Origin of the sequence: Shewanella sp. S1-49-MNA-CIBAN-0167, from assembly GCF_040310145.1 — a bacterium.
Taxonomy (GTDB): domain Bacteria; phylum Pseudomonadota; class Gammaproteobacteria; order Enterobacterales; family Shewanellaceae; genus Shewanella; species Shewanella psychromarinicola.
In genome coordinates, this window is sequence record NZ_JBEOPO010000002.1 from 1 (window position 1) to 57,671 (window position 57,671).

The 57,671-nt window shown below is 41.9% G+C and carries 47 protein-coding genes and 1 pseudogene (1 of these 48 running past the window's edge); 20 read left to right on the forward strand and 28 right to left on the reverse strand.

Annotation, left to right across the window (positions count from 1 at the left end; translation table 11 throughout):
* Positions 1 to 29 precede the first annotated feature (29 nt).
* The gene (locus AAEZ00_RS01130) at positions 30 to 1,646 is read right to left on the reverse strand and encodes an acyl-CoA dehydrogenase family protein (RefSeq protein WP_351088075.1); all 1,617 of its coding nucleotides are present in this window, start codon (positions 1,644 to 1,646) and stop codon (positions 30 to 32) included.
* A 595-nt stretch (positions 1,647 to 2,241) separates the two neighbouring features.
* Here AAEZ00_RS01130 and AAEZ00_RS01135 point away from each other — a divergent pair.
* The 9 genes from AAEZ00_RS01135 (at position 2,242) to AAEZ00_RS01175 (ending at position 12,816) form a co-directional block, all read left to right on the forward strand.
* Positions 2,242 to 4,692: a TonB-dependent receptor gene (locus AAEZ00_RS01135; RefSeq protein ID WP_124013153.1), complete on the forward strand. Its 2,451-nt coding sequence runs from the start codon at positions 2,242 to 2,244 to the stop codon at positions 4,690 to 4,692.
* Positions 4,693 to 4,870: 178 nt separating this feature from the next.
* Positions 4,871 to 5,533, forward strand: coding sequence for a nitroreductase (locus tag AAEZ00_RS01140; RefSeq protein WP_101031378.1), 663 nt, complete (start codon positions 4,871 to 4,873; stop codon positions 5,531 to 5,533).
* A 35-nt stretch (positions 5,534 to 5,568) separates the two neighbouring features.
* On the forward strand, positions 5,569 to 6,534 hold the full coding sequence (locus tag AAEZ00_RS01145) for an alpha/beta fold hydrolase (RefSeq protein ID WP_351088078.1): 966 nt from the start codon (positions 5,569 to 5,571) through the stop codon (positions 6,532 to 6,534).
* An 85-nt stretch (positions 6,535 to 6,619) separates the two neighbouring features.
* Positions 6,620 to 7,750 (forward strand): DUF2855 family protein, encoded by a 1,131-nt coding sequence (locus AAEZ00_RS01150; RefSeq protein ID WP_124013150.1) that lies wholly within the window; start codon positions 6,620 to 6,622, stop codon positions 7,748 to 7,750.
* Between the two features lie 118 nt (positions 7,751 to 7,868).
* Positions 7,869 to 8,792 (forward strand): bile acid:sodium symporter family protein, encoded by a 924-nt coding sequence (locus tag AAEZ00_RS01155; protein ID WP_101031372.1) that lies wholly within the window; start codon positions 7,869 to 7,871, stop codon positions 8,790 to 8,792.
* A gap of 7 nt (positions 8,793 to 8,799) precedes the next feature.
* Positions 8,800 to 9,492: a crotonase/enoyl-CoA hydratase family protein gene (locus tag AAEZ00_RS01160; RefSeq protein WP_124013149.1), complete on the forward strand. Its 693-nt coding sequence runs from the start codon at positions 8,800 to 8,802 to the stop codon at positions 9,490 to 9,492.
* Between the two features lie 10 nt (positions 9,493 to 9,502).
* Positions 9,503 to 10,357 (forward strand): crotonase/enoyl-CoA hydratase family protein, encoded by an 855-nt coding sequence (locus AAEZ00_RS01165; RefSeq protein ID WP_124013148.1) that lies wholly within the window; start codon positions 9,503 to 9,505, stop codon positions 10,355 to 10,357.
* Positions 10,358 to 10,460: 103 nt separating this feature from the next.
* Positions 10,461 to 11,246, forward strand: a complete 786-nt coding sequence (locus AAEZ00_RS01170; protein ID WP_124013147.1) for an alpha/beta fold hydrolase — start codon at positions 10,461 to 10,463, stop codon at positions 11,244 to 11,246.
* Positions 11,247 to 11,712: 466 nt separating this feature from the next.
* Positions 11,713 to 12,816, forward strand: a complete 1,104-nt coding sequence (locus AAEZ00_RS01175; RefSeq protein WP_124013146.1) for a PQQ-dependent sugar dehydrogenase — start codon at positions 11,713 to 11,715, stop codon at positions 12,814 to 12,816.
* 370 nt (positions 12,817 to 13,186) lie between these two features.
* Here AAEZ00_RS01175 and AAEZ00_RS01180 read toward each other — a convergent pair whose 3' ends face one another.
* From AAEZ00_RS01180 to AAEZ00_RS01270, 19 genes are all read right to left on the reverse strand, one after another.
* Complete coding sequence (locus tag AAEZ00_RS01180; protein ID WP_351074913.1) at positions 13,187 to 13,969, reverse strand: SGNH/GDSL hydrolase family protein; 783 nt, start codon at positions 13,967 to 13,969, stop codon at positions 13,187 to 13,189.
* Between the two features lie 164 nt (positions 13,970 to 14,133).
* On the reverse strand, positions 14,134 to 15,042 hold the full coding sequence (locus tag AAEZ00_RS01185; RefSeq protein WP_101031357.1) for a haloalkane dehalogenase: 909 nt from the start codon (positions 15,040 to 15,042) through the stop codon (positions 14,134 to 14,136).
* 127 nt (positions 15,043 to 15,169) lie between these two features.
* On the reverse strand, positions 15,170 to 16,342 hold the full coding sequence (locus AAEZ00_RS01190; RefSeq protein WP_351088080.1) for a vWA domain-containing protein: 1,173 nt from the start codon (positions 16,340 to 16,342) through the stop codon (positions 15,170 to 15,172).
* A gap of 7 nt (positions 16,343 to 16,349) precedes the next feature.
* Positions 16,350 to 17,183 (reverse strand): AAA family ATPase, encoded by an 834-nt coding sequence (locus AAEZ00_RS01195; RefSeq protein ID WP_351088082.1) that lies wholly within the window; start codon positions 17,181 to 17,183, stop codon positions 16,350 to 16,352.
* A 176-nt stretch (positions 17,184 to 17,359) separates the two neighbouring features.
* Positions 17,360 to 17,776: a molybdopterin dinucleotide binding domain-containing protein gene (locus tag AAEZ00_RS01200; RefSeq protein WP_351088084.1), complete on the reverse strand. Its 417-nt coding sequence runs from the start codon at positions 17,774 to 17,776 to the stop codon at positions 17,360 to 17,362.
* Between the two features lie 9 nt (positions 17,777 to 17,785).
* Positions 17,786 to 19,474, reverse strand: a complete 1,689-nt coding sequence (locus tag AAEZ00_RS01205) for a molybdopterin-dependent oxidoreductase (RefSeq protein WP_351088086.1) — start codon at positions 19,472 to 19,474, stop codon at positions 17,786 to 17,788.
* 114 nt (positions 19,475 to 19,588) lie between these two features.
* Positions 19,589 to 20,587, reverse strand: coding sequence for an NADP-dependent oxidoreductase (locus tag AAEZ00_RS01210; protein WP_124013142.1), 999 nt, complete (start codon positions 20,585 to 20,587; stop codon positions 19,589 to 19,591).
* Positions 20,588 to 20,708: 121 nt separating this feature from the next.
* On the reverse strand, positions 20,709 to 21,773 hold the full coding sequence (locus AAEZ00_RS01215) for a patatin-like phospholipase family protein (RefSeq protein WP_335686564.1): 1,065 nt from the start codon (positions 21,771 to 21,773) through the stop codon (positions 20,709 to 20,711).
* A gap of 197 nt (positions 21,774 to 21,970) precedes the next feature.
* Positions 21,971 to 23,635 carry an AMP-binding protein gene (locus tag AAEZ00_RS01220; protein WP_101031345.1) on the reverse strand — a complete coding sequence of 555 codons (1,665 nt, stop codon included), beginning with the start codon at positions 23,633 to 23,635 and terminating at the stop codon, positions 21,971 to 21,973.
* A gap of 145 nt (positions 23,636 to 23,780) precedes the next feature.
* Positions 23,781 to 24,962: an acetyl-CoA C-acyltransferase gene (locus AAEZ00_RS01225; RefSeq protein WP_124013139.1), complete on the reverse strand. Its 1,182-nt coding sequence runs from the start codon at positions 24,960 to 24,962 to the stop codon at positions 23,781 to 23,783.
* 111 nt (positions 24,963 to 25,073) lie between these two features.
* On the reverse strand, positions 25,074 to 26,003 hold the full coding sequence (locus AAEZ00_RS01230) for an SDR family NAD(P)-dependent oxidoreductase (protein ID WP_124013138.1): 930 nt from the start codon (positions 26,001 to 26,003) through the stop codon (positions 25,074 to 25,076).
* 92 nt (positions 26,004 to 26,095) lie between these two features.
* Entirely contained in the window at positions 26,096 to 26,557 is a 462-nt protein-coding gene (locus AAEZ00_RS01235) for a MaoC family dehydratase (protein ID WP_101031340.1), read from the reverse strand.
* A gap of 309 nt (positions 26,558 to 26,866) precedes the next feature.
* Positions 26,867 to 28,672: an acyl-CoA dehydrogenase gene (locus tag AAEZ00_RS01240; protein ID WP_351088089.1), complete on the reverse strand. Its 1,806-nt coding sequence runs from the start codon at positions 28,670 to 28,672 to the stop codon at positions 26,867 to 26,869.
* A 124-nt stretch (positions 28,673 to 28,796) separates the two neighbouring features.
* Positions 28,797 to 29,558: an SDR family NAD(P)-dependent oxidoreductase gene (locus tag AAEZ00_RS01245; protein WP_101031336.1), complete on the reverse strand. Its 762-nt coding sequence runs from the start codon at positions 29,556 to 29,558 to the stop codon at positions 28,797 to 28,799.
* A gap of 72 nt (positions 29,559 to 29,630) precedes the next feature.
* Positions 29,631 to 30,671 carry a phosphotransferase family protein gene (locus AAEZ00_RS01250; protein WP_351088091.1) on the reverse strand — a complete coding sequence of 347 codons (1,041 nt, stop codon included), beginning with the start codon at positions 30,669 to 30,671 and terminating at the stop codon, positions 29,631 to 29,633.
* Between the two features lie 124 nt (positions 30,672 to 30,795).
* On the reverse strand, positions 30,796 to 32,007 hold the full coding sequence (locus tag AAEZ00_RS01255; protein WP_101031332.1) for an acyl-CoA dehydrogenase family protein: 1,212 nt from the start codon (positions 32,005 to 32,007) through the stop codon (positions 30,796 to 30,798).
* 88 nt (positions 32,008 to 32,095) lie between these two features.
* Positions 32,096 to 33,220: an NADH:flavin oxidoreductase gene (locus AAEZ00_RS01260; protein ID WP_351074929.1), complete on the reverse strand. Its 1,125-nt coding sequence runs from the start codon at positions 33,218 to 33,220 to the stop codon at positions 32,096 to 32,098.
* A gap of 127 nt (positions 33,221 to 33,347) precedes the next feature.
* Entirely contained in the window at positions 33,348 to 34,118 is a 771-nt protein-coding gene (locus AAEZ00_RS01265; protein ID WP_101031328.1) for an SDR family oxidoreductase, read from the reverse strand.
* 103 nt (positions 34,119 to 34,221) lie between these two features.
* Positions 34,222 to 34,956, reverse strand: coding sequence for a histidine phosphatase family protein (locus tag AAEZ00_RS01270; protein ID WP_351074931.1), 735 nt, complete (start codon positions 34,954 to 34,956; stop codon positions 34,222 to 34,224).
* A 296-nt stretch (positions 34,957 to 35,252) separates the two neighbouring features.
* Between AAEZ00_RS01270 and AAEZ00_RS01275 the strand changes: the two genes are divergently transcribed.
* Positions 35,253 to 36,167, forward strand: a complete 915-nt coding sequence (locus tag AAEZ00_RS01275) for a LysR family transcriptional regulator (RefSeq protein ID WP_101031324.1) — start codon at positions 35,253 to 35,255, stop codon at positions 36,165 to 36,167.
* Positions 36,168 to 36,312: 145 nt separating this feature from the next.
* Here the strand turns inward: AAEZ00_RS01275 and AAEZ00_RS01280 are convergent.
* Both AAEZ00_RS01280 and AAEZ00_RS01285 read right to left on the reverse strand, forming a co-directional pair.
* Positions 36,313 to 37,202: pseudogene (locus AAEZ00_RS01280) on the reverse strand (dienelactone hydrolase family protein).
* A gap of 104 nt (positions 37,203 to 37,306) precedes the next feature.
* Complete coding sequence (locus AAEZ00_RS01285; protein WP_351088093.1) at positions 37,307 to 38,254, reverse strand: helix-turn-helix domain-containing protein; 948 nt, start codon at positions 38,252 to 38,254, stop codon at positions 37,307 to 37,309.
* 222 nt (positions 38,255 to 38,476) lie between these two features.
* Here AAEZ00_RS01285 and AAEZ00_RS01290 point away from each other — a divergent pair, with 222 nt between their 5' ends.
* The 7 genes from AAEZ00_RS01290 to AAEZ00_RS01320 all read left to right on the forward strand — a co-directional run bounded on the left by AAEZ00_RS01290 (position 38,477) and on the right by AAEZ00_RS01320 (position 48,100).
* The gene (locus AAEZ00_RS01290) at positions 38,477 to 39,880 is read left to right on the forward strand and encodes an ethanolamine ammonia-lyase subunit EutB (RefSeq protein WP_351088095.1); all 1,404 of its coding nucleotides are present in this window, start codon (positions 38,477 to 38,479) and stop codon (positions 39,878 to 39,880) included.
* Positions 39,880 to 40,773: an ethanolamine ammonia-lyase subunit EutC gene (gene eutC, locus AAEZ00_RS01295; RefSeq protein ID WP_351074940.1), complete on the forward strand. Its 894-nt coding sequence runs from the start codon at positions 39,880 to 39,882 to the stop codon at positions 40,771 to 40,773. The genes AAEZ00_RS01290 and eutC overlap by 1 nt, the downstream gene beginning before the upstream one ends.
* Before the next feature lie 130 nt (positions 40,774 to 40,903).
* Positions 40,904 to 42,307: an ethanolamine permease gene (gene eat, locus AAEZ00_RS01300; protein ID WP_351088097.1), complete on the forward strand. Its 1,404-nt coding sequence runs from the start codon at positions 40,904 to 40,906 to the stop codon at positions 42,305 to 42,307.
* A gap of 352 nt (positions 42,308 to 42,659) precedes the next feature.
* A complete protein-coding gene (locus tag AAEZ00_RS01305; RefSeq protein ID WP_124013131.1) occupies positions 42,660 to 44,261 on the forward strand; it encodes an ABC-F family ATPase in 1,602 nt (533 codons plus the stop codon).
* Positions 44,262 to 44,475: 214 nt separating this feature from the next.
* Complete coding sequence (locus AAEZ00_RS01310) at positions 44,476 to 46,716, forward strand: peptidase U32 family protein (protein WP_351088100.1); 2,241 nt, start codon at positions 44,476 to 44,478, stop codon at positions 46,714 to 46,716.
* A 151-nt stretch (positions 46,717 to 46,867) separates the two neighbouring features.
* Positions 46,868 to 47,221, forward strand: a complete 354-nt coding sequence (locus AAEZ00_RS01315) for a YkgJ family cysteine cluster protein (protein WP_101031310.1) — start codon at positions 46,868 to 46,870, stop codon at positions 47,219 to 47,221.
* Positions 47,222 to 47,782: 561 nt separating this feature from the next.
* The gene (locus AAEZ00_RS01320) at positions 47,783 to 48,100 is read left to right on the forward strand and encodes an HPF/RaiA family ribosome-associated protein (RefSeq protein ID WP_101031308.1); all 318 of its coding nucleotides are present in this window, start codon (positions 47,783 to 47,785) and stop codon (positions 48,098 to 48,100) included.
* 218 nt (positions 48,101 to 48,318) lie between these two features.
* Here the strand turns inward: AAEZ00_RS01320 and AAEZ00_RS01325 are convergent, their stop codons facing one another.
* The 5 genes from AAEZ00_RS01325 to AAEZ00_RS01345 form a co-directional block, all read right to left on the reverse strand.
* Positions 48,319 to 49,221: a sensor domain-containing diguanylate cyclase gene (locus AAEZ00_RS01325; RefSeq protein WP_164839478.1), complete on the reverse strand. Its 903-nt coding sequence runs from the start codon at positions 49,219 to 49,221 to the stop codon at positions 48,319 to 48,321.
* Positions 49,222 to 49,282: 61 nt separating this feature from the next.
* On the reverse strand, positions 49,283 to 49,726 hold the full coding sequence (locus tag AAEZ00_RS01330; RefSeq protein ID WP_101031304.1) for an Rrf2 family transcriptional regulator: 444 nt from the start codon (positions 49,724 to 49,726) through the stop codon (positions 49,283 to 49,285).
* Between the two features lie 42 nt (positions 49,727 to 49,768).
* The gene (locus tag AAEZ00_RS01335; RefSeq protein WP_351088102.1) at positions 49,769 to 50,947 is read right to left on the reverse strand and encodes a methyl-accepting chemotaxis protein; all 1,179 of its coding nucleotides are present in this window, start codon (positions 50,945 to 50,947) and stop codon (positions 49,769 to 49,771) included.
* 27 nt (positions 50,948 to 50,974) lie between these two features.
* On the reverse strand, positions 50,975 to 51,721 hold the full coding sequence (locus tag AAEZ00_RS01340) for an EAL domain-containing protein (protein WP_124013127.1): 747 nt from the start codon (positions 51,719 to 51,721) through the stop codon (positions 50,975 to 50,977).
* Positions 51,714 to 52,202, reverse strand: coding sequence for a hypothetical protein (locus AAEZ00_RS01345; RefSeq protein WP_124013126.1), 489 nt, complete (start codon positions 52,200 to 52,202; stop codon positions 51,714 to 51,716). The genes AAEZ00_RS01340 and AAEZ00_RS01345 overlap by 8 nt, the downstream gene beginning before the upstream one ends.
* A gap of 435 nt (positions 52,203 to 52,637) precedes the next feature.
* On the opposite strand from AAEZ00_RS01345, the gene AAEZ00_RS01350 reads away from it, so the two are divergent.
* Together AAEZ00_RS01350 and AAEZ00_RS01355 are read left to right on the forward strand one after the other, a co-directional pair.
* Positions 52,638 to 54,464 carry an HD domain-containing phosphohydrolase gene (locus AAEZ00_RS01350; RefSeq protein WP_157822173.1) on the forward strand — a complete coding sequence of 609 codons (1,827 nt, stop codon included), beginning with the start codon at positions 52,638 to 52,640 and terminating at the stop codon, positions 54,462 to 54,464.
* 477 nt (positions 54,465 to 54,941) lie between these two features.
* Positions 54,942 to 55,487: a sugar O-acetyltransferase gene (locus AAEZ00_RS01355; protein ID WP_101031293.1), complete on the forward strand. Its 546-nt coding sequence runs from the start codon at positions 54,942 to 54,944 to the stop codon at positions 55,485 to 55,487.
* 204 nt (positions 55,488 to 55,691) lie between these two features.
* Here AAEZ00_RS01355 and grcA read toward each other — a convergent pair whose 3' ends face one another.
* Positions 55,692 to 56,066 carry an autonomous glycyl radical cofactor GrcA gene (gene grcA, locus AAEZ00_RS01360; protein ID WP_101031291.1) on the reverse strand — a complete coding sequence of 125 codons (375 nt, stop codon included), beginning with the start codon at positions 56,064 to 56,066 and terminating at the stop codon, positions 55,692 to 55,694.
* Positions 56,067 to 56,888: 822 nt separating this feature from the next.
* Between grcA and AAEZ00_RS01365 the strand changes: the two genes are divergently transcribed.
* Positions 56,889 to 57,671: the 5' portion of a methyl-accepting chemotaxis protein gene (locus tag AAEZ00_RS01365; RefSeq protein WP_351088105.1), read on the forward strand. Its footprint extends 921 nt past the window's final position; 783 of the gene's 1,704 nt are visible here — the first part of the coding sequence; its start codon is at positions 56,889 to 56,891; its stop codon lies off the right edge, out of view.

Genomic DNA, 57,671 nt, shown 5'->3' on the forward strand with positions numbered 1-57,671 from the left:
AATACCTAACAGATTGTTAAATTTGGCAATCATTCACACGCCAATACATTCTTACTGAGCCAACTGCATAGGCATGTTAAATAATCAACTGAAGCGCCACCGATTTCATCAGGGTTCTTCATCGCTTTAGCACCAATGGTGACGGTAAGTTCATGCCACTCTTTTGCATAAGCCATAATAGGTTGAATAAACTCTGCCATCGCAGGGTTATCCATATTTTGTTGGCAGAATACAGTGACATCTTTAGAGAATGGCTTTAACACTTCGCCCTGGGTACCAATAATTTTACGCGCCAGTAAATCTAATGCTTGAATACCGGTTGTGCCTTCATATAAACAGCTAATTTTGGTGTCGCGCATTAACTGTTCCATGCCCCACTCTTTGATAAAGCCATGGCCACCAAGGATCTGCACTCCGTGGCTGGTACACTCAAAGCCTAATTCTGAAAGAAAAGCTTTTGCAATCGGTGTTAATAACGCGAGCTTTGTTTCGGCATCGGCTTTTACTGCTTCATCTTTTTCAGCATGACCGATATCAACCAGCTGGGCCAAATATGAAATTAACGCACGTCCACCTTCAGCGATAGACTTCTGAGTTAATAACATTCTGCGCACATCTGGGTGAACAATAATCGGATCAGCAGGACCATTAGGGTTTTTAACGCCACTGATAGAACGCATCTGTAGGCGGTCTTTTGCGTAAGCTAATGCACCTTGAAATGATGCTTCAGCAGCGGCAACGCCTTCACTGGCAACACCGATCCGAGCGGCATTCATAAAGGTGAACATGCATTTAAGGCCACGATTGGGTTCACCAATCAAATGTCCTTTAGCGCCATCAAAATTAATCACACAGGTGGCATTACCATTGATACCCATTTTGTGTTCAATTGAACCACAACTTACCCCATTTCTATCTAAAATAGTGCCGTCATCATTGACATTGAATTTAGGTACGATAAATAACGATATGCCTTTATTGCCTTCAGGCGCACCTGGTACACGGGCAATTACGATATGAACGATATTATCAGACAGATCATGCTCACCGGCTGAAATAAAGATTTTAGTCCCCGTTAACGAATAGCTGCCATCGTCATTGGGTTCTGCTTTTGTGCGTAACATGCCTAAATCTGTACCACAATGTGGTTCAGTTAAGCACATTGTTCCAGTCCATTTGCCTTCAACAAGCTTTGGCATAAATTGTTGTTTTTGCGATTCTGTGCCGTGAGCTTCAATTGTCGCTAATGCGCCATGACTTAATCCTGGATACATGGCAAAACTATGGTTGGCACTGGAAAATAGCTCAGCAATACTAATATTTAATGAATGAGGTAAGCCTTGACCACCAAATTCTTCAGACTGAGATAACGTCGGCCAGCCACCTTCAACATACTTAGCGTACGCTTCTTTAAATCCGTCGGGTGTCGTCACTACACCATCATTCCACGTACACCCTTGTTGATCGCCGATTTGATTTAAAGGAGCAACGACCTGTTCTGTCAATTTTGCAGCTTCAGCGATTATCGCATCAACCATATCAAGGCTGGCATCTTGGTAACCCAAATGTTGATAGTGGGTCTCACATTCTAGTAGCTCTTGCATAACAAATTTAACATCACGAATAGGGGCTTTGTAATCAGGCATTGTGGCTCTCCAAAAAAATTTCTAAGAGTAAAAAAGGTTAACAGTCTATTTGTTGTATTTGTTCAAACACACAATATTTACTAGCTACAATGTTATGTGAACTGAAAGTATTATCCAAATGCATAATAATTATATGTATACATTCGTTTGAATCATACACTCGTTTGAATGGTTATTTATAAAGCATTATTAACCCGATGTCGATGCTTACCTTTTACATTAGCCAAGCCTAATGCGAAAAAGATAAATAAGGGAATGTGGTTATGACGCTAAAACAGTAATTATCACTGCATTATTCTTTATATGAATAGTTGCTTATTAAAACAATTGATTGGTTTAATTTTAAAACACCCCCTAGCATGATTTGGCGGTTAATTGTTCACTATAAGTGGTCGTTTTTATTTTCAGGAAAGATTTTCAAGATTGAAAATTAAATACTGATGATCCCCCTTGCTGTTATTGAATCACGCTGATTTTACAAAACTGTCAATTTACAGGTTAACAATAACAATGCTTAAGCATCATACATATTTAATGTAAATCAATGTATTGGCTAGATTATTTGATAACAATTAGTATTTATCTGGGGAAATAAATGAATAATAATAACTCAAAAATATTTAAACATTCTTTACTCGCATTTGCCGTTATGGGCGTGCTGGGTTCAACTGCTTACGCTGAAGAAGAAAAATCAACTAACGAAACATATGATGGCAGTATTGAAAGAATCGTTGTAACCGCGTCTAAACGCGCAAAAGGATTACAGGAATCTCCTGTGGCCATTACTGTGGTGAGTAGTAAAGCGATAGAACAAGCCAAAGTAATGGATATCACTGATTTACAAACTCTTGTACCTACTTTACGTGTGACACCGCTACAACGTTCTACTAACACTAACTTTGCTATCCGTGGTTTTGGTAATGGCACCAACAATACCGGTATTGAACCTTCCGTTGGCGTATTTATCGACGGAGTTTATCGCTCCCGCGCGGCATCTCAGATAGGTGATTTACCAAGACTGCAACAAATTGAAGTATTAAGTGGTCCACAAAGTACCTTGTTCGGTAAAAATGCTTCCGCAGGGGTTATCAGTGTCACGACCAGAGAGCCTTCATATGAGCAAGAAGGTAAGATTGAAGTCGGTGTTGGAAATTATAATCAACAAGAGATAAAAGGTTATTACACCAATGGCATAACCGATAATTTAGCGTTCAGTTTTTCTGGCGGAGTTAACACCCGAGATGGCTATACCGAAAGTGTGGTTGGATTAAATGACGTCAATGATCGTGACCGTTGGAATGTTCGAGGCCAAGCACTGTATCAACCAACAGAAGACATTAAATTTCGCTTTATTGCCGACTATAGCAAAATTCAAGAAGCGTGTTGTTCTGTAGAAGACGCCATAAACGGGCCTACAACTGCCGCGGTTCGTGCCTTAGGTGGGATTGTTATTGATGAAAATGATTCATTTTCTTATCAATCGGCACTCAACTCTGATCCAGATAATAATGTTAAAGATGGCGGCGTATCCTTGCAAATAGACATTGATTTTGATGGATACTCATTCACTTCTATCAGTGCGCTGCGTAAAAATGATTCTGATTTTATCAATGACGTAGATTACACCTCTTTAGATATTTTAAATGAAGGTGGTTATACAGATATTAAAACCATAACCCAAGAGTTTCGCTTAACGTCTACCGGTGAGCGTGATTTAGAATGGATGTTTGGCGCCTATGTTTTCAATGAAGAAGTCATCACGGGTGATACTTTATATTATGGAAATGATATTAGAAATTACTTCGATGTCCTTATGGCCGCGGGCGGCGCCCCCGGGTTATTAGGAGGTGTAGAAGGTGTTTATGGTCTTGAACCCGGTACCTTTTTCTCCAATGATTCAGCAGTAAGCTCAGAATTTGATCAACAAAATGATGCTTACTCGCTTTTTGCTAGCTTTGATTATCATATTACTGACGACTTCACTGCGATTTTTGGTGTCAGTTATACTAACGATAAGAAAGACGTCACCATTTCACAAAACCATACCGATGTGCTTTCTGCCCTTGATTTAGACACGGTACCCACATTATTTGGCGTGCCTATTGGTAGCATTCCACAGCTTGCCCCCGCAGTACCTGTTATCAAGAGCTTGCAGTTTTTACCGCCAATGCTGGGGTTGCCTAATGCGGTAGAGAACCATGAATCAGATGATAGCAAAACAACCTGGTCACTGCGCTTAGCCTACGAAATTAATGACAATATCAATGTATTTGCCACAGCAGCAACGGGGTTTAAAGCAACATCTTGGAATTTATCGCGTTATTCAAGCCCTTTTGCCTCGGATAAAGAGGCATTAGAAAGTGCGGGCTTAGCATTGCCAAATCAGGTTTATGGTGGACGCTATGCATCACCCGAAGAAGCGATGGTGTATGAAATTGGTATTAAAACCCAATTTGAAAATGGATCATTTAGCGCCACCTTGTTTGATCAAACTATTGAAGGGTTTCAATCATCTATCTTCATTGGCACCGGTTATGTACTGGCCAATGCCGGTCAACAAAGTACCCAAGGTCTTGAGTTCGACTCTATCTACAATTTAACTCAAGATTGGTCGTTTACCTTAGCCGGTACCTTCCTTGATCCTGTTTATGATTCATTTGAAGGGGCATCTGGCCTTGATGGTCCTGTCGATTTATCGGGCGAGAAACCGGCCGGTATTCATGAAGTCAGCATCACCGCCGGTATTGTTTATAACTTTGAAGTATTTAACGGCGCAGATGGCTATGTTCGTACCGATTATATTTACGAAAGTGATGTCAAATTAGCCGAAAACACCCCAGAGTCATTAACGCGTGAAGTGAATAGCTTCAATGCGAGTGCAGGATTAGCATTTGATAATGGCGTCAATCTACAACTTTGGGTACGTAACTTAACCAATGATGAGTACCTACTGTCGGCTTTCCCACCACCGATCCAAGCAGGTAGTTTCAATGGTTATCCGAACCAACCGCGTACATTTGGTGCAAACATTTCGTACCAGTTTTAACTAACTAAAGAGTTTGTAGTGACGGTAACTAACACTTATTTTCACTACAGACTGTCGCTAAAGGTTGTCGCTATAAACTTTATTTTCAGCAGCGTTTACAACCAATAACTGATTTATATTGCGATTGAAGATATAAATTTAATCTCAGAGCCGAATTCACATAATAAGAGTTTTCAATATGACTATAGAATCAATATTACAAAACCGTGCTTCAGTGCGAGCATTTCTTGATAAACCCGTACCAAACGAAACCTTAAAGCACATTTTCTCCAGTGCACAACTCTCCCCTTCAAATTGCAATGTACAACCTTGGCAAACTTGTGTGGTGTCTGGGGCAACCAAAGATAAATTGAAACTACAGTTCATGGAAACCCTCATGAGTGGCGCATCACCAAATCCAGATTTCAATTGGTTACCTCAATATCAAGGCGTTCATCGTGAGCGCCAATTTGGCTCAGCTAATGCGTTATACAGCGCAATAGGCGTGGCACGAGAAGACAAAAAAGCCCGACAAATGGCGATGATACGTAACTGGCAATTTTTTGATGCGCCACATGCGGTATTTTTCACTATGGATAAATACCTAGACATTATGGGCGCAGTCGATTTAGGCATTTATGCCCAAACACTGTCACTACTCATGGCAGAACATGGACTTTCAAATTGCATGCAAGGCGCACTTGGGCAATTCCCCGATCCAGTAAGACAAATATTAAACCTGCCAGATGATCGCGGAATTTTATTTGGTATGTCGTTTGGTTATGCCGATGAAAACGAGGCAGTAAATAGCACCAAAACCGATCGTGAACCGATAGATAATGCTGTAGCATTTTTTGATTAATCGATCACTAGAAACATAAAATAATAAGATTGAATATGGCAATAGCGCATAAATATACCTTAGTGGATGACGTCAAAATTCATTATGTTGAATCTGCTTATAAATCAGATGAAAAATCACTATCGACCATCGTTTTTCTACATGGTTTCCCTGAGTATTGGGGCGCATGGCATAAGCAATTAGACTATTTCTCAACCCATTATCGTGTTGTTGCGCCTGACTTACCCGGATATAACTTAAGTGATAAACCGACTGAGATTAGCTTTTATGCTGTGCCCAATTTGATTGCGTTTATGGCTAAATTTATTGCTGCTATTAGCCCTTGCCAATCCGTCATCCTCGTTGCCCATGATTGGGGCGGCGCTATCGCTTGGCCATTAGCGGCTTTTCATCCGCAGTTAATCAGCAAACTGATTATTCTCAATGCGGCGCATCCAAGTACCTTTACTCGGGAGATGATTAATAACCCTATTCAACGTCAAAAAAGTGCTTATATTCATCAGTTAATTAGTGTTTCTGGAGAATCACTGTTATCAAACAATGACTATCGCTACCTGATTGAGAAGATCATGGTCAGTTCAAAAGCCGATGTATTTACCGATGAACGACGAGCACAATATCGTCAAGTGTGGCGTCAACAAGGTGCCATAAATGGCATGTTGCAATACTATCGTGCCATGCCGCAATTAGCGTCTAGTCATTCAGACAATGGCAGCCCACAAGCGTTCGATGATAAATACTTAGTCAAATCGAATCAGGTAAAGAATACCTCCGACATAAAAATACCCAACATTCGAATTAATCACCCCACACTGGTGTTATGGGGAGAACAAGACCTAGCGTTCGTCAATGAGAACCTCGATAACATTACCCATTACGTGCCCAATTGCAGCCTGATCCGTTTCCCAAACACTAGCCACTGGCTACAACATGAACGACCCGATGAAGTGAATAGCGCCATCGACGCATTTATTAATCAACCACTGCTCAGTAACCAATAACCAATAACCAATAACCAATGTTCAGTATCCAATAAAGAAACATTAATCAGTAATCAATCAAAAACAATAACTAAAAAGGTTCTTTATGACGACATCTCAGGCTCCGCTCAACCAAGCACTTGTATTTGAAGTCGCTAAAAATAATTTACACAAAACTCGGTTTGTGGCACTCAACATAGAGCAGCCACTGGCAGAAAATGAAGTATTACTTCGCGTCGATAAGTTTGCCCTAACGGCAAATAATATCAGCTATGGCATTACCGGAGAGTCACTTGGCTATTGGCTATTCTTCCCTTCTGACAATGATCCACATCAATGGGGACGACTCCCGGTTATGGGATATGCAGATGTAGTATCGTCAAATAACGAGCATATAAAAGTAGGAGAAAGAGTGTGGGGCTTTATGCCTATGGCTACCCACCTAAAAATAACGGCCGGTAACATCTCTAAAGCGGGATTTTCAGATGTCAGTCCTTGCCGTGAAGGTTTATCACCTGTTTATTGCAGATTTGATCGCGTTAGTGAAAATCCCTTTTACCAACAAAAAAATGAAGACTATGACATCTTGTTGCGAGGGTTATTTACTACCTCTTGGCTGGTTGACGACTTCATGTTTGATAATCAATACTTTGGGGCTCAGCAATACCTGATCACCAGCGCCTCAAGTAAAACCAGTATCGCCCTCGCCTTTACGATTAAGCAACGAGGTGAGCGTCCTGCCATTGGTATAACGTCAACCGCTAACCGACACTTCGTCGAGTCCTTAGGCTGTTATACCAAGGTGATTAGTTACGAGGAAATAACCACCCTAGACCCCAATGTTAGTTCGATTTTGGTTGATATGGCTGGAGGTAAAACAACCTTATCAAGTATTCATCATCATTTTGCCAAGCAACTGTGTTACTCCTGCCGAATTGGCGCGACGCAACATGGCGATATTGATGTTAATGACACCATGAGTATCAACCACTTACCCGGTGCAACCCCGACGTTCTTTTTTGCCCCGACACAATTGAAAAAACGCAGTCTAGATTGGGGCGCAGGCGAAACAATGAAGCAAATGAGCGTGTCATTACTCCACTATATCGAGTTTTGTCGTTCAAGCATCACTATTGCCCATACCCATGATATTGACCACCTTAACGAGATTTACCAAGATGTATTGGCGGGGACTGCTGACGCGTCAGTGGGCCAAATCATCTCGTTGAACAAGTAGGCTCTACTGACCCTTGGAGATGAATTTTCCTCCAAAAGATAAACAGCCCCTTGATCCGCAATGGACTAAAAATGGACTTTATTGACCCAATAAACGGTTTTCTCTACATGAGGTTATTATGGATAATATTGAATTAGTGACATTTGTAAATACACAAGTCATCCCGGTGTGCATCTTTTTAATTATGATGGGCATGGGGTTATCGCTAGTCGTTGATGATTTTAAGCGCATTGTAAAATACCCAAAAGCCGTTGCGATTGGCTTAACCAATCAATTATTGCTATTGCCCATTATTGGGTTTGTATTGGCCAATATAATGCCATTAGAACCTGAATATGCTGTCGGGGTGATGTTGTTGGTACTGTGCCCTGGCGGCACGACGTCCAACATGTTTTCTCATTTGGCAAAAGCGGATGTTGCGCTTTCGGTCACCATGACCGCTGTGGCCAGTTTAATCACAGTATTTAGCATACCGATTGTGCTTAATTACTCCTTGGTTCACTTTATGGGACAAGGCAGTGAATTTCAGTTACCGATAATTCCAACCATGATAAGCCTAATGAAGTTAACCATAGTGCCTATCGCTATTGGTATGTTAATTAGACGATTTGCGCCTAAAATAGCGAAAAGCACCCAAGTTCATGTGTCACGATTTGGGATATTATTTCTAACCTTATTAATAATATTTTTGACTTATATTCAACAAGATATTGTTATTCCCGCCCTTATTGCCGCTGGGCCAGTTTCAGTAATATTAAATATTTCGACCATGTTACTTGGCTATTACTCAAGTAAATGGTTTGGATTAAACTTCGCTCAAAGAACATCGATTACCATTGAGGTAGGGCTGCAAAATAGTACCTTATCGATGTTTATGGCATTAACGCTACTCGCTAATTATAAGATGTCTTTTACGCCGGCTATTTACACCTTAACCATGTTGTTTACCGCAGGTATTTTAGTTGCTATGTTGAACTCAAAATATGTAAAAACGAGACGCTCAAAAGCGAATAATAACAACGAAACAATAACGAATTCTTAGGTGGAAAATGCAATTAATCAAGGTAGAAATTGAAAATAACATCCATGTTATTAGCTTAAATAATGGCAAGGTAAACGCGATATCACCTGAGGTCATTGTGCAAATCAATACCGCCCTAGACCTCGCTGAGCAACAAGGCGCTGTGGTGATATTAACCGGTCAAGCTGGAATATTCTCTGGTGGTTTTGATCTAAAAACCATGAAGCAAAGCTCTGAAGCGGCTATTGCACTTGTTACCGCAGGCTCAACATTAGCCCGCAGAATGCTGGCATTCCCAACGCCCATTATTGGCGCATGTACAGGCCATGCCATTGCAAAAGGCGCGTTTTTATTACTGAGTTGTGATTATCGTATTGGTTGTGCAGGTGACTTTAAAATCGGCTTAAATGAAGTCGCTATTGGCATGACAATGCACCAAGCTGGGATTGAGATTGCCCGTAATCGTATCCCGCAACATTACTTAACACGGGCAGTAATTAATGCCGAACTATTCAGCCCTGAATCAGCAGTCCTTGGCGGTTTTCTTGATCAGGTCGTTGAACCAGAACAACTGATGAGTACAGCACAAGCCGTGGCTGAACACATGCAAACTCTCAATATGAAAGCTCATCATGGCACCAAGCTAAAAGAGCGCGATTCAATACTCGCATTACTCGATGCCGCCATAAAACGTGATACACAAATTACGCTGAATTTATAAGGATATAACCATGACATCGCAAAAAAGCTATAAAACATTTACCGTCGAGATTACCAATAAAGTAGCCCATATTATTTTTAACCGACCCGATGCATTGAATTCAATGAATGTCGATTTTTGGCATGAGTTTCCAAGTGTAATTCACGATATTAATAATCAATCGGCTGCGCGTGCCATTGTTATCTCATCAAAGGGTAAACATTTTTGCTCGGGGATGGACTTAGCCGTGTTCAGTGAAAATAAGTCTGATACGAATATTGAGTTAGGCCGTAAACAAGACCAACTACGTCGCTTAGTATTGAAGTTACAAGACTGTTTTACCGTACTAGAAACCGCTCGAATGCCAGTTTTAATGGCGATTCAAGGTGGCTGTATTGGTGGCGCGGTGGATATGGTCAGCGCTGCCGATTGTCGATATTGCACTAGCGATGCTTTTTTTAGTATTGAAGAAACCAAACTCGGCATGACTGCAGACGTGGGTACGTTACAGCGTTTACCAAAATTAATTTCTATGGGGTTAGTCAAAGAGTTAGCCTACACAGGCCGAAGAATGCCCGCTGCAGAAGCTAAACAAGCGGGTTTAGTTAATCATGTGTATGACGATCAACAATCTATGATCACCGCAGTATTAGCCATTGCGGCAGAAATTGCTGCGCGCTCACCATTAGCCGTTACTGGCTGTAAAGAGATGATCAACTATGCACGCGATCATAGCGTATCTGATAGCTTAAATTATATGTCAGTCTGGCAAAGCGGCATGTTCCAGCCACAAAACGATATGATGGAAATATTCAAAGCTAAAGCGCAAAATCGTGCACCTGAATTTGAAGAATTAACCCAAATAGATACTACAAAAATATTCTAATCATTCTGGATTTATAGGGTTATTTGTTATTAATGCTTATTTGATTGAATTTATTTGAATCAACTTCTGTTAACAAGTAGCCCTAAAACCATTTAGAGACATTATGACAAAACCTTTGATTAACCTCGTCCATGCCAACGGCTTCCCCGCCGGAAGCTATCGGACATTTTTAGCTGAATTTGATCCAAACTACAACACTATCGCACTTGATCAGTTCGGTCATAATGACATGTACCCGATACACAGTAACTGGCAGCACTTAGTTACTGAGTTAGTAGAATTCATTAAGAAACAAGATGATAAAGTAATATGTGTTGGCCATTCTTTTGGGGGGGTCATTTCATTTATTGCTGCTTGCCAACATCCAGAACTCTTTCGGGGCTTAGTGATGCTAGACCCGCCAGTGGTCACAGGTGCGTTCTCACATTTACTCAGTTTTATTAAACGCACACCCTACATAGATAAACTATCACCCGCGGGTAAAGCCAAAACTCGCCAGCAACAATGGCCAGAAAAAACCAACTTGGTTGATTATTTTTCACAGAAGACTTTGTTCAAAAATTTCGATCCGCGCTGCTTGCAAGATTATGCTCACTCTGGGTTTATTCATCGCAACCAACGTGTCGAGTTAACCTTCTCTCCTACGGTTGAAGCCGATATTTTTAGGCACTTACCTACCAATTTAGCTCAATATAAAAACAAGCTTAAGGTGCCCGCTAAACTGATTTATGGTCAAAATACTAACATTTTCCCCATTAAACATTTTATCCGCTTTGCCAAATTAAACGACATCGACATAATGATGATGCCAAAAGGCGGCCACATGTTCCCACTAGAACAGCCAGAAAATACCGCTGCTATGGTGAAGGAGCTAATTAAAGATTGGTAAGCTTACATTTAGGACGCTGCGCGACTAGATGCTAGGAACTCGCAAGTTCGCCAGAGGGCGAAGCTTCGATCCTTCTAGGTGCAAGGTTTTAGGATCTAGGTTTTAGGATCTAGGTTTTAGTCCTAGGATCTAGAAGCGTAGCGTCCTCGAAGACCGCAGGTCGTCCCAGTAGCCGCAGGCGCTCTATTACTAGACCCTAGCAAGACAGAGTCCGCCCTAGCAGCGAAGCGACCCTAGACAGCTCTATCCGTGAGCGCAGCGTTCGCTTGTTATCGTTTCTGAAGCTGTCCCTAGCAGCCATAAGCGCCCGATTCTTAGGGCCTTGCACTTTGTCACTTCTCGACATGTTAGATCCTGCATGTCAAGAGCGTTTGGGTATACATGGCGATGGTTGTTGAGACTATGATAAAAAGTACTAATATATACGCTACTACGTAAACAATGCTAATCAAAAGAGGCCCTATTCATGATTAAGCCAATTGCTTTGTTATCTCTCCTAACCTTGGGGTTCGGTGTCTCTTATCCGTCAATGGCATTACCTTTAGATAAAATTGAATTACCGCAAGGTTTTACTATTGATGTATATGCCGAAAACATTGAGAATGCCCGCCAGATGGCCCTTGGTGACAATGGAACTGTATTTGTCGGCAGTCGTAAAGCGGGTAATGTTTATGCCCTTATTGACAGCAATAATGATTTTAAAGCGGACAAAAAAATCATTGTTGCGACCGATCTATTTATGCCATCAGGACTGGCATACCATCAAGGCAGTTTATATGTCGCTGATGTTGATAAAATCTGGCGTTACCCTAATATTGAAAAGTCTTTGCCTACTATCCCTAAACCAGAATTGGTGTACAACAAGCTTCCCAATAAAGCCCATCATGGTTGGAAATTCATCACCTTTGGGCCTGATGGAAAACTGTATATCCCAGTAGGAGCCCCTTGCAATGTCTGTGAAAGTGAACTGCCTTTTGCCAGCATTCTCAAATTAGACCTAGACACTAAACAAACCACCATAGTTGCTAAAGGCGTACGTAATAGCGTTGGATTTGATTTTCATCCGCAAACCGGTGAATTGTGGTTTACCGATAATGGCCGCGACATGATGGGTGATGACTTACCTGATGATGAGCTTAATCGTGTGAGCCAAACGGGCCAACACTTTGGTTTTCCTTATATACACAATAGCAAGATTGCAGACCCTGATTTTACTGATCCACAAATAGCTAAACTCAATACCCCTCCAGTATTAACCCTTGGCGCTCATGTTGCCGCACTAGGGATGGAGTTCTATCAAGGGAATCAATTTCCAGCAGCGTTTCACCATTCCATCTTAATTGCCCAGCATGGGTCTTGGAATCGAAGCAGTAAAGTGGGTTACCGTATCATGCAAGTTGAACTTCAAGATAACACGGTTATCGGCTATAAGCCTTTTGCAACAGGGTGGCTTGATGGCGAACAAAGCTGGGGACGTCCAGTAGATGTCATGACATTAGCCGATGGCTCACTACTGGTCTCTGACGATTTTGCTAACGCTATATATCGTATCAGTTACACAAAACCGTAAAATTTTAATTTAAAGTTTAATCCATAAAGTAAGCCAGTCTGATATGGGTTAGGCTTTAATTAAATCTAACTTAGCAGATGAATTAATAGTCAAGTCATGAATATTTGAGAGAATACCGTCCATGGCCGCTTGCTGGTGTCTGACCCATAGGGCTTTGGGAAATGTCATTATCATGTATGATACATCACTGTCTTTACCGCCACTGAATGAGTGAATTCTTATATATATTAGAGTGATGCTCGAGCCCTCATGGACGAGTTTACTGCGTGTCAATGAGTAAATGGCGATGAGGCTTGAAACGATTTATAGAGAACGACAGGGCCTCACATCAATCCTGCTGTATGCTTTATAACTTCCCCGCTTAACGGTACTACTTTCTTAACTGAATTTGCTCAGCAATAAGCTTGGCCCATGCAGTATAAATCTGTGGGCCTGGGTGGAAACCATCTGTGGCCATCACTTGACGCATAAAATCGACCATACTGCTGTCTTGCTGTGGGTTTTCTAATGGTAAATTAATCAATGTAAAACGAGTTTGTGCTTTGGATTGCTTATCGATTTGTTGCTGATCAAGTGCTTGTTGATCAAGCATAAGCAACAGTTGCTGCAATTTATGATTAAAGTGCTTGGCTCGTTGGCCTAGGCTCCAGCGCAGTGGATTTGGCAAAGCCGGAAATGACCCGAGTGGCGGTATGGCAGTCACCAAGATGAGTTTTGGGGTATATCGCTCAGTGATAAGTGTCAATAACTGGGCTTGTTGCTGCAGCCACTTATCGCAGCTCAGGGATGAAGTGATATCGTTGACCCCAAGTGAGGTAATGATGATATCAAAATGCCCTTGACCTAGTATGGGATGTGAACAATTGATGTGATCATTTAACGACTCAAGCGTAGTCGAAGTGGTCGCGCCAGTTTTGGCAAAAAGACCGTATTTTAGATGACCATGTGGACGTAAATAATGGACCACCTGCCCCAGCAACGCCTGATCCTGATTAGCGACCCCCACACCTGCTGCGGCTGAATCTCCTAATATAAGCACACTCAACTCAGGATTGGTGCCTGTTTGCCCTAAGCGTTCGCCCTCAGGCTCAGCAAGTTTTGGGGTGGTGCGACGAACGTTTAGCCCTTGCAGCAGTAAAACGGGGGCCAGCATGATAGATATTCCCTGATGTAGCATGTGAACTCCCTGTGACTCTGGGTCCGCGACTAATAGCCTAGTTAACCTAAAAAAGTTAATACCAAAGCCATAAAGCAAACCAATACCCATTAATAATGATATTTTTAGTTTTAGTATGGAGCAACTGAAACCGCGGAAACTTAACGATTATCTGCAATAAATTGAACCACGACTTCAGCTAGCGCTTCGCCTTTGTCTTCTTGTAAAAAGTGACCAGCACTGACAATAGTGGTGTGTTTTTGCCCTTTTGTGCCTGGTATCAATTTTTGCATTAGTTTGTCTCCGCCTGCAGTGATCGGATCTGAATCACTGAACGCAGTCAAAAAGGGCTTTTGCCATTGCGACAAGACCTTCCATGCTGAACGATTTTTTTCGGCGGCAGGATCATCCGGTGTGGTTGGCACTAACAACGGAAACTGACGCGCGCCCTCTTTATATTTTTCTTGTGGAAATGGTGCATCGTAAGCGGCAATGACATCAGCTGACAAGGTCGACACACAAGCACTATTAATCAAGTTGCCAGTTGGAAAAAGTTCAACATCTTGTGAGAACGTTTGCCATTGTTTAAAAGCTTCACCTGGCTCATGGTCACCTGTTGGTAACATGGTATTGGCTGCAACAATGCCTCTATAACGCTGGGTATCTTCTGCGGCTAAACGTAAACCAATTAACCCACCCCAGTCTTGGCACACCAGCATTATGTTGGTTAGTTTGAGTTGTAACACCAATGACGTCATCCAATCAACATGGCGTTGATAAGTATAGTCGCTTCGTTTGCTGGGTTTATCTGAACGTCCGAAGCCAACCAGATCGGGCGCAATAACGCGATGACCGGCTTGCACAAGAATGGGGATCATCTTACGGTACAAAAAGCTCCATGTTGGCTCACCGTGTAGTAATAATATCGGTTCTGCATCTCTGGGGCCTTCATCCAGATAATGAACCCGTAATTGGCCGCCTTCACTATCGTCAACCATTAAGTAATGAGCGGCAAAGTTGTAGTCCGGTAGATTGGCAAAACAACCATCATCGGTGCGTAAACATTCCATATTGATTCCCTTCCAGTTCGTCTATAAATAACCACTCATCGATTTAACTAATCTCAACTCGGGTTGAGCGGTGAGATCAATAAGCCAAAATTAGAATATTTGACCTCTTTATTATCCCGAGCTGAGGCTAACTAAGCTCTTTAATCGCACGCCCGATACCATCAACCGTTAATGGGTACATTTTATGGTCAACTAGCTGTTGAATAATGGAGATTGAATGATGAATTGGCCAGTGGTTTTCAGGTTGCGGATTTAACCAAGCGACCTTACTAAAATGACTTAACAACTGATTCATATACTCGACACCGGGTTTTTCATTCCAATGCTCAACACAGCCGCCTTTGGCGATAATTTCGTACGGTCCCATGGTCGCATCGCCAACAAAAATGACTTTATAATCGGCAGAAAAGGTTCTGATGATCTCTTCAAGATCAATGGTTTTATCAAACCGTCTGCTATTATCCTGCCAAACCTGGTCGTATACACAATTATGAAAATAGAAAAACTTTAAATGCTTAAACTCACTATGTGCAGCGGAGAATAACTCTTCACAGGTATGAATATAATCATCCATTGAGCCGCCAATATCGAAAAACATCAGTACTTTAACGGCGTTATGACGTTCTGGCTCCATATGCACATCTAACATGCCACCATTCTTGGCGGTTGAGTTAATAGTGGTATTAATATCAAGCTGTTCACTGGCACCGGTACGGGCAAATTTTCTGAGTTTTTTAAGGGCTAATTTGATATTGCGAGTGCCTAACTCACGGTCTTGGTCGAAATTTTTAAATTCTCGCTTATCCCACACTTTCACCGCACTGTTATTACGGTTTTTGTCTTGGCCGACTCGGATCCCTTCAGGATTATAGCCATAGGCACCAAACGGTGATGTGCCGCCAGTACCGACCCATTTATTGCCGCCGGCATGTCGTTTCTTCTGTTCTTCTAAACGCTCTTTTAACGCTTTCATCAATTGATCAAGTCCGCCTAATGACGTTAGTTGGTCTTTTTCTTCTTGAGAGAGGTGTTTTTCGAATTCTTTTCTAAGCCAATCTTCCGGCACAATGTGATCGAACACATCAATATTTTCTATCCCTTTAAAGTACTCAGCAAATGCGTTGTCGTACTTGTCATAGTGAATTTCATCTTTAACCATGACAATTTTGGCAAGGTTATAAAAGTCTTCTACATTGGCAAAAATCACCCCTTTTTTTAATACCGCGATAAGATCTAATAGCTCTCGTAAGCTACAAGGGACTTTATGCTTTTTTAGGGTGAGAAAAAAATCAATAAACACTGTGATATCACCTGTTTCTGCGGCTCATAAAGGCCAATTTTTCAATCAATGAAACGTCTTGTTCATTTTTTAACAGTGCGCCAAACAAAGGAATGATATCTGACCTTTTATCGAGTAATGTATCTTGCGATATGTCATCGGATATCAATAGTTTTAACCAATCAATTAACTCTGATGTTGACGGTTTTTTCTTGATGCCACTGACTTCGCGTAAATCAAAAAACACCTCTAATGCTTGTTTTAACAATGCTTGTTTAACATCAGGATGATGCACATCGATAATTTTTTCCATTTCAGCTTTAGTCGGAAACTTGATGTAATGGAAAAAACAGCGCCTTAAGAAAGCATCGGGTAATTCTTTTTCATTATTTGAGGTGATGATGATAATTGGTCGCTGTTTTGCTTTAATCACTTGTTGGGTTTCATAAACATAAAACTCCATCTTATCAAGCTCTTGCAATAAATCATTCGGAAATTCGATGTCCGCTTTATCGATTTCATCAATCAACAATATGGGTCTTTGCTCTTCTTCAAACGCCTGCCATAACTTGCCTTTAACGATATAGTTGCCAATATCATGAACCCGTGCATCACCTAACTGACTGTCGCGTAACCGAGATACTGCATCATATTCATAGAGGCCTTGTTGCGCTTTAGTGGTCGATTTAATATGCCATTGATACAATTTACAATTGAGTGAACTGGCTAGTTCTTCGGCTAACTGGGTTTTACCGGTACCGGGCTCGCCCTTAATTAATAACGGTTTTTCTAATGAGATCGCCGCATTTACCGCCAAGCTAAGTTCGTTTGATGCAATATAATTTTGTGTACTTTTAAACATGGTCTTACCTTTTTATTCATGTCGCTTTGTCGCTATTAATTAGCACCAGCCTCAAAGCTATTTGTTTGTGTTAATCGTCGGTAATTGAAAATGAATAGATTAAAACTAAAAACGGACTACCCCATTTAATCAACATAAGCTCTATTATTAAACCACTTTCTTTAGGCAACTTCCTTTTAGGCTGCTTTGATGGCAACCGGCGTACCATTAAATGCCGCATTACCTGTCAGCATATCAACTCGATTGGCATCTGTTAAATCATTAATGCTCACCCCTGGCTGAGTTGCTGCAACCGACATGTTAGTACCTTTTTGATTGTGTCCCCAGCCTTGAGGCATACTGACCACACCTTGTTGGATATCATCAGTGATTGCGACTTCAATGACGATATCACCTACCGCTGAACTGACATTAACTAGCTGCCCTTGTTTGATCCCAAGCGCTTGTGCATCTTGTGAATGCACTTCTAAGGTACATAAATTTTTTCCTTTAATGAGTCGTTGTGAATTTTGTGTCCAGGTATTGTGACTTTTAACTAATCGTCGACCAATTAACTCAAACGGATAAGCTTGATCACGCGCGGGTTGTGCCATAACGGCATCCTAACGAGGTAAATCATCTCGATAGATTTGCGGAAATAAATTGACCTTGCCGTCTGCGGTTTTTATCCGCTCAGCAAGACACGGCATTAACGGGCCAATATCAATACCATGGGGATTATCAATCAGCTTTTGTAAGCTCATACCCTCTTCGCCATAGGGCCCTTTTTTCAGTTCCATATCTAACAGCATTTCTGGAGTGATTTTTTGCATCGGGTCGTCAGTCGCAATATTGAGCATCCGGGCAGAAATCTGTTTAAGTATTTGCCAGTCGCTGCGTTGATCCGGTTGTTGATCAAATAATGGCGGTGAGTATTTAACTGTGTTTCTAACCGAAAATGAATTAAAGAAAATATCGAAATGAGAATTTTCAACGCCCGTAGTCCCCGGTAAAATAATGTTGGCGTATTGGGTGGTTTCATTTAAATAAATGTCAACCGAGACCATGTAATCTAAGCCTGCAAAAGCTTGGGCTAATTTATGCCCACTAGGGGCTGAAAGTACCGGATTGCCAGCAACCGTGATCACGCTTCTTATTTGCCCTTCTCCAGGCGTCTGTATTTCTTCCGCCAAGGTCGCAACCGGAAATTCACCATTGAAAAATGGCAGCTTACGTACTCGCGTTTGATGTTGGCCAAATGAACTTTTATGACCGGGTTGATGATTGCGCAGTAAATCAAAAGCAGGCTGTGGAAACATAGCGCCACCGGCACGGTCAAAGTTGCCGGTAATAATATTGAGTACATTGGTTAGCCATAGACATAAGCCACCAAATGTTTGCGTCGACGCCCCCATGCGGCTATAACAAACAGCAGAATCTGCTGCGAGCATGTCTGCGGCTAAGGTGCGAATACTCGTCGCATTAATGCCGACAAATTCAGCCACAAGCTCGGGCGAATAGTGTTTTGCTAGGCTTTCAACATCATCTAGCCCATCAACTTGGGTTTCTAAATGACGTAAATTAACCATATTTGAATCAAAAACGCAGTGGATCAACGCCAGCAGTAATAACGCATCTTTTTCTGGGCGAATAAACAGATGTTGATCAGCAATTTTGGCTGTGCGGGTTCTGCGGGGGTCAACAACGACAATTTTTCCACCACGTTTTTGGATGGCTTTCATCCGACCTATAACGTTAGGTGCCGTCATCATGCTACCGTTTGATACCACAGGATTACCACCAATGATCAGCATAAAATCAGTTCTATCAATGTCGGGCACCGGAATTAACATGCCCGCGCCAAACATAAAGTTTGCAGCAACATGATGAGGTAATTGATCGGCAGAGGCAGAGCTGAAACGGTTTATGGTGCCAAGTGACTTCATAAATGGTTTAAGGAACAGCGCATTACCAAGACTATGGGCATTGGGATTACCCAAATAAACCGCCAACGCATTGTTGCCATGCTGCTGTTGAATGCCTTTAAACTTTTCAGTTATTTCGCTAAAGGCCTCATCCCAGCTAATATCTTCCCAACCTGTTGCGGTTCGCCTAATAGGCGTTTTTAAGCGATCTTTGTCAGTATAAAAATCTTCTAAGGCTAAGGATTTTGGGCAGTTATAACCTTGACTAAAGGGGTCTAGTTGATCGCCTTTAATTGATAAGATTTGGTTATCTTGATAGGTAATTTCCAAGCCACACATGGCTTCACAAATATTGCAATTTCGATAATGGGTGTTAATTTCGCTCATATTTATCGCCTGACTTGGAATAGTAAACCTGTCATAAACACAACCCAATTAACAACATTGATTAATTGGGTTGTGGCCGTTATAAATTATTGATAAACAATATTGTTATAAAAATTATAATTTAACGATTAACTTGCCTTTATTATCACCGGTAAAAAACAAGTTTAAGCCGGTGATTGCCGACTCAAGACCATTTAACACATGGGCGCGATGTTTAATTTGTCCTTTCATGACGTAAGGTGTCAGTTTTTCTAATAGCGCTGGCACGTCACCAAAATGATCAGGCATAGTGAAGCCTTGTATAATGAGGCGTTTTTTAATCACTTGGATCCAGCTTGGTGCTAGATCTGGCACGGCTTTCGGGTAATCGGCAATCATGCCACACACCACAATGCGGCCATGGGCATTCATTTTGGCAAACACATGGTGCTGGATCGGGCCGCCGGTATTTTCAAAATACACATCAACGCCATCGGGGGTTAATTCGGCCAATTTTGCGGCTAAATCATCGGTCTTGTAATTAATCGCACCATCAAAACCTAATTCGTTAACAATCCAATCGGCTTTTTCATCACTACCGACAACACCGATAACCCTGAGGCCATCCGCTTTAGCCAACTGTCCCACAATAGAACCAACCGATCCTGCTGCGCCAGAAACTACGATGGTTTCGCCTTTTTGTGGTTTACCTACGTTAAAGAGTCCTTGCGTCGCCGTTAACCCCGGCAAAGCAAAAACCGATAAAATAGCTTCATCTGGTAATGGCGCGGTCACTTTATTTAACCCCGCGCCGTTAGTTAAAAAATATTGTTGCCAACCCATCATGCCCATCACTCGGTCGCCGACCTTAAAGCCAGGATGGTTACTCTCTACAATTTCACCAATGCCAGAACTGCGCATCACCTCACCTAACGCAACTGGCGGAATGTAACTTTCGGTATCAGCGCTCATCCAACCAAACATCGCAGGATCAAGTGACATGCAGTTTTGTTTGACCAAAAATTGTCCGTCAGCCACTTTAGGCATTGGCTTTTCAACCACTTCAAATAATTCAGGGCCGATGGGGCCACCTTGAGGACGGGCGATTAAGTTAATGGCTTTATATGTGCTCATATTTTTGCTCTCTTTGTTGGTATATTAATGCTGCATGTGACTGCGCGATACTTTGGTTTATTGAGGCCGTGGTTAATGGATATTGTCATCCTGGTGAGATTCTTGTGTCATTTTGCTGTTATTACCTAATGAGCTGCTTAATACTTTTTATGCTGCTGATATTTTGGGTTTGATAAAAGTGTTTAAAGTGCTGTGCAAGCTTTTCACTTTCAACGAAAACCTGTTGCCAATACTGGATGCGCTGAGCGGGTTTCATGTCGATAAAATCACTACGGTCAGGAATTTTTTTATAGGGCAAGGATTCAACAAATTCAGCAGAAGGACAAAGCAATACGGTTTTATCGTAGTGTTCTAGCCTGACGTTGCGGGACAGCTTTTTATCGAACCAGCCCGCTTTTAATGTCGAGCTAAAATGAGGGTAAAGGATTAAGCCTTGATTTTGAATATTGAAATCAAAATGATAATCGATAATGCCGCCATCTCGATACATGCCGGGTGGACAATCAACAATATCTTTTATGCCTTGCATCACCATAGGAATAGAACCTGACGCCAGTAGCGCAGCTTTGATATTGTGTTGACTAAAAGCCACCGCGGTAGTTGGGATGTTATCCGGATCGTGGAGAACTAAATCGCTTTGATTATGCTGAAATATATATCGTTCATATTGACTATTTAGTAACGAGCGACTCAAGGTATTTCTAATTACGCTGTTAACCAACCCAGCCCCTAGTGTGAACGTGTTTTCTGATGCTACGAAACCATTGCATTTAGCCACAATAAAATGGGCTTTAAAGACGTTATTATTAATAATTTCAGCTGCGCCGTTGTCACCAAAGAGCGCATCAAGCAATTCAATGGCTTTAGCGGTAATTTCTGCCGCTTTGGGTTTAGTATTATCCGAGTACACGGTTTCACTGTAGTGTTTAGCTAAACGCTCTATTGCCGCTACGGGGTCTTTTTGCGCAAAGCACGCGGCGCGAAACGCACCAGCACTTGAGCCAATGAGATTTAACGGCTGCTGTCTGCCTTTGAAAAACTCCCCAAAGATATATTTATCTAATCCCAGTAAGGTAAACCATTTGGGCCCACCGCTTGCACCAAGGAAAGCGCTAAATAACTCAGGGGAAAATCCATCTTGCTGGATCTTTTTTAAGGCCGTTTCACCAGCATATATTTCTAACATATGACTCTTATTGTTAAACTGTCGGCAATAAATGCCGACAGTTAAGTTTCGAGACTAAAGCTTCGGGACTTAAAGCTTCGAGACTAAAGTTTCGAGACTAAAACTTCAATACTAAACTTCGACACTAAAGCATCTAGGTTAATGATTAGACAGTTGTTATTAAAACATTAGTCTCTAAAAAGTAGCATCGATGAAGCTTACGCCTTATTACGAAGATCTTTGCGTAACACTTTACCCACATTACTTTTGGGCAATTCATTCATAAATTCAACTACTTTAGGTCGCTTATAATTGGTGAGCATTTTATTACAATGATCGAGTATATCTTGCTCGGTAAGCGTTGGGTCTTTTCGAACAATGTACACTTTGACTCGCTCACCAGTGATATCGCACGACACCCCCACAGCGGCAGCTTCAAGAACCCCTTCATGCATCACCAGTACTTCTTCGATTTCGTTTGGAAATACATTAAAACCTGAAACATTGATCATATCTTTCTTTCGATCAACAATTTTGAAAAAACCATTTTCATCCATGGTGGCGATATCACCTGTCGCTAACCAACCATCGATTAAGACTTCATCGGTCGCTTTTTGGCGATTGTAATAGCCTTTCATCACTTGTGGACCTTTAACCCACATTTCGCCCGGCTCACCTAATGCCACGTCTTCACCATCAGCCCCGACTAATCGAATATCCGTTGATGATGCAGGCAAACCAATAGAGCCATTGAAACTTTTTTGGTTATAAGGACTTAATGTCACTAAGGGCGCACATTCGGTTAATCCATATCCTTCTAAAAGTCGACTGTTAGTGACTTTTTCCCAAAGCTCTGCAACCGGACGTTGCACAGCCATTCCACCACCAAGCCCCATTTTTAAGGCACTAAAATCAAGTTTGTCGAATCCAGGGGTATTTAGTAGCCCATTAAATAAGGTATTTACCCCAGTAATAACGGTAAAGCGATATTTAGCCAGCTCTTTAACAAAACCTGCCATGTCTCTTGGATTGGTGATTAATAGATTAGTGCCGCCAAATGGTAAAAAGGCCAAACAATTAGAGGTTAACGCATAGATATGATAAAGCGGCAAAGCAGTTATCATAATTTCTTTGTTTATTTCGAAGACATTTTTTGTAACCGCATTGGACTGTTCTATGTTGGCCACCATGTTGCGATGAGTCAGCATGGCGCCTTTTGATGGGCCTGTGGTACCACCGGTATATTGTAAAAAGGCCAAATCAGCACCCACAACCTCAACTGGCGTCAAATTAAGTTTACTGCCTTTGGCCATTGCGTCATTAAATTTAATGGCATTGGGCAAATCAAACGCTGGAACTAGTTTTTTTACATGCTTAATTGCGCCGTTGACGAGTGCGCCTTTAATCATACCTAACCTGTCACCTACGCCTGTGAGGATCACATGCTTTACATCGGTTTTATTAATAACAGACTGTAATACATGAGCAAAGTTTTCAAGAATAAGGATCCCTTTAGTGCCAGAGTCTTTTAATTGATGTTCTAACTCGCGGGCGGTATACAGTGGATTAACGTTAACCACCGTCAGACCCGCAATCAGTGCGCCAAATAGTGCAATGGGATATTGCAGTGTATTGGGGATCATGATGGCAAATTTATCACCCTTAACTAAGCCTAAATCTTGCTGTAAGTAAGCAGCAAAATCCGTCGCTTGTTGTTCAAGTTGCTGATAAGTAATGCTGACATCCATATTAATGAACGCAGTATTATTTGCATACAACTTGGTATAAATTAAGAATAAATCTGCCAAAGAATTATATTTATCAGGATCTATTTCAAACTCAACCCCTGGCGGATAACTCTTTTCAAGCCAAATCTTTTCCATAATATTTTTCCCCAAATGTTACGTTATTAGTGGCTAGCAAATACTCTAGCAGCTATGTTTATTATTATTTTGTATGATGCAAAAATTAACTTAACCAGACATTAACGTTTCATTAACTTTTTATCAACCTAACATTGAGCCAGACTTATAACACTTCAAATAAGCCCGCGGCTCCCTGACCACCGCCAATACACATACTGATCACCACGTATTTAACCCCACGACGTTTACCTTCAATTAGCGCATGCATTACCATGCGAGTGCCGCTCATGCCATAAGGATGGCCAATGGAGATTGCGCCGCCATCAACATTTAAACGATCGGCTGGAATACCGAGCTTTTCAGCACAATAAATCACTTGAACAGCAAACGCTTCATTGATTTCCCATAAACCAATATCGTCAATTGTGAGACCATGGCGCTCAAGTAATTTTGGAATCGCATAAATTGGGCCTATGCCCATTTCATCAGGTTCACAGCCCACAACTACCATGCCCCGATACGCCCCTAAAGGACTCAACCCACGTTGCTCTGCTAATTCACGCTCCATGACTACCACAGCCGCAGCACCATCAGAGAGTTGCGACGCATTACCGCCGGTAATCGAGCCGGATTCTTTGACCGCTTTTAAGCTTGCCAAACCTTGTAGATCGGTAGACGGGCGATTACCTTCATCCTTGGTTAAGGTGACTTGTTGCTTACTCATTTCACCGCTGGCTTTGTCCATTACCAGCTTAGTGCAAGTAACAGGCACAATTTCATCATCAAATCGGCCTTCAGTTTGCGCCGCTGCGGTGCGTAGTTGAGATGTTAAAGCGTAGGCATCTTGTGCTTCACGAGAAATACCATATCGTTCAGCAACCACTTCGGCAGTATCAAGCATCGGCATATAAATGGCTGGTTGGTAAGCTTTTATGCTGGGATCAACCGCACGATGCATATTCATTTTATCGTTTTGTACTAAGCTGATTGAGTCACAACCCCCGGCGACAACAATTTGGGCACCATCAACAACGATATGGTTGGCAGCGATAGCAATAGACATTAATCCTGAAGAACATTGACGATCGACAGTCATGCCCGGCACAGATACCGGTAATTGTGCCGCCATGGCCACTTGACGACCAAAGTTCATTCCTTGGTTGCCTTGAGTTAACGCAGCACCAAAAATACAATCTTCAATGTCATGAGGGTCAATACCCGCTCTCTCTATTGCGGCGTTTACCGCAACGGCCGCTAACGTCGGGGCGGATAAATCGTTAAATGCACCGCGATAGGCTTTACCTATAGGTGTTCGGGCGGCTGATACAATGACGGCTTCTCTCATGATAATTCCTGTCTTTTTATAGTTGTTGTTTATCGTTCGATCGGACTTGGTGCTGTTATTAGCCATGATTATTCAAGTCATGACTCGCGTAATGATTGCCGCACTAGGCTATTACTGTTGAGACTGCTGTTGAGACTTCATAAACGCCATTGCCTTCATCACAAACTTCTCACCTTGCTTGGCACCCGACAGTAACGATTGTTGATTCTCTTGAGCCGTGAGTAACGCCCAGTTTTGACGCACGGTTTCTGGGTTTTGCGATGTTTTAGGAATAAAACAGCCTTCTGTTTCAAAGATACAGGCACTCGAATAGCCACCGGCTCCGGCACATAAAATAAACCGATTTGGCGCGTCTTCATCGCACAAGGTCAGCATGCCTGCCGTTACCGCTTCGGGGGAAAACGCCTTAACTATTTCTTCTGGCATTAAATCTTCAGTCATCCGTGTACCAGCCGTTGGCGCAAGCGCATTGATGTTGATATTATTTTTTGCACCTTCAAGCACTAAGGTATTCATTAGCCCAATGACGGCCATTTTAGCGGCTCCGTAATTTGCCTGACCAAAGTTACCGTACATGCCACTCGATGACGTTGTCATGACGATACGGCCGTAGTTTTGTTGTTTCATGATTTCCCACACCGCTTTGGTGCAGTTAACAGAACCCATAACATGCACGTCCATGACCAATTTAAAGTCATCTAAAGTCATTTTTGAAAATGACTTATCCCGCAAAATACCTGCGTTGTTAATCAGAATGTCGACTCGACCCCATTTATCCATGGTTTGTTGCACCATGTCTTGTACTTCGTCAAAATTGGCTACGTTAGCACCATGGCTAATCGCTTCGCCGCCCATCTCTTCAATTAACTGCACCACTTCTTGTGACGCCGCTGAAGATGCGCCGCTGCCATCACGAGCACCGCCTAAGTCGTTAACCACTACTTTGGCACCGCGTCTGGCCAATTCCAATGCATGTGAGCGGCCTAAACCGTTACCGGCACCCGTTACAATAGCCACTTTTCCTGCAAAACTAATTGTCATGTTTTTACCTTAACTGTTTATTATTATTGTTTATTTTATGCGTCAGACTTTTACTTAACCATCATTTTAGAAGCATCACTTCTAAAGCATCACTATTTAACCATTTGCACCGATATCCACTCGGCAACCAATGCCGGTGTATCGCAGCCTTCTATTTCAATGGTCACTTCGGTCGATAGTCTAAATTGCCCTGGTTTTTTTTCTGCTATTGAAAGGGTTTTAGCATGCGCTCTAATGCGGCTATTGACGGTAACAGGTTGCAAAAATCGTACTTTATCGAAACCGGCATTTAGCCCCATATAGAAGCCATCGATAATGACGCTAAAATTTTCAGCAAAATGCGACAGCATAGATAACGATAAAAAACCGTGGGCGATGGTTGAACCAAAAGGGGTTGCTTTGGCTTTCTCAACATCTACGTGAATAAATTGATGATCCAGAGTGCAGTCAGCAAATTGATTAATTTGCTCTTGGGTAATTTGGTGCCAACCTGTTGGCTCAGCTTGATAGCCAATATAGTTGGCAATGTCATTTCGATTAATTACTGTCGGCATTATTCCCTTTCCTTTTGTACTTTCGCGGTACAATCCATGAATAAAATTTAAGCGATATCTCATGCTAGTTGGGGTAGGTAAATTAAACAAATGAATAGTTTTAATACCAAGCTATTCACAGGATGAATAGCTTGGTGATGTAGAGGATGCAAACGTGACAAAATAAAATGAGCAAGTCACAAACAAAAAAACATTACCCATGGCGCGGTAATGTTTTTTGTAAACTCGATTTTATAAAACGCCACTGCGCATTAATGGCATAAATCTGCAGTCGTATCGCATTAATTAGACATCAAATTAAAACCTAAATTAAAACCAGTCAGGCTGCATATCAAAGCTGGTGCTGTCAGTATTGATCAGTAAATTTGACCATACGCTAATTTCAGGCAATTCAAATCGATAAAAATACTGACAAGCCTGCAATTTGCCTTGATAAAAATGCATATCGGCTTGGTGCGGTTGTTCGGCTATCGCTTTAGTCGCAACAATACTTTGCTTAAGCCATAACCAAGCAATAATCACGTGACCAAATAACTCTAAGTATTTGACTGAATTTGCTAAGGCTAAATCAATATTTTTAGTCGACATCGCGCTTAACACCGCTTGCGTTGTCACACTTAACGTATCAAGCGCTTGGCTTAATTGTGAAGAAAACTCGTTTAAGCTTGGGTATTGTTTTGCGTATTCAATCGTTTTAACCATTTCAGCTAACGTAGCCTTATAGCCTTGCATGTTATTCATCGGCACTTTACGAGTGATCAAATCTAATGATTGGATCCCGGTAGTGCCTTCATGAATAGGGTTTAAGCGATTATCACGATAGAACATTTCAACCGGATGCTCGTTTATATAACCATGGCCGCCCATGACTTGAATCGCAAGGGAGTTCGCTTTGGGGCCATATTCTGATGGCCATGTTTTAATGATGGGCGTTAAAAAGTCCAACAATGTATGTGCATATTGGCGTTGCTCGGCTGTGGCTGAGGTATGTGAATCATCACTTAATTGAGTACCGTACAGCACTAGAGCCATTGCCCCTTCTGCATAGGATTTTTGGGCTAATAGCATACGTTTTACATCCGCATGTTCAATGATATTCACCATAGGAGATTGTGGATCTTTACACGATGGTAATCGACCTTGAGGACGGTTTTTAGCGTAGTCCACTGAATATTGATATCCGGCAACCGCGAGCACTGCGCCACTGGTGCCGACCATAATGCGGGCTTCGTTCATCATGTGGAACATGTATTTTAAACCACAGTGTTCTTCACCGACTAAATAGCCAATTGATCCCTTTTTCTCACCAAAACTCAGTGCTGTAGATGTTTGTGCTCGGCCACCCATTTTATGAAACAAGCCTGCCAGCGCCACTTCATTGTCATCGCCCAGCGACCCATCATCATTAAGCAAAAACTTAGGCACAACAAATAACGAAATCCCTTTAACACCTTTGGGAGCACCCTGAATTCTGGCAAGGACTAAATGGACAATGTTCTCGCTTAAATCATGATCGCCGCCTGAAATATAGATTTTACTGCCGCTAATGCGATAGGTGCCATCCTCAGCTTTTACCGCTTTTGTGGTTAAATCGCCTAAAGCGGAACCGCTGCCAGGTTCAGTCATGGCCATGGTGCCCATAAACCGACCTTCTCGCATCGGTTTCACCCAGGTTTCAATCAGCTCAGCACTGCCGTGGGCTTGGAGTAAATTGGCATTAGCCGTGGTCAACATGTTATAGCCCATGCCTGCGCCACCGGCGACGCTAAGATACGAACCCGCGGCACTGGCAATAATAGGTGGCAGTTGCATGCCTCCTAAATTATAATCTGCAGTTGCAGCACCAATCCCAGACTCGTTTACCGCGTCGATGGCTGTTTTAAGCTCAGGGATGATATGCACTTTTTTACCATCAAAAGTGGGTTGTTCAATATCCAATTTGCGACGGATCGGAAGAAAATATTTTTCTGCAATCGTTTTGGCGGTATTAACCACTTCATTAAAGGTTTGGCGGTCATGATCTTGATAACGCTCTCTGCTGGTTAATGCTTCACTATCAAACAGTTCGTAAAGCATAAATTCAAGATCACGTTGATTCATTAACGTTGCAGGCATAATATTCTCTTCTTATCTTGTTTTATAACTAACCAAGTAACTGAGTAACTAACTAAGTTACTCAGTAGCGAAGCAAATCACTGAGCAGGTTACTTTGATGGCAGTATGATGCCCGCAGGCAAGGTTAAAACGCTGACACGCCACCATCTACCGCAATACATTGGCCCGTCATATAGGTATTTGCAGGTGACAACATCATCAGCATCACAGCAACGATTTCTTTAGGTTCACCTAGGCGGTTCATTGGAGCTCCACGGGCCATTTTCTTTTGTTTTTCTTCGTCAGCAAAATTGGTGACCATAGGGGTAAGAGTAAAAAATGGGCAAATTGCATTAATACGAATATTGTCGCGACCGTACTCCACTGCGCCGGTTTTGGTTAAGCCAATCACAGCGTGTTTAGCCATAGAATAAGCGCTGCCTCGAGCTGCGCCACCTAGACCCGCCATCGAACTAACATTGAGAATGGCTCCCTGGCCTTGTTTGAGCATTTGCTGTATTTGATGACGCATGCCAAATTGGACACCTTTCACATTGACAGCAAACTGGCTGTCCATAATAGATTCATCAATCTCATGAAACGGCTTAAACTCATGGGCAATACCGGCATTGTTAACCCCAATATCAACTCGACCAAAATGTTTAATCGCAGTCTCAACCATGGCTTTGCATGACGCATCTTTAGACACATCACATTTCATCGCGATCACGTCGGCACCACTAGAGGCAATATCGTCCGCTACCTTGTTTACACCCGCTTCGTTAATGTCGCTAATCACTAATTTAGCGCCACGTTTGGCTAACTCTTCAGCCAGTAACTTACCAAAACCTTGAGCCGCGCCAGTAATAACGGCAACCTTACCGGTAAAGTCTAATAATGGATCCATGCGAGTAACTCCTGTAATTGATGGTCTTTTCTATGTTGAGTTTTGTTTTGTTAGTTTATTGATTAACTCTCTTTATCTCTTTATCTCTTTAGCAATGACCTCTAAGGCCATTTTTGCCAGTGGTTCGACAAACGAGCCCACTTTATTGGCATGTTCATTAGACGCGTTGCCTTCGGTGGCACGTTTAGCGACTCCTTGGGCGATGGCCGCTAAACGGAAGAAACTAAAAGCCAAATAAAACACCCAGTTTTCAATGTGCCCTATTCCCATTCGTTGGCAATACAGAGCGACATATTCCGCTTCTGTTGGGATGCCTAAGCTGGCGCGGTCAATATCTTGTAAACCGTCAATACTGCCCATACCTGCTGGCATGCGCAGTTGCATACATTGATACGCTAAATCAGCAAATGGATGACCTAGTGTCGATAGTTCCCAGTCAAGTAAGGCGATAATATCGGGGCTATCTTTAGCAAACATCATATTGTCTAAGCGAAAATCGCCATGGACTAAACAAACACGGCCATCATCTTCCGGTACATGTTGTTCAAGCCATTGGCTCAGTTCATCCATCGCGGCAATTTTTTTCAGTTCTGTGGCGCGATATTGTGATGTCCAGCGCGTGAGTTGACGCTCAAAGTAGTTACCTGCTTTGCCGTAATCTGATAATCCAACCGCATCTACATCAACACTGTGCAAAGCAACCAGTACTTTATTCATTGCGTCATACATGGCTGAGCGTTGCTCATTGGTGTCAATCTCAGCTAATGATGCGCTCCAATAAACTGTGCCATCACAAAATTGCATCAGATAAAACATTGAACCGATAATGCTGCTGTCTTCACACAGGTGAAATACTTTTGCAACCGGCACGTCGCTGTCTTTTAAGGCATTTAATACACGATATTCACGATCTACAGCATGAGCTGACTTTAATAATTTCCCCGACGGTTGGCGGCGAAGCACATACACACCCGATGCTGAGGTGACTTTAAACGTTGGGTTTGATTGACCACCGGCAAATTTCTCAAGGGTGATTGGCCCTCTAAAGCCATCAACATGGGCTTCTAGATAAGCAGTAAGCTGTTCATTATTAACGGGAGATTCTTGTGCCATTTAGCAATACTCTTTTTTGTGTAATTTAAGTGGCCAGTATGAGCTATCAACATTATAAACAGCAGGTTGAAATAAGTTCCAACCTGCTGCAAAACTGATCCTGAAAGATCAACAGGCCTTAATACTAGTTAGCTATTTTTTTAACTAAATCACGCCCAAGTTGCATCATATGCACTTGATCAGGACCATCGGCTAAACGCAAAGTACGCTGCCCAGCCCATGCATGCGCTAAGAAGGTATCTTGACTCACGCCCACTGCGCCATGGCATTGAATGGCGCGGTCTATCACATCAAGTGACATACTTGGGGCGACAATTTTAATCATCGCAATTAACTCTTTGGCGGCTTTATTACCTTCGGTGTCCATTTTTTGCGCCGCTTTTAATGTCATTAAACGCGCTTGTTCAATTTGGCAAGCCGACTTAGCAATATCTTCACGTACCGATTGTTGTTTGATCATCGGCTGACCAAACACAATGCGCTGGCTAACCCGTTGGCACATTAAATCTAGCGCACGTTGCGCGACTCCGACTGAACGCATGCAGTGATGTATACGCCCAGGCCCAAGACGACCTTGAGCAATTTCAAAGCCTTTACCTTCACCCGCAATAATGTTTTCAACAGGTACCCGCACATTGTCAAAAATGACATCGCCGTGCCCTTCTGGAGAATCGTCATAACCGAACACTTTCATCGGTCTAACCAAGGTCACACCAGGGGCGTTCATCGGCACAAGCACTTGTGATTGCTGTATATAACGGTTGCTGTTTCCAGGATCCGTTTTGCCCATCACAATCATGATTTCGCATTGTTTGCGACACGCACCACTAATGTAAAATTTGCGACCATTAATGACATATTCATCACCATCACGTTCAATGCGTAATTCGATATTAGTGGCATCACTTGAGGCGACGTCAGGTTCGGTCATTGCAAACGCTGAACGTATTTTGCCGTCAAGCAACGGCTCTAACCATTGCTTTTTCTGCGCCTCGTTACCGTATTTAGCTAATACTTCCATATTGCCCGTATCAGGTGCCGCGCAGTTAAACACTTCTGGCGCCCACATCACTTTACCCATAATTTCAGCAAGGGGTGCATATTCTAAATTAGTTAAACCAGCACTGTATTTGCCGTACGCGACCGGTAAAAATAAATTCCATAAGCCTTCTGCTTTCGCTTTGGCTTTAAGTTGTTCCATTAACGGTGGCGTTGACCATGGCTCGAGTTGTACTTGTTTATGCATTTCTTCCTCTACAGGAAATACATGCAAATCCATAAAGTCGTTGACTCGTTTGATTAACGCTTGAACTTTTTCACTGTATTCAAAATTCATTTTCTATCCTTATAAGATGTCATTACGGCGTTAACTCGTGCTGGAGTTTGACTGACACTTTGTGTTTAAGACATTAAGTCAACTGACTCTAACTAAGAGACATTAATGACTTTTTATTAAAAGGTTTGATCTCATTAATGGCATGGTTCTTAATTTTATTAACCCACTGCGGATCAACTAATAACGCACGGCCAATACCCACTAAATCAAATTCGTCATTGTTTAAACGGACTAATAACTCGTCAATACCGGTAGGATTCGACGTGCCTGATAAATCAGCATTACCCTCTCCAATAAAATCAGCATCTAAGCCCACATTACCGACAGTGATCACCGGCTTGTTGGTGAGTTTTTTAGTCCAACCGGCAAGACCAAGGTCAGAACCTTCAAATTCGGCTATCCAAAAACGACGCGTGCTGGCGTGAAAAATGTCAACGCCAGCATCACTTAATAAGCCTAAGAAAGTACATAACTCTGCAGGTGTTTGACAAAGCTTGGCGCTGTAATCTTGTTGTTTCCACTGTGAAAAACGGAAGATAATGGTAAAGTCGTCACCCACGGCTGCGCGGATTGCTTTGACAATTTCAACCCCAAAGCGGGTACGATTTTCTAACGAGCCACCATAGTGATCTTCTCGTTGATTTGTCCCTTCCCAAAAAAACTGATCGACCAAATAACCATGGGCGCCGTGAACTTCAATGGCGTCAAAACCTATATTTTTGGCATCAAGTGCAGCTTGGGCAAATGAAGCGACAACCTCATTAATATCGTCTTGCGTCATCGCGACACCATTTTTAGCACCAGGCTTGTACAAACCTGAAGGGCTATACGCTGGCGCTTCTTTGTCTGGGCCGATGCCGACTTTCCTCACTGAACCCACATGCCAAAGTTGTGGTGCAATTTTGCCACCGGCAGCATGCACTTCATCAACAACATGTTTCCAACCTGCTAAGGCTTGGTCACCATAAATAGCAGGCACATTCTCGTAACCATTAGCACCTTTATGGGAAATAAAGGTCCCTTCAGTGATAATTAATCCAACATCACCTTCAGCGCGTCGGCGGTAATAGGCCGCAACCTCATCATTGGGGATATAATTTGGCGAAAATGCTCGCGTCATCGGTGCCATTACGGTTTTATTTTTTAATGACAATGATTTAGTGATAAAGGGTTCAAATAATTTATTAACACTGGTGTTTTTATCGCTATTCATGATGCTTCCCTAGCTTTTGATTCATTATTTTGTTGTTGTTATTAGATTAGCTATTATTTTATTCTGTTGATTAACTATTGATTTAACTAGATTTAGTTAGCTTTAATTAGCTTTATCCGTTGACCGATTAACCAATCAAATAACCACCATCAACATTAATGGCGGTACCCGTGGTATAGCTGGATGCATTTGACGCTAAATATAATACGGTGCCGGCCATTTCATCAGGTTGTGCAACACGTTTCATTGGCACGTGGTACATCATTTGTTTAAGAATTGCCGGGTTATCAACTAAGGCTGATGCAAACTTGGTGTCTGTTCCACCGGGCAATAATGCATTTACACGGATGTTAAATTGGGCACATTCTTTAGCAAAAGCTTGAGTCATCGAAATCACAGCAGCTTTAGTGATGGAATAAATACCTTGAAAATCGCCAGGGATAACACCATTAACAGAAGCCACATTAATGATTGAGCCGCCGCCACTATCTTTCATTAATTTTGCGCCTCTGGTCGACATGAAGAAATAACCACGAATATTAACGTCGACGGTTTTTTGAAAGGCGATTAAATCGGTATCAATGATATGACCAAAATACGGATTGGCGGCGGCGTTATTAACTAAAATATCCAGCTTGCCATGTTGTTCAGTTATGGCATCAAAAATGGCATCAATTTGTTCTAATTCGCCAATATGACACGCTATGGCCTGTGCACTGCCGCCTGCTTTTACAATTTCATCAACGACAGCTTGGCAGGCTTCAACTTTTCGACTTGATACAATCACATGCGCACCATACTGAGCTAATACTTTGGCAACACTTTCCCCAATACCACGACTTGCCCCAGTGACTAAAGCGACTTTCCCTGTTAAATCAAATAGATTGCCATTGTTCATGTTATTTCCTTATTATTATTGGGTTAATTGTTGTACTTAGTTAATTAGTTAAGTCGCTTATTTTCAGACCGCAACTGGATATGACCCTAATCTGTATTCAACATTACTTAAAGGTTATCCAATCATCGCCCGCCTGCTCTAAATGACTATAGTTATTGAAATAATCCACACTCAACATGTTTTCTGAAAACAGCAGTTTAGTCACACTGGTATTTCTGGTCTGTTGATTAATCGCCAATGTTTGTTGATCGGTTAATTTCAATATGTGTTGAATGATGACTGAAATCGTACCGCCTGAAGTAAACACTAAAATGTCTTTTGATTTTTTAGTGCCACTTACTACGGCACTAAACTCACGTTTTCTGGCGAGTTCTTGTTCAATGATATTTTGCAGTGCTCGGATACAGCGCGCCTGAAACTGTGGCCAACTTTCTTTATATTCATCATCTTTGTCGCCCGATATCCAGCGATGGAGTGCTTGATAAAACTCTTTTTGCAGCGCTTTGTTTGGCTGGTTTTGTTGATTAATTTCTTGACTCATTTGGGCGAAGTTTTGCCACTGAACATTGTATTTCTGCAAAATGTCGACATGATCAAATTCGTTGAAACCCGAGTGGATAACCATTGGTGTTGTTGGCCCTTGATAGCCATTGACAAAGTTGGTTAATGTTTGGCCGTGTCGCAATAAATCGCCACAATAAAACTTGCTGGGGGCCACTCTTGAACGCCAATATTCACCTAGTAAGGTCGCTTGTTGGCTACCTTTGTCTGATAATTGATCGTAATCAGTACTACCAAAAGAGGCTTGCCCGTGTCGAATCAAATAAATTGCTGCCATATGGCGCCTCTAACGTAATAAAAATGATGATTCAATTCTAAATAAAGATAACTCACTGTTTAAATGAGTTTTAAATTTAACACTTACAAGCTAAGTAGCCACATCCGCACATGTATTGAATGCATATAACTCTCTTCTCAACATAATTTTGCCCTATGTCGAATCTACTTGACTATGCTAATGCCAACATCTAAATTGAACAAATGAATAGTTCTAATACCCTACTATTTATAATTTTAATAGTGCGAATGGATTGAGGTGGTCTCAACATTCATCATGAGATCACAGGAGTGAGCATGAAAATTGATTTGAATTTGTTTGTGGTTTTCGATGCAATATATTGCGAAGGAAATATCACTAAAGCGGCTTCGGTATTAAATTTATCGCAACCTGCGGTGAGCCATTCATTAGGAAAATTGCGTACCCATTTTGACGATGCATTGTTCATCAGACAAGGCAATGAAATGAGGCCAACCCCTGTGGCTAAAAACGTCATTGATGATGTTCGAGAAGCATTACATCAATTGCAAGTTTGCTTAGTACAATCAAGACAATTTGAACCATTAACCTCACGAAAAAGCTTTTCACTGTCATTACATGGTTCTTTAGAACCCTACTATTTACCGATACTGCAACAAAGCTTATCGCTAGAATCACCGGCAATAAATTTACGCAGTAATAAAAGGGTAAGACGAACGGAACTGGAAAATAAATTAGCCAGTGGTGACATTGATTTGGCCATTGATACCTTGATCCCTGTCAGCAATAATATTTTACATACGCAATTAGAAGTAGACCAACTGGTTGTTATTTCACGTAAGAACCACCCCGCTATTGCTGAAAAACTCGATTTAAAAACGTACTTGCACCTCGAACATATATTAGTATCGTCTAGATCGATCGGCCCGGGATTGGAAGACTTTGAGCTCTCTCGCATAGGCTTACACCGTAAAATATCATTACGCTGTCAGCATGCCCTATCTGCGTGTAGAGTGATCTTAAATAACGATATGTTACTGACGTTGCCGAAAACAGCCGCCGCAATGTACAGTCAGATGCTCGATATTGCCATTCACCCAATGCCGGTGGCATTACCCGATATTGGGGTCCATTTATATTGGCATGTTAATGTCGACAAAGAACCCGCGAATAAATGGCTTAGAAACAAAATGATTATTGCAGCATCAAATACCAAAATTACCATTACATAATAGACAATAATAAATGTTCAAATTTATCACTAAAGCCTTGATAATTAAAAGTTATTTATTATATACAGATAAGAAATATCTATCATAAAGGTCAATAAAACAATAATAGTCTTTTGACCTTTATGACCTTATCTGCAATGAGGCATTAACTGATGTGTTGATTAAAAAAAGCTAACGTCCGTTGCCACGCAAGCTCAGCGTTAACTTCATCATATCGGCCAGTAGAATCATTATGAAATCCATGATTAGCATTTTTATACATGTGCATTTGATACGGCACATTAAACGCTATTAAATCTTGTTCATATTCAGGCCAAGTATTGTTGACTCTTTCATCTAACTCAGCAAGTTGAATTAACAAGGGTGCCTTAATATTGTGTCTTAATGCTTTCGCCGCTGGCGTGCCGTAAAAAGGAACCCCAGCTTGGATCAAGTTAGCGTCAACCGCTGCTAAAAATTTACGATATAACCGCCAAAGCAAAACCCAACCGCACCGAGCTTGCCATTACTTTGTTTATGCGCCTTTAACAATTGTCCCGCGGCAACAAAGTCTTGCTCGATCTTACTTCTGTCTAACGAGCTTTGCATCTGACGCCCTTCATCATCGTTACCAGGGTATCCACCCAGTGAAAACAAAGCATCTGGCGCAAAAGCGATAAAGCCCGCTTTTGCTAAACGTCTGGCAACATCTTTAATGTATGGGTTTAAGCCGCGGTTTTCATGGATCACTAACACAACCGGCAATAAACCGCTTTTATGTGTTGGTTCGACTAAATACCCTTGGCCTTTGCCATGCCCTAATGGTGAGTCAAATTGGGCGTAAGTGGCTTTAATGTCGGCATCGTTAAATGAAATTTGTTCAGCTTGAGCGTAATTGGGCAGTAAAGCAGATGTCAGCACCGTCATCGAATAACCCAGTGCGACAAGTGACCCCAACTTAGTGATAAACGTGCGACGATCCATTCCGCCATGAGCATATGAGTCATACCAATCAAAGGCTTGTTGTGGAATGGCATTGTTTAATTTTTGCTGCATGTGAGTTCCCTCTTCGGTTAATGTTTTGTCAATAATGTATCTCAGTCGATGATGATCCATTCATCACCTTAGTAAGCGCTATACGCCTCACTAACCGATTAGGTTCATATGCAACGTTTAAGGGTATGCGACGGATTTTCACCAAATAGTTGGGTGTAATCTTTGGTGAATTGCCCTGGGTGCCAAAAGCCCCAATTAGCCGCAATCACCGCAATGGGAGTCTCTTGCCCTGGTTGTTTCAGCTCTCGGCGCACATTATTTAAACGGGTTAAGCGTAAAAAACGCAATGGATTAATGCCTAAAATACTCTCAAAACTGTACTGTAAGGTGCGGCGGCTGACAAAAGTGAGCTCACAGAGCTGGGTTATGGTCACCGCTTGTTGCGGATGGTCATCAATAAAGGCTTTGACTTTTTCAACCACGGCCAGACGATGTTGATAACTCGGCGCCACGGTTTGTGTTGACGATTGTTGGCTTAATAAGTTAAGAGTTAATGTGCTTAACATGTCTTGCTGTAACTCAATGGGTAAACCTAGTTCGCTGTAATTCATAATTTTTTCAATCATCAAACGAGTTTGATTAAGTAATATTGGGTTACAAGCAATTCGTTCTGCCCCACGCGTCGACATGTTTTTCAACGACAGCCCTTGTATATCCGCCATGGTGTATAAAGTGTGTTGATTAATCACCACGCCATAAATCGTAAACTGCTCTGGGGTGATGAGCTCAAAATCACAATCACTATTTCGACACATCAACTGATGAGTCTCTACTTGTAAGCCATTTATTTTACTTTGTGCTGAACTACGCGGAATGCCCAACCAAATAGAATTGGGGGCTATATGACACTGCTGCCTTAATGCCCGCTGAGTAAATTCTTTGAATAAATGCGCGTCTGGATAATCAAGGCCCTCAATACAACCGTAAAAACTGCCATTACTGATCTGATCATATACTTGCTGCCATTGGGTTAAATTATGCGCTTGCTCATCGATGTCATTAGTGTGCACTACGCTCTTTTGTGGTGCGCGCTGATTAATATGGTGCTTCATCTGTCGCCCCTTTTCGCAATGAATTCGCTATCCCCACACAAGATCTGCAATAAAAAATATTTTACCTTGCTGATATAGTTAGTAAAAAATGACTTTGCCAAAACTTGATAGTCACTTGGTACAAATTAAGCTTTGTTAACGATATATGAAATTAATTTATCACTTAGCAAACAGCAAAACCTGTACCAAGGTTTTTACTTCGGTGATGTATGAGGTCAATTCATGAGTCAATCGTATCGCTACATTTTAGGTAGCCAAACATACCAATTTAAAAGTCTGGCCGAGTTAATGGCGAAAGCGACGCCACAACGTTCGGGCGATCGCTTAGCGGGAGTCATTGCACAATCAGCGCGCGAGCGGGCCGTAGCTCAAATGACACTTGCAGATGTGCCATTGAAAACCTTCCTCAATGAAGCGCTTATTCCCTATGAAACAGATGAAGTGACTCGGTTAATTTTCGACGAACATGATACTCAGGCATTTGCTTATATTAGCCATTTAACCGTAGGGGATTTTCGTAATTGGCTGTTAAGTGACTACGCAACACCACAGGTATTAGCCGCAGTAAAAATGGGCATAACCCCAGAAATGGCTGCCGCTGTCAGTAAAATAATGCGCAATCAAGATCTTATTCTTGTGGCTAAAAAATGCCATGTTACCACCGCGTTCAGAAATACCATTGGCTTACCCGGCCACTTATCGACCCGATTACAACCTAACCACCCTACCGACGATGTTAACGGTATCGCAGCTTCGATACTTGACGGTTTGTTGTATGGCAATGGCGACGCCGTTATTGGCATCAACCCTGCTACAGACAACGTTGCACAAGCCATTAAACTGATGAAATTAATGGATGACGTGATCCAAAAATATCAAATACCAACCCAAAGCTGTGTGCTAACTCATGTGACCAACACCATTGAATGTATTGAAGCAGGTGCACCGGTCGATTTAGTGTTTCAATCTATTGGTGGAACAGAAGCCACCAATAGCAGTTTCGGTTTTAATTTAAATACCTTAGCAGAGGCCCAAGATGCGGCATTAAGCCTAAATAGAGGCTCCGTTGGCAATAACGTGATGTATTTTGAAACGGGCCAAGGCAGCTCGTTGTCGGCCAATGCACATCATGGATTAGATCAACAAACCTGTGAAGCCAGAGCCTATGCCGTCGCACGCAAGTTTAATCCATTACTGGTCAACACAGTTGTTGGCTTTATTGGTCCTGAATATTTATTTGATGGTAAAGAAATTACCCGGGCAGGACTTGAAGATCATTTCTGCGCCAAGTTACTCGGTGTGCCAATGGGCTGTGATGTTTGCTACACCAACCATGCCGAAGCCGACCAAAACGACATGGACAATCTACTCACCATGTTAGGCGTTGCAGGATGTTCGTTTGTAATGGGGATCCCCGGCTCAGATGACATCATGCTTAATTATCAAACCACATCATTTCATGATGCTTTATATGTCCGCCGAGTATTGGGTTCCCGTCCGGCCCCCGAGTTTGAGCAGTGGCTAACAAAAATGAACATCATGAAAAATAGCACTGATTGTGTGTTATCGAGCACGCTACCGAGCGCATTTTCTAAGCCATTGTATGCACTGCAAGGAGGCCGCTAATGAGCACACCTTGTGTAAAACAGACCAATAATGCCGTCGGTACAGCCCTATCACATCTCGCTAATGGCACTGTGGTGTCCAATCCATGGCGCGATCTTCGCCGTTTTACCGATGCCCGCATAGGCCTTGGCAGAGCGGGCATTAGTCTACCCACATCTGAGTTGTTAGCGTTTCAATTGTCTCATGCGCAAGCACGCGACGCGGTAAACTTTCCGCTCGACATTGATGCACTGGTTGAGCAACTAGCCAGTATCCCAGCACTGATTAACCTTGCCACGCCCATAAAGGTCAGCAGTCAGGCAAAAGACCGCATTACCTATTTACAACGCCCAGATCTTGGCAGAAAACTCGCCGACAGTGGTCGCAAAACGTTGTTAACCCACATGGATAACCAAGGTCAAGCGACCCACAGCCAATACGATCTCGCCATTGTGGTGGTGGATGGTTTGTCATCACTGGCGGTACAGAATAATGCCCAACCATTTATAACCGAGTTATTAACGCTGCTTAACCAGCAAGACACACCATGGAAAATAGCCCCAATAACCTTGGTTGAACAAGGACGTGTCGCCATAGGCGATGATATTGGTCAGCTGCTAAATGCCCAAATTGTGATGGTGCTAATAGGCGAGCGGCCGGGGCTAAGTTCACCTGACAGCCTTGGGTTATATCTTACTTGGGCACCTAAAACAGGACTCAACGATGCGAGTCGAAATTGTATTTCGAACATCCGCCCTGCTGGTTTGCTTTATAGCGAAGCAGCCAAACGTGCGGTTTATCTATTAACACAAGCCCAAAAAATCAAGCTAACGGGAGTAAATTTAAAGGATCGCACTCAAGACGATGTGATTGAACACCATCAACAAACCAAAAACTTTTTAATCGCGGAATAACAAATATTAAAACTAAATAACCTCAACTCGGTTTAAGAGATGGGATAAGTAAACCTAATCAGAATATTTTACCTGTTCGATAACCGTTTACTACCCGTGCTGAGGTTAACTACCAACGGAGAAAACAATCATGTCTGAGAACAACAAAGAGTATCTTGCCAAAAGGCAATTAAAAAGCGGCACTGCAGGGTGGGTTTTACTCGCCGGTTTAGGAGTGTCGTACGTTATATCTGGAGACTTCGCCGGGTGGAACTTTGGTATAGCCGAAGCTGGCTGGGGTGGATTTGCCATTGCAGCTGTCTTAATGGCCATCATGTATTTAGCCTTAGTACTGTCTTTAGCTGAAATGTCAGCGGCAATACCTGCTGCAGGCGGCGGTTATAGTTTTGCTCGTCAAGCCATGGGCCCAGCCGGCGGTTATTTAACCGGACTTGCGGTGTTAATTGAATATGCGCTGGCGCCTGCTGCCATTGTGATTTTTATTGGCTCTGCAGTGCAAGAATTATTGGGGTTTAATGGTCCTTGGGTCTATGCATTATTCTATATCGTTTTTGTGGGTATTCATCTAGCCGGTGTCGGTGAAGCACTTAAAGTAATGATGGTGATCAGCGGGTTAGCAGTATTGGCTATCATTGCGACTGCAGTCGTGCTGATCGGTAACTTTGATGCATCACGCTTATATGATGTTGCAGTGACAGAAGCGGCAGGGGCAAGTGAGTTTTTACCTCTAGGATGGTACGGCGTTTGGGCTGCATTGCCGTTTGCAATGTGGTTATTTTTAGCCGTTGAAGGTGTACCATTAGCAGCAGAAGAAGCGAAAGATCCAGCCAAAGATGTGCCAAAAGGCATTATTGGGGCAATGATATTTTTACTCTTTACTGCACTCTTGGTTGTGGTACTAGTCCCTGGTGCTGGCGGTGCTGCAGCCATGGGTGCCAGTGCGGTACCATTAGTTGATGCACTGAATGCTACTGGTAATCACAGCTTGGCTACCATAGTAAATATTTTAGGTTTGGCAGGTCTAGTTGCTTCATTTTTCTCAATTATTTATGGTTATAGCCGCTTAGTATTTGCGTTATCACGTGCCGGATATTTACCTCGTTCATTATCCATTACGACTTCACGCAAGGTACCTGCGCGCGCATTAATCGTCCCAGCAATATTTGGTTTTATTGCCTCACTGAGTGGCGAAGGTGATTTAATGCTTGCCATGGCCGTTGTCGGTGCCACTGTATCGTATGCATTAATGGCGCTTAGCCACATTTTACTGCGGATCAAGCAACCCGATATGCCTCGTCCATACAAAACCCCAGGCGGTATTTTTACTTCGGGCATTGCTTTAGTGTTGTCGTTAATTGCACTCACTGGCGTATACGCATTCGATCCACGGGCGTTTCTATTCACTATGGTGTTATTTGCAATTGGTGCAGCCTATTACTTTGGCTATAGCGCCAAGCATTTAGTTGCTAAAAGTGCTAATGAAGAATTTGCCCTGTTGGCTGCGGCAGAATCAGACTTATCAATAGCAAATTAATTAGCCACGGTTACTTTGTAGATAAATGAAAAAGCGATGTTAATCTATAATTAACATCGCTTTTTATATACAGCACCATGCTATAAACGCGCGCCAGACCGCGGTCAAGTGTTATCCCTCAATCGTCAAAAGAGTCATGTTCTTCATCACTATTTAACGCTAGGTTAAGGTAATCGGAGTAACTAACACTATAGTGGATAATATTAGCAGATTATAAATCGACAAATTAACCCTAACCTGTATAATCCGCGGCCTATTTACTTAATATACTCACGTCTGTCTTATTCTCACACGGCTGTTTACTTGCCTTTTGTTGATAAATATTCAGTTAGTACACAGTTGGAACATTGCTTTGATTTCTACCGCTAATATCACCATGCAGTTTGGCCCTGAGCCATTATTTGAAAACATCTCGGCTCAATTTGGTCACGGTAACCGTTACGGTTTAATCGGCGCAAATGGCTGTGGCAAGTCCACGTTCATGAAAATCTTGAGTGGCGAGCTTACCCCAACGTCAGGAAATGTGTCGATTACGCCAGGCTTTAAAGTCGGTACCCTTAGTCAAGATCAATTCGCATTTGAGCAATATAGCGTAGTTGATGCGGTGATCATGGGCGATGTAGGGCTTTGGAAAGTTAAGCAAGAACGTGACAACATTTATGCTAAAGCTGAAATGACCGATGAAGATGGTATGCGCGTCGGTGATTTAGAAAGCCAGTTCGCCGAAATGGATGGTTACAGCGCCGAAAGTCGTGCGGGTGAAATCTTATTAGAAGCCGGCATCGATGAATCATTTCATTTTGGTTTAATGCAACAGGTTGCCCCTGGTTGGAAATTGCGCGTGCTATTAGCGCAGGCTTTATTCGCTAACCCAGACATCTTGTTACTCGACGAACCCACCAACAACTTGGATATTCATACCATCAGTTGGTTAGCAACCGAGCTAAACAAACGTAAATGCACCATGATCATCATTTCGCACGACAGACATTTCTTAAACTCTGTTTGTACCCATATGGCTGATATTGATTATGGCGAATTACGGGTTTATCCAGGTAACTACGAATATTTCCTTGCTCAATCAGGTTTAATCCGTGAGCAACTTTTAGCCGGTAACGCCAAGAAAACGGCTGAAGTGGCCGAACTGCAAGACTTCGTTAACCGCTTTGGTGCCAACGCATCTAAAGCTAAACAAGCCAGCTCTCGTGCTAAAAAGATGGATAAAATTAAATTAGATGATGTTAAATCATCTAGTCGTATTACCCCATCAATCCGTTTTCCCGAATGCAAAAAACTGCATCGCCAAGCATTAGTGCTTGAGGAACTGTCCCACGGTTTTGATGAAGTATTATTTGAACACGGCGACCTTATTTTAGATGCCGGTTCAAAACTGGCGATTATTGGTGAAAACGGCGTGGGTAAAACCACCCTGCTACGCTGTTTGGTTAATGAATTAGATCATAATCATGGCCGGATTAAATGGTCTGAAAATGCTGCGATTGGTTATTGCCCACAAGACAGCACTGCCGACTTCGATAATGACATGACTTTATTTGATTGGATGTCATTGTGGCGCACACCAAAGCACAATGATTTAATGGTTCGAGGCATGTTAGGTCGGTTATTATTTACTGATGATGATGCCAACAAAAAAGTACGCAACTGTTCTGGTGGTGAAAAGAATCGTTTATTATTCGGTAAGTTAATGATGATGGATATTAACGTTCTGGTAATGGATGAGCCAACCAACCACATGGATATGGAAGCAATTGAAGCGCTAAACCAAGCGTTGAAATTATTTGAAGGCACATTGATATTTGTCAGCCATGACCGTGAATTCGTGTCATCACTGGCAACACGTATTATTGATGTAAAAGACAAAAAATTGATAAACTTCCATGGCACTTTTAACGAGTACCTTACAAGTCAAGCTGAAGCAGAAGCAAGAAGTTAATATCAACGTTTGCGCATTAGGTAATGGGTACTAGATTAGTAATATAAGGCCTTCATTTGTGGCGTAGTTAAGCATAAATGAAGGCCTTTTACGTTTAATTCACCTTGGTGATGACTGATATAATCGGATAAGCTAATAAATAGCAATCAGCAAAAAATACACGTAAAATTACTATCTAAATTAATAATTAACGTCCTAAAATAGCGAAAATATCATGAATAGAAAAATCGAATTATTGGCACCCGGTGGAGATGTCGATGCGATCAAAGCTGCGATTATTGCCGGTGCAAACGCCGTTTATTGTGGCTTAGATACCTTTAACGCCCGCAACCGTGCAGCCAACCTCTCCTTCGATGACTTAATTGGTGTTATCGCACTTGCTCACCAATACCAGTGTGAAGTGTTTCTCACCATGAATATCGTTATTCTTGAAAACGAAATTCCTACATTGGTTAAATTACTCAATCAACTGGTTAATACCGGTATAGATGGCATTATTGTACAAGACTTAGGTTTGTTTAATTTGTTCAGCAAACATTTTCCGAGCTTAGCAATTCATGCATCGACTCAGCTAACAACCCATAACGAAGGCCAAATTGGCTTTTTAGCTAAAATAGGCGCCACTCGAGTAAACTTATCGCGTGAGCTAAACCTTGGCGAAATTAAAAGTCTCACCACCTTGGCCCATGATCACGATGTTCTCACTGAAGTCTTTGTTCACGGCGCATTATGCATTGCCTTTTCTGGCCAATGTTATTCAAGTTCAGTCAGTGTCGGCAATTCAGGTAACCGTGGTCGTTGTAGCCAAGCGTGTCGTGATGAATATGAAATTACCGCCACTGGCAACAAGTTCCCGCTGAACTTAAAAGACAACTCAGCCTACTTTGATTTACCAGAATTAGTCGATGCTGGCGTTGACTCACTTAAAATTGAAGGCCGCATTAAAGGTGCTCAATATGTGCATACCGTGGTCGATAGCTGGCGCAAGCAGATTGATAAATTTATCGATACAGGTAAATTATTAGCCGATGACTCGAACTTACATAAAGTGTTTAACCGTGATTTTACCAACTCATTTTTAAAGGGTAATCTCACCAAAGACATGTTTATCGACAACCCGCGCGATAACAGCTTTAAGCATGCTAACGATAAGAGTAACGCGATATCTGTAGTGCAAATTGAAGCCGCACAACACACACTGTCGTCAGATAAAAACGCCATTGTTGAACTGGTCGCTGAAAAAATTAATCACTTAAGCATTGCCAAACCAACGCTAGCACTGGCGTTTTCCGGCCAAGTGGATCAACCGTTGTCGATAACGGTTAGCACCCCAGAACAACATTTTGTAATTAACTCAGCGATCACGTTAACTAAAGCAACAGAGTCTCGCATTGATGAAGCGGCTATCGAAAAACGCTTTAAAAGCCTTAAAAGCAGCGGCTATTTGTTACAAACGTTCAATTTTGACGACTTAGACGCCGATTTAAACCTGCCGTTTAGCCAATTAACTCAGCTTAAAAACCAACTGTTATTGCAGCTAACTCAAAGAGAATACATTGGTGCAGTAACCTTACCTAAGTTGACTAAACACCCAAAAGTGACCGAGGTCCCGACACTGTCTTTGCTGATCAGCGACGAAAAAGACGTTAACTTGTGCGATGTCACTGACGCCGATATTTATTTCAAGTTGCCAGAAAGCTTTAAGAAAAACGACAACAAGTACATCGACATATTCTTGCGTAACCCAAGGCTTATTCCGTGGTTTCCAGCAGTACTTATTGGCAAAGATTACCTTGAAGCAGTTAGAGTATTAGAAGTAGTAAAGCCCAAGCGTATTGTGACAAACAACACCGGCGTCGCGTTTAAAGCCTATGAAATGGACATCGAGTGGATTGCTGGGCCGTTTTTAAACACCACCAACTCTTATGCCTTGCTAACGCTACAAGAACAGCTTAATTGTGCTGGCGCGTTTATATCGAACGAGATTAACCGCAACCAAATTAGAAATATTGCCAGACCAGAAAACTTTAAACTGCTTTACAGCATTTATCACCCCATTTTGATGATGACCAGCAGACAATGTTTTTTCCAACAAACCGTAGGCTGTAATAAGCCCAGCATTGAAGATGGCTGCATGCTTAAATGTGAAAAAGCCACCACCATCACTAACGTCAAAGGCATTTCATTTGCGGTAGACAAACAAAAAGGCGGCTATCCGAGCATCTATAACCACGAACAGTTTTTAAACATCGAAGCCGTTGAAGACTTATCCCACTTATTTGATGAGTTCTTTATCGACCTCACCAACATTGGATCAGGTTCAAAAGCTGAAATCGATAAAGTACAACTGGTCAGTCACTTTGAAAACGTCCTTAAAGGCGTCGTAGATGCTAAAGTTGAGCTTAATCAACTGGTGACCATCTCGACTAACGCCCAGTATCAGCAAGGTTTGTAACCCGCTTGGCTGATGTTAATCGAGCTGAGGCTTAACATACTCAGTCCGTTAATCTTTGATAACAGCAAATGATGAGCGCTGACCTTACTGCAAAGGAGTGTCAGCTTATGATTTCAACCCCATGCTATGTATACACAAAAGTTAGGTATTAATGAAAAATAACATAGAGATAGTCGATCTACTGCGCGAGCGCATTCCGTCATTTGAATGCAAGCCTGGTTGTCACGATTGTTGCGGCCCAGTCACAACCTCTTCAGAAGAAATGGCTCGCCTACCCTTTAAAACCAATGCCCAGCATGAAGCCGCATTAAAAGAGTGGAACTGTGTGTACTTGGGCCCTAATGGATGCGAGGTGTATGAGGAGCGACCATTGATATGCCGAGTATTTGGCACCACACCACGCATGCCTTGCCCAGAACACCGTCGACCAGAAGTGATGATTGACACAAAAACAGAGGCTCAGATCCATCACTATATTGCCAACACGCGCCAAGTGTTAGTGTAAGAGAGCCATTACTCACCTCGGCTCGGATTAATAGATGGGTTTAGCTTGTTAACAACATCACAGCCACACAGCCCCAGCCCCAGCTTAAAGCTGGCTGAGTGCTGCAGGCGATATCGTATCCCCCGCTAGCCTATCTCTTGATATCAATATGCCTTGAATTCACGCCTACGAGCTAACTCATTTAATGCCCCTTGCAAATGGGTATTTTGGGTTAGCCCTAACGCATCGTTTTGAATTTTTTATAACGAAACCAATGGCTAAAGGCTTCTGCCTCCGTTCGATGAAACTGACCGACATCCCCCTTCTAATGTATTTAACAGCGGTAAAGTGTGCATTGGTAAATCTTGTCTATTTGTAATCTAGGCCGTTTTTCTCATTTTATGCTTATTTTTGGTACATAAGGGTTAAATTACCTGGGTTTATACTTGCGTGTCATAAAAACGTTCTATAATGTCAAGTGTTTAGCATTGTGCGAATTGACATCATCGGATTGAAAATCGCACATGCGCGCTATACAGATGTTAGGCCTAGCGTAAATTCACATTACAGGAAAACATTGTCATGCAAATCCAGATCAATACAGATAACAACATATCCGGACAACATGCACTTGCTCAAAGTGTCGAAGACATTTTAAGATCAGATCTAAACCGTTTTAGTGATCAGATCACGCGCATTGAAGTACATTTAAGCGACGAGAACAGCTCGGCCAAGTCCGGAAGTAAGGACAAGCGCTGTTTACTGGAGGTTAGGCTTGCCGGAGAACGTCCAATTGCAACCAGCCAGCATGCGGAAACGATTGGGGAAGCGGTTACAAGTGCGACCGAACAAATGGTTCATTTGCTAGAGACTGAGTTGGGTAAACGCGGCAAGAAGTAACAGCGAGCCCGTTGAAAATCCATGCTTAGGTTTAGGTGCCGGAGACCTCCAGCCTCCAGCCCCACCTCGCATGTGGCTGATGTGGTCAACCAAATCAGCATACAACCAAATGGTGCAGATACTTCTGCAAACGGTGAGTGAAGTGAACCTTCAAGATAACGAACCAGAAATGGGAACGCTTAACGGGCCTTTAGATAGGGTTTACCCCTAAACTCTGGTTACGACTTTTCTCGATCAAAGACACTCACGCAATTACGACCACTATTTTTGGCGCGATAAAGCGCCACGTCACTGCGCTGTTGGATCAAGTCACAGCTATCGTCAGCCAGCAAGCTAGCAATACCGATACTGGTAGTCACTGATAAGCTATATTGTTCCGTGATGATAACCATAGCTTCAATACTCTCTCGAATACGCTCAGCCACCACCTCAGCGTCTGATTGCGCGATCCTGGGTAGTGCAAGGTAAAACTCCTCACCTCCCACCCGACCAAAAATATCCTCATCACGAATAGTTTGTTGAATGTGATGCGCAAATCCTTGTATCACCCGATCACCAACGTGGTGACCATATTGATCATTAATTTTTTTAAAGTAGTCAATATCGAACAGCAACAATGAAAAGTGTTCGTGATGACGCTGCGCCAGACCAAAGGCAGTTTTGAACTGCTCGAGAAAGGCACGCCGATTAAGAATGCTGGTGAGTTCATCCGTGGTCGACTGCAGTCTCAGCTTCTCTTGCAGTGTGATGATGTCAGAGATATCTCTAATAAAAGCAAAAATAATCGTTTCGCCATCAATCTTGGTGACATTAGGACTAAAATGAACGTGCACCTCTTTGCCCGCTTTGGTTAACCCTTGAACATGGATACCTTTGCCAATAAGAGGCCCAAAATCATTATTTTTTTTGAATTTATCAAAGGATGCATCGGCGCGTATCTTCAGTTTTTTGGTCGGTAAAATCTCGTGGACATGTTTACCAAGGACCTCTTGCTCTGTGTAACCAAAGATCTGCTCCGCGCAGTCATTCCAAGAAAGGATATTGCCATTTGCGTCAGCAATAATCACTGCATCCGTTGATTGTTTTACAATCGTTTTATAGGTACTTTCGTTTAACGGCACACTTTCCACCTAGGAATGTTCCAACGAGTTAACACTAAGGTTAGTTTACTCGCTTCCACGTTTATTCTGTTTCGGCTGTTTCTAGCTGCAACAGATAAGATATTTCCTGCTTATTGACGACCATATCTGCCAAGGTAAATTCATTTAACGTGCAGATAAAATTATCCATCGCTTTGATAATCGCCAGCTTTAGTTTGCACGCAGGCTGCAGGACGCATCCTGAACTTAAGCAATCTACACCATCCATCGTTTTTTCAAATAGCGTTACTATGGTGCCGATCCTGATGGTATCGGGCGACATTGCTAGCCGAATGCCACCCCCTTTGCCCCTAAGCGTTTGGATATAACCATGTTGAGCAAGTTTGTGGACCACTTTGGTCATGTTATTTTGGGAAATACCATATAACTGAGAAACCTCCTTAACGCTACTTAATTGCCCCTCTGGAAGGCTCGCCAAATACATCAGCGTACGTAAGCTATAGTCGGTAAAACTAGTCATTCTCATTTTCACGTCCTCAAATCAACAAGACATCCATTAGAGCAAATTCTACGCCCCTGCTGCGCGCGTTTTAAACGCACCGAGTTGTTCAACAATTTGAGCCGTCACGTCACTTAAACGGTGTCCTTGCTGCTCAAGATCATTACAATCATGGGCGTTAGAACTAGACAGTTTTTTAAGCACGTCAATCTCGCCAGCTACGTCAGCGACCAACCGATTAATATATTGAATATCAATGTTATTTTCAGTTTTACCCTGACCAATAAGCCCTAAGATCTCATCGATATTAGAACAGGCTTGCTGTAATTCGACTTGACTGGAAGTGGTGTATTGCGCTAAGCGGGTAATCGCACTCGACTGTGATTTCATCTGATCACCAGCATCAATGACCGCATCAGAGATCCCCGCGATAATGTGGTTAATTTCATCAAGGCTCTTCTGGGTAGAAAACGCAAGATTGCGAACCTCATCGGCAACCACAGCAAAACCCCGTCCATGCTCACCGGCTCTCGCCGCTTCAATGGCAGCATTCAGTGCAAGTAAGTTAGTTTGATCTGCAAGATTTTTGATCACCATCACTACATTTTCGATAGACTTTGTTTGCTCTGAAAGTGAGTTAAATTTGTTGTGTAATTTGTCATTATTTTCAATATATGAATTCAAACCTTGGGCCATTGTTCCCATATGTTCATTAGAGGAAATCAACCCTGATTGGGTGCGCTCGACTTGTTGGCGAGTTGCTTCAGCTTTATCCCGCAATGAAACCGATGTGCTATCTAAAATATCGACTCTGTCTGTTAGGTAATCCACTCGGTTATCTTGATCTTGAATTCTTGACGAAATATTTTGGGCTTTTTGCTTTAGTAGTTCGGCAATATCATCTGAGGTATTGGCTTGCTGCTGAATATCAACCAGCGCATCATTCACGTTGACTCGGAAGGTATTCACCACATCGAGCACATTGCCTATTTCACTGTTGTAGCGACTATCAACCTCACAAGGCACTGAGAGATCTTTTTTCTCAAAGGTTTTCATATAAGTGGTTACGTTTTTCAGGGAGTCAACGCCCCAATACTTCTCATCGATGTCATGGATAATCAGAAATATCATCACCAAATATTGAACCACTTGAGAACCAATCCCATCTGTAAAAAATAGAGCGTTGATAAACAATGCCATCGCCCCCACCCAATGGATCAATCGCATTCTTAAAAATAATGAGCGCATTTATTTTCCTCTTTATACTTGTTGAAATTACCCGTTTTTCGCGAGCTTTACTTTGATAGGTCGGGGTTTTGAATATAAAAAACCTTGGATAATATCGACGCCAGCCCAGCGAACGAAGTCAGACTGCGCCTGAGTTTCAATCCCTTCAGCCACGATAAGACTGCCTTTTGACGAACAAAGGCTTATCACTTCGCGATACAAACTGGCGGCCCATAAGTCTGTCGGAACATCCTGAATAAGCTTCAAATCCAGCTTAATAATGTCGAAATTTGACCGACTCAACTGGATAAGATTTGAGTGACCGGAACCAAAATCATCCATCGCCACCCTAAAACCTTGGTTTTGTAAAAATGAAATCCTTGCAACGCTCGGATCATCACTGCTGATAGTGTCTTCACAGATCTCTAATACCAAACATTGTTTTTGCTTAGCGGTTAATTTGCTTAGCGTTTGTCGCCACAGACGGTCAAACAAACTGGCGCAAGCTATCAATTTTCCGGCGATATTGATCCAGATGCTATTGTCAATCAGATGCGTCAACCGCCCACTAATAAACAAATCGTCGAGCTGCTGGTTGGTCATCTCCAAAAGCAAATCTTGATGGTGATTGAGATAGTCCATCAACGGCTCCATCGCGATGGGGATTTGGGAATCGACAAGCGTGGCCCGACAAAGTAACTCTTGACCATACAAAGTATGTTGCGCGGCAGTGACTAAGTCCTGCACGAACCATTCAAGCTGGGCGGGTTCATCGTGGTATACAAACTCAAGCATGCAGTTCTTCCAAAGTATCAATCATAGAATAGGCTATATCTTCATCGGCAAGACGAGCACGTATATCACTGAACATACATTCTATTTCTTTGATATGACTTGTACTAATAGCGGTGTTTTTGAGGGTGAACTTCAACGAGTAGACCAGTTTCGCAGTTGATTCACAGGTATCAAACAGTGCCTCATAGCCCTCTGTCAGGCGATGTTTTTGATTCGAGGTGATATGTAATTGCGATAACACGGGGGTAAAAAACTCATGTTCTAATTGCAAATGGGTTTTGACCCCTTTAATGAGTCGACGTAACTTAGCATCGAATTGAAAGATGCAAAATGTGGGTTGAGACAACAGAGCAGTAATATGGTTAATTTCGCTTTTCAATTGAACGTGCTGGGCAATAAGAACTTTGGACCATGTCGCCACCTGCTGGTGCTGCGGTGGTGGTGGCAAATGCCGATAATTAATGGCTGAAGTTGGGATCATTTAAACGGCTCAGATTAATTTTTAGCTTATGCTAAAGATAAGATGCATTTTTTATGCATATTATCTTTAGCGTGTTGAGATAGCAAACTTTATTTCTCCAAAAGGGGGATCTCTATCTCTCTATATATCTATATTTTTTATGCCTGTTTATGCAATGTTAATTCGATAACAATAACAACACAGCTTTGAGTGAGTGTTTTAAACATAACAATACCGTTGACGACTAAATTAGTAAAATTAGTGAGATGGCGTTAACAATCTTGATAATTTATTACCGAAAAAAAATTAATATATGACATAATATTTTAGTATTTGATAAAAAATTAGCTTGACTAAAATAGGTGATTTCAGTGAGAACAATTTGCCCCTCGTTATTACTTAACGTTTTAACATCGAATATAAATTCTTATTCAAAAAACGACTGGAGACAAATTTTTGAATAAGAATTCAAAATTCGTCGAGCGTACGATGAACTTAGCATTGGTAGGCTGGACCTTATTGATCCTTGGTTTTATCACAACGTTATATTGGCAAACCAGAGTATCTGCAGAGCAATTAGCTTTTAACGAAGCTAAGGCAAGCATTAGAAAAGATGTTGCAATTAGAAAGTGGGTAGCTTCACATGGCGGCGTTTATGTCCCTGTCAGCGAGCGCACAACCCCTAATATTTACTTATCTCATATTGCCAATCGAGATGTCATCACTGATGATGGTCAACAACTCACCTTAATGAACCCTGCTTATATTCTTACCCAAGTGGCTGAAGATTATGCTAATGAGTACGGTATTAGAGGCCATATCACCAGTATCAATCCACTCAATCCAAATAATGCAGCAGATCCCTGGGAAACAAAAGCCTTAACGGGAATGCAAAAATCATTGAATGACTTCGGCGAACTGGCCAAAATTGATAACATCACTTATATGCGCGTTTTAGAACCCATGCTCGTGACCCAAGCATGCTTAAAGTGTCATGCTCACCAAGGGTATAGCGTTGGCGATGTTCGTGGTGGTATTTCAATTTCAATTCCCGTCCAGCCTTTTTACGATCAAATGCTTCACCAGTTGACCTATACAAGTCTATTTTTATTAATACTATGGGGCATCGGCTGCGCGGCGATGATCCATTATAAGAATCTAGCTAAAAAATATTGGTTTGATAAACAAAATGATTTTGAACAATATTTATATTCATTGGTAGAAATGATTGAAGGACGAGACAGTTACACCGCGGGGCACACTCGCAGAGTGGCCGATTATGCCGTTTGTATCGCCAAAGCATTAAGACTAACTGATTCGGAAATTGATCAGCTTCATAGAGCAGCAATGGTGCACGATATAGGTAAAATTGCCACGCCAGATTCCATTTTACTCAAACCGGGGAAACTCAATAAAATTGAATTTGAGATTATTCAGCAACACGCCACGTCTGGGTACCAACTACTGTATAAAATCAATACCTTTACTGATATTGCCAATATCGTTCGCTCTCACCATGAGAAATATGACGGCTCAGGCTACCCTGATGGCTTGAGTGGTGAAGAGATACCAAAGCTTGCACAAATTATATGTATTGCCGACGCCTTTGATGCAATGACCACTGACCGCATCTATAAAGGTCGCAAGACTGTTGAAGAAAGCCTTAATGAAATATCACTACTTGCAGGCCGTCAATTTAATCCGCACTACGCCAAAGTGGCGGTTAGCGCTTTACGCACTGTTCAACTGGAATATACAACCCAACAAGCCCAGCAGAATATTACCGAGCAACAAAGACTGGCTTACTTTTATAATGATCAACTAACTGGACTGTTTAATCGCGAATTTCTCAATATATTGCTGTCCCCTAGCAGTGAGCAAAATGTGAAAATCAAACCAGAACAAATTCAACATGCAACCATCATTTATCTTCGACATTTCTCTATGTTCAACCAGGAAGCCGGTTGGGCAAATGGTAACCATTTGTTAGTTGAATTAGCTACAGACTTGACACACATGTTGCCAGCATCGCCGCTATTTAGGGTTCATGGTGATGAATTTATCGTGTTATCAGCAGAGCAGCTCGATATCTCAGCGTTAAAAGGGCGGCTGACAAAACATGTTGCTCTGAACTGCATTGAATATGACGTTGAACAATTTGAAATATCAAACCCAATATTTAGTTCAATTGATACCTTAGAAAAACATATGCATGGCCATAGCTCAATTAATATGAATGGCAAAGCAAGGATGACCTTTGATGCGTTAACTAATGGCATTTAATAATGGCCTTCAAAAATCGCGACTGTGAATAAATCCGCCGCCCCTAGAACTTGGCACATGTCCCATTTTAACACGGGTTCAGGCTGAATATCTGAAATAGATAAAGTACAACTCGGCAGCCACTTTGAAACGGATTAACATAATCTGGACACACTAAAAAGGGTCACATTATTGTGACCCTTTTTATTTTGGTGAAACCAAAATGCTTAAGATCCCTGGTGATAACATTTATCGTGATGCAAGGGAAAGCGCTGTTAACGTTTAGCAAACGTATTGGAGTAACATGTTATACCCCAAGGTTTGTTCGCTGTGTAACTTACGTTACAAGTCACACTACAGGGACATTTAATGTCAACGTTTAGGTGCATCATTTAGCGAGATGATTGCGCTTTGGTATGGGGCTATGTCAATTTATGGGGACAGTGAACATTAAAGACGATGGGCGTTTTGCTTATAAATTAGAGGCCAATTTACTCAATGTCAGAATTACAAAATATGAGAGAGGGTCAAACATATAATTGTCTTGACCAAAAGTTAACAGATTTAAGAGCGTTAGCATTCCTTACACTTCATGAATTTAACAATGAAATCGATGCACAAAAAAGAGCTGAATTACTAAAAAAATTGGGCGCATCAGTATCGACAACAAGTCACATAGCCCCTCCCCTTGAAATGAGTTATGGATGCCATTTATCTTTAGGGCAACAAAGTTACATTAATAGTGGTGCGATTATCTTAGATAATGCTCAAGTCAGTATAGGTGATAATGTAATGATTGGTCCACGAGTACAAGTCTACACAGCCGCGCACTCACTTGATGCTGATAAACGTATTGCCGGAGATGAAATAGCTAAACCTGTAACGATAAAAGATAAGGTATGGATTGGTGGCGGTGTAATTATATTACCCGGGGTGACGATTAATGAAGGAGCGATAGTGGGCGCGGGTTCTGTTGTCACAAAAGATGTTCCCTCTTATGCCCGTGTAGCAGGAAATCCTGCAACATTAATGGCAAAAAAATAGCATCATTGATGGTCATGCGTAAAGTAATAGCCGTTAACATTCTCCCCTTTTGTAGACTTTGGCGAGATGAGTGTGGGAACTCGTCTGCTGTGCCTACAATGACCATAGTTGTGACAAGATGCTAATCAGAATGTAAAGCTAAGCACCAAACGAAAAAAATCGCAGCAGCGATTTTTTTAATGGTCAAGATTACCGTCACTGAAACTACATGGTCGCAGTAAAAGTTCGTGTAATAATATCTTGTTGCTGCTCAGAAGTCAGTGCGTTAAATCGCACGGCATAGCCAGATACACGCACAGTTAACTGTGGGTACTTCTCAGGGTTTTCGATTGCGTCTAGCAACATTTCACGGTTCATTACGTTCACGTTCAAATGCTGGCCGCCCTGACGTTCAGGTTCTCTCTGCACGGGCACTTCGCGGTACTCGATGCTACCAAGAGAGGCAATGCTAAAAGTCTTGTCCTGCCGCTCTTTATCGAGCGCAGCAACACAGCGTGCTTCTTGCTTATCCTCATCTAATAGCCATAAAGAATTAACTAGGTTAGCTTGTTCTGCTTGTGTGATTTGAATTCCAATCATAGTACATCTCCAACAGTGATTTTTTGTAAACTCAGGTTCATTTCTACCAGTTATTTCCGATCGCACACTTGATCTAGATCAAGTTTAATCATTATAATTATTCCGTAGAAAACGCTAGTTTGACGTTTAAGCGATAATACTGAGATAAACGATTCAAGCTGATTAATTAAATTAAGACTTAAATTAAGTCGTTAGCGATAAATTTGAATATTCAAATATGGTATTAGTCGTGACTGATGACTGGTGGTGGTAGCAATGACATTAATAGCGATGTGTTAATGTTAATGAGCAAAAATATTCAGAACAGCATACTGAAAAGACAAAACATTAGGCTATTCTCTGTTAAAGAGAGCTTCAACCGATTGTACTTCTGAGCCATAATTATTAAATAATTGCATTACACGGTACCGAGACATAAATAATCTTACCCATCCGACACCAGAAAAGTTCTAGGTGCTGTCCAAACTAAAATCACCTGTAGCAGTGGACGAATAATACTATTTTTAATGGATCTATATGGTTGTGCTCTAGCCATTATTACCGAGATTATTGTCAGCCACATAATGATATCTAACGGAAATAGATAAATTGTTAACTGCTTGATTAATAAATTATTAACCAAATCAACTTTGCCATTACACTATGATAAATGACAGATATAAAGTTGAAGAATTAACTCAAATCAAAACAAGGAATATTATTATATTATTTAATGTATGTAAAATGTTAAATGCCTCTCAGACTTTAACGGTAATAATGATTAATATTCTTTCTTTTTTCTATTATAAGCACCCTGCGCACTGACAAGATAAAGGATATAATATGTCATCATTAATTAGCAACCCATCAAGTCAAGTTAAATCGTCCCAGTTTTTAGACAAATTACAATCAGTTAGTGCTCGCTTAAAATTAAGTCTTGTAATCACATTAAGCGCGCTATTGTTTATAGCATTCCAGGGCATTTCCGGTATGCAACAAGCCACTCTATCTATTGAAGATTTATATTCACAGGGAATGCAACATACTATCCGAGCAGGAAAAGTGTTAGATGAGTTAGGCAATGCAAGAAGTGCTTTGTTATTATCCTTGCAGCATAGTCCTACATCAGAGTTTGCTAAATTGCATGATCACCCTATAGACAAACACATCACGGCCATCAAAAAATCATTAAAATTACTGCATAATATTGTTGATAATGAAATTCTAGCATCCGATTTACTTGCTGATGAAAAAACACAAATAAATAGATTGGTTCGTCAACTTGATATCGTCACCGATAAGGGCTTTGATCGAGCATTAGCGGAACTCGAAGTCGGCAATTACAGGCAAGCCAATATAATTCTATTAAAGAATATTAACCCTGCTTTCACATTAGTAACTCAAGAGGCGCAAGGTTTTCTAGATATACAAATTGCAGAGGGTAAAGCTAATTTTGATCAGGCAAAAGAAAATATTAGTTCGTTCCGGTTTAAAGTAATCATAATAGTGATATTAAATATGCTTATTCTCTCCTTTCTATCACTAAAGATTATTAGACGCATTAATTTAGCGTCGCTGAATTTAGAAAGTACCGCGAATAAAATATCCACAGGTGATCTTACCCAA

What these genes read in the sequence shown, in the direction of transcription:
- AAEZ00_RS01130 (WP_351088075.1), bottom strand. Translation starts at nt 1,646, where the DNA reads ATGCCTGATTACAAAGCCCCTATTCGTGATGTTAAATTTGTTATGCAA.
- AAEZ00_RS01135 (WP_124013153.1), top strand. Translation starts at nt 2,242, where the DNA reads ATGAATAATAATAACTCAAAAATATTTAAACATTCTTTACTCGCATTT.
- AAEZ00_RS01140 (WP_101031378.1), top strand. Translation starts at nt 4,871, where the DNA reads ATGACTATAGAATCAATATTACAAAACCGTGCTTCAGTGCGAGCATTT.
- AAEZ00_RS01145 (WP_351088078.1), top strand. Translation starts at nt 5,569, where the DNA reads ATGGCAATAGCGCATAAATATACCTTAGTGGATGACGTCAAAATTCAT.
- AAEZ00_RS01150 (WP_124013150.1), top strand. Translation starts at nt 6,620, where the DNA reads ATGACGACATCTCAGGCTCCGCTCAACCAAGCACTTGTATTTGAAGTC.
- AAEZ00_RS01155 (WP_101031372.1), top strand. Translation starts at nt 7,869, where the DNA reads ATGGATAATATTGAATTAGTGACATTTGTAAATACACAAGTCATCCCG.
- AAEZ00_RS01160 (WP_124013149.1), top strand. Translation starts at nt 8,800, where the DNA reads ATGCAATTAATCAAGGTAGAAATTGAAAATAACATCCATGTTATTAGC.
- AAEZ00_RS01165 (WP_124013148.1), top strand. Translation starts at nt 9,503, where the DNA reads ATGACATCGCAAAAAAGCTATAAAACATTTACCGTCGAGATTACCAAT.
- AAEZ00_RS01170 (WP_124013147.1), top strand. Translation starts at nt 10,461, where the DNA reads ATGACAAAACCTTTGATTAACCTCGTCCATGCCAACGGCTTCCCCGCC.
- AAEZ00_RS01175 (WP_124013146.1), top strand. Translation starts at nt 11,713, where the DNA reads ATGATTAAGCCAATTGCTTTGTTATCTCTCCTAACCTTGGGGTTCGGT.
- AAEZ00_RS01180 (WP_351074913.1), bottom strand. Translation starts at nt 13,969, where the DNA reads ATGCTGGCCCCCGTTTTACTGCTGCAAGGGCTAAACGTTCGTCGCACC.
- AAEZ00_RS01185 (WP_101031357.1), bottom strand. Translation starts at nt 15,042, where the DNA reads ATGGAATGTTTACGCACCGATGATGGTTGTTTTGCCAATCTACCGGAC.
- AAEZ00_RS01195 (WP_351088082.1), bottom strand. Translation starts at nt 17,183, where the DNA reads ATGTTTAAAAGTACACAAAATTATATTGCATCAAACGAACTTAGCTTG.
- AAEZ00_RS01200 (WP_351088084.1), bottom strand. Translation starts at nt 17,776, where the DNA reads ATGGCACAACCCGCGCGTGATCAAGCTTATCCGTTTGAGTTAATTGGT.
- AAEZ00_RS01205 (WP_351088086.1), bottom strand. Translation starts at nt 19,474, where the DNA reads ATGAGCGAAATTAACACCCATTATCGAAATTGCAATATTTGTGAAGCC.
- AAEZ00_RS01210 (WP_124013142.1), bottom strand. Translation starts at nt 20,587, where the DNA reads ATGAGCACATATAAAGCCATTAACTTAATCGCCCGTCCTCAAGGTGGC.
- AAEZ00_RS01215 (WP_335686564.1), bottom strand. Translation starts at nt 21,773, where the DNA reads ATGTTAGAAATATATGCTGGTGAAACGGCCTTAAAAAAGATCCAGCAA.
- AAEZ00_RS01220 (WP_101031345.1), bottom strand. Translation starts at nt 23,635, where the DNA reads ATGGAAAAGATTTGGCTTGAAAAGAGTTATCCGCCAGGGGTTGAGTTT.
- AAEZ00_RS01225 (WP_124013139.1), bottom strand. Translation starts at nt 24,962, where the DNA reads ATGAGAGAAGCCGTCATTGTATCAGCCGCCCGAACACCTATAGGTAAA.
- AAEZ00_RS01230 (WP_124013138.1), bottom strand. Translation starts at nt 26,003, where the DNA reads ATGACAATTAGTTTTGCAGGAAAAGTGGCTATTGTAACGGGTGCCGGT.
- AAEZ00_RS01235 (WP_101031340.1), bottom strand. Translation starts at nt 26,557, where the DNA reads ATGCCGACAGTAATTAATCGAAATGACATTGCCAACTATATTGGCTAT.
- AAEZ00_RS01240 (WP_351088089.1), bottom strand. Translation starts at nt 28,672, where the DNA reads ATGCCTGCAACGTTAATGAATCAACGTGATCTTGAATTTATGCTTTAC.
- AAEZ00_RS01245 (WP_101031336.1), bottom strand. Translation starts at nt 29,558, where the DNA reads ATGGATCCATTATTAGACTTTACCGGTAAGGTTGCCGTTATTACTGGC.
- AAEZ00_RS01250 (WP_351088091.1), bottom strand. Translation starts at nt 30,671, where the DNA reads ATGGCACAAGAATCTCCCGTTAATAATGAACAGCTTACTGCTTATCTA.
- AAEZ00_RS01255 (WP_101031332.1), bottom strand. Translation starts at nt 32,007, where the DNA reads ATGAATTTTGAATACAGTGAAAAAGTTCAAGCGTTAATCAAACGAGTC.
- AAEZ00_RS01260 (WP_351074929.1), bottom strand. Translation starts at nt 33,220, where the DNA reads ATGAATAGCGATAAAAACACCAGTGTTAATAAATTATTTGAACCCTTT.
- AAEZ00_RS01265 (WP_101031328.1), bottom strand. Translation starts at nt 34,118, where the DNA reads ATGAACAATGGCAATCTATTTGATTTAACAGGGAAAGTCGCTTTAGTC.
- AAEZ00_RS01270 (WP_351074931.1), bottom strand. Translation starts at nt 34,956, where the DNA reads ATGGCAGCAATTTATTTGATTCGACACGGGCAAGCCTCTTTTGGTAGT.
- AAEZ00_RS01275 (WP_101031324.1), top strand. Translation starts at nt 35,253, where the DNA reads ATGAAAATTGATTTGAATTTGTTTGTGGTTTTCGATGCAATATATTGC.
- AAEZ00_RS01285 (WP_351088093.1), bottom strand. Translation starts at nt 38,254, where the DNA reads ATGAAGCACCATATTAATCAGCGCGCACCACAAAAGAGCGTAGTGCAC.
- AAEZ00_RS01290 (WP_351088095.1), top strand. Translation starts at nt 38,477, where the DNA reads ATGAGTCAATCGTATCGCTACATTTTAGGTAGCCAAACATACCAATTT.
- eutC (WP_351074940.1), top strand. Translation starts at nt 39,880, where the DNA reads ATGAGCACACCTTGTGTAAAACAGACCAATAATGCCGTCGGTACAGCC.
- eat (WP_351088097.1), top strand. Translation starts at nt 40,904, where the DNA reads ATGTCTGAGAACAACAAAGAGTATCTTGCCAAAAGGCAATTAAAAAGC.
- AAEZ00_RS01310 (WP_351088100.1), top strand. Translation starts at nt 44,476, where the DNA reads ATGAATAGAAAAATCGAATTATTGGCACCCGGTGGAGATGTCGATGCG.
- AAEZ00_RS01315 (WP_101031310.1), top strand. Translation starts at nt 46,868, where the DNA reads ATGAAAAATAACATAGAGATAGTCGATCTACTGCGCGAGCGCATTCCG.
- AAEZ00_RS01320 (WP_101031308.1), top strand. Translation starts at nt 47,783, where the DNA reads ATGCAAATCCAGATCAATACAGATAACAACATATCCGGACAACATGCA.
- AAEZ00_RS01330 (WP_101031304.1), bottom strand. Translation starts at nt 49,726, where the DNA reads ATGAGAATGACTAGTTTTACCGACTATAGCTTACGTACGCTGATGTAT.
- AAEZ00_RS01335 (WP_351088102.1), bottom strand. Translation starts at nt 50,947, where the DNA reads ATGCGCTCATTATTTTTAAGAATGCGATTGATCCATTGGGTGGGGGCG.
- AAEZ00_RS01340 (WP_124013127.1), bottom strand. Translation starts at nt 51,721, where the DNA reads ATGCTTGAGTTTGTATACCACGATGAACCCGCCCAGCTTGAATGGTTC.
- AAEZ00_RS01345 (WP_124013126.1), bottom strand. Translation starts at nt 52,202, where the DNA reads ATGATCCCAACTTCAGCCATTAATTATCGGCATTTGCCACCACCACCG.
- AAEZ00_RS01355 (WP_101031293.1), top strand. Translation starts at nt 54,942, where the DNA reads ATGTCAGAATTACAAAATATGAGAGAGGGTCAAACATATAATTGTCTT.
- grcA (WP_101031291.1), bottom strand. Translation starts at nt 56,066, where the DNA reads ATGATTGGAATTCAAATCACACAAGCAGAACAAGCTAACCTAGTTAAT.